We start from the raw sequence: 54,766 nt of genomic DNA on the forward strand, positions 1-54,766 counted from the left end.
ATTTTCCAGACGTCGACAGGTTGGCGCGAGCGAGTATGCGTATATTAGTTTTTTGACGGTCAGCCAACGCCGCACTTTGTTTATGCATGCTGGATTAACTGAAAAAGAATTTAATCAGCCTTACTGTCGTATTAATGAAGATTCCTGTTATTGGCGTGATGCCTTATTTCGTGCGTTGCGGGAGCTTTTTAATTTATTTGAATATGCACCAACAATATTAACCTCGGTAAAGCCTGAGCAATATCTGCATTAAATAAACAACCGTAGTTTTTTACGCACTTAATTGTGCGGGGCTTCTTTTTGTCTGGAGAAAGTCATGCATACAGTAACAGGAAAGCAGCGCGGTAACTTCTCATTAATACTGCAACAGGCGCGAGCCGAAGCGCAGGCCGATGCGGCGGTGCGCTTTTCCTCTCATCTCGACGGTTTAATCCGTCATATAGCTGGCGCTGAGTTGTCGCGCGTGGAGATTGTCGAGTTACTCAGTCAGGAATCCATCAAGTTTCATAATATCGGCCTTTCTCGCGGGGAGTCTCTTTCATGTCTCTGATGCACTCCGTATTACTTAATAACTGGCTAAAGATTGCGGTTATGAAAAACGGTGAATTATCGCTTGCTGACATTAAGCGCGATAAAGAAACCGGAGCAATGACGGAATCAACCATCGCTATTTATTCGAGTGAGTTAAACCTCCTGACGGATGTGGTCAATTTGCTTGTGAAACGCGCCGTTTTTCATAAGCAAATCACCACCGTCGATGAATTATCGAAATTAACCATTGAGCTGACCGGTTACTGCGCCGGTGAGTTTAAAAAGCTGAACAAAGAGAGGAGCTAAATCAATGCCGGATTATATGGATCACATTCAGGAGCGACAGACGGAATCACTGACTCGCCAGATTAACGCCGCTCGGGTGAAGCCGTGCGGCGCTGCTGCGTTGGTTTGCGAAGAATGTGACGCACCAATCCCTGCCGACCGCCGTGCGGCATATCCGTCGGCGACACGCTGTGTCTACTGTCAGTCAGCGCTTGAGTCAAAAGTTAAACACTTTCGGGGGCAGGCATGAGCATTCGTATCGAGATTGGCGAGCGCTATGTCGTCACAAGTGACCGTTTTCAGTTCATTTTGCAGGAGAAAAAGACCGCCGAAACAGGGAAGAATGCCGGTAAAGAGTGGCTGGATGTTGTCGGCTATTACCCCAAATTAAACCAGCTCGTTTCCGGTCTGATTCATCACGATATTTTGAGCGGCAGCGCTGTCTCTTTTGAAGCGTTGAGCACTCAGGTTGAACTGCTCGGTCAGCAGTGTTTACGGGCTTTTGACACAAATGGCCGTTGATATTCGGGGGCGTTCTGCCCCTACACCGCCACCATTTGCAAAAGGCACCGGCAAAGAGTTTGCCGGTGTTTACTCATGGAACGCGCCGCGTGAGGCTATTGGGCGCGAGAGACCCCTTACACGTGACGAGCTGCGTCAGGTGCAAGGCGTTTTATCCAAAATTGACCGCCTGCCTTACTTTTTAAGTTCTCTGTTTGCCTCGCGTTATGAATATATCAGGCGTAACAAAAGCCCTGTGCATGGGCTGTATTTCCTCAAGTCGACATTTCTGCGCCGGTTGTGGCCGCGCATTGAGCGGGTTAATCAGCGTAACGAAATGAATAGGGAGGCGTCGCTGCTGTTTCTTGCTGAAAGTGAGAATTACGCGCGCCTGCCGGGGATGAACGATAAAGAGCTGAAAAAATTTGCGTCTCGTATCGCCTCGCAGCTTTTCATCATGTACGAGGAGTTAAGCGACGCATGGGCTGAGGCGCACGGTGGCAAAGAGTCGCTTTTTACTGATGAGGCTCAGGCTCACCTGTACGGTCATGTTGCTGGCGCAGCTCGGGCTTTTAATGTTGCCCCGCTTTTCTGGAAGAAATACCGCAAAGGCCAGATGACAATCCGACAGGCATTTTCCGCCGTAGCTCGCCTGATTAACGATGAATGGTGGACTAACCAGCTCAAGGCGCAGCGCATGCGCTGGCATGAAGCGCTGCTGATTGCTGCAGGCGAGGTGAATAAAGACCGCTCGCCGTATGCCAGTAAAAATGCCGTCCGTGATGTACATGCACGCCGTCTGGCAAATCTTGAATACCTGAAATCCTGCGAGCTGGAAAACAAAGTTACCGGCGAACGTATCGACCTTATCAGCAAAGTGATGGGAAGTATTTCCAATCCTGAAATTCGCCGCATGGAGCTGATGAACACCATCGCGGGGATTGAGCGTTATGCCGCTGCTGAGGGTGATGTCGGTATGTTTATCACGCTGACTGCACCGTCGAAGTATCACCCGACACGTCAGGTCGGAAAGGGTAAAGATAAGACTGTACAGCTCAATCATGGCTGGAATGGTGAGGCTTACACCCCGAAGGATGCACAGCGTTACCTTTGCCGTATCTGGAGCCTGATGCGTACCGCTTTCAAAGATAATGATTTGCAGGTCTACGGTATGCGTGTTGTCGAACCGCACCACGACGGGACGCCGCACTGGCACATGATGTTGTTTTGCAAGCGCCAGCAGCGCAAAGAAATCACCGAAATTATGAGTCGTTATGCTCTCAAAGAGGATGGCGACGAGCGCGGTGCAGCTCGCAACCGCTTTCAGGCTAAACACCTGAACAAAGGCGGTGCGGCCGGGTACATCGCGAAATACATCGCCAAAAATATCGACGGTTACGCACTTGATGGCGAGCTCGATAAAGATACCGGCAAGCCGCTCAAAGATACCGCCGCAGCTGTTACTGCATGGGCGTCAACGTGGCGAATACCTCAGTTTAAGCCGATTGGCCTGCCGACGATGGGGGCTTACCGTGAGCTGCGCAAGCTGCCTCGCGGGGTAAGTATTGCTGATGAGTTTGACGAGCGTGTCGAAGCAACACGCGCCGCGGCTGATGGCGGTGATTTCGACCTGTATATCACCGCTCAGGGCGGCGCAAATGTCCCGCGCTACGGCCAGACCGTCAGGGTCGCCCGTAGCGTCAGTGACGAGGTTAACGACTACGAGGAAGATATCGAGAGGGTGGTCGGTATTTACGCGCCTCACCTCGGCGCGCGTCACGTTCACATTACCCGGTCATCAGAATGGCGCATCGTTCCAAAGGTTTTGGCCGTTGAGCCTTTGACCTTAAAAAGCGGCATCGCCGCGCCTCGGAGTCCTGTCAATAACTGTGGAAAGCTCACCGGCGGTGACGTTCCGGTTATGACCCCTACACCGTCTGAGCATGCCGCTGCGGTGTTAAATCTTGTTGATGACGGGGTTATCGCATGGGATGACCCCGAAGTCGTGACGGCGCTCAAGGGCGCACTAAAACACGACGCGCCGCAGCAAAATCGCCAGCAAAGCAGCGGAGAGCCATTAAAACCGCATGACGTTGCCCCATCAGGCAGGCTGACTAAATCCGAACGCGCGCAAATACCGCATATCCGCTTTGACCTTGCGCAGCATGGCATCACCCCGAAGCGCTGGGAGCTTGAGGCGCTGGCGCGTGGTGCGACCGTGACATACGACGGGCAGAGATTCACATATCCGGTCGCTGATGAGTGGCCGGGGTTTACTGGTATATCTGAATGGGGGTAATTGTGAGAAAAATCTGTGTGATTGTTGGGTGGATTGCTGGGCTGTGGCTTTTCTTTCTGCTTCTTGGTTGGGCGGGTGAACAAGACCGCAAAGACTGTGAAGAACGGATAGCAACAGAGCTGAAAACCACGGCTGTTTTTATAAACAATAAGTGCATGGTGAAGGGGTATGGTCGCTTTGACGGGAGGTGACCTATCTGACCCAAGCAAACGCCGCCGGCGCTGAAACTCGCTTTCAGTGCTGGCGGGGTTGAACAACGAGCCCCGCGAGGCGTTAGCCTGCCCCGCAGAGACGCCCCACAACCGGCACTATTAAAGCCGGTTTTTTTATGCCAATTCTCCGCGAATTTCCCGTTTTTTAGCCGTGCATGCAACAGGTGCATTGTTTTGCATGCGTCAGGCTTGCCCGTCTTGGCCGTGTGCCGCCAGAGCTGGCGCGGATCCAGAGTGGTCATGCAACTGCATTAAAACCGACCCGTAAAGCGGGCAGGCGTGGCGGGGAAAGCATTGCGCGCCAGCGGTGGTGCGTAATAATAAAAATTATCGTCTGAGCGCGTCGTGATGGCGCGGTCGTGGTCGCTGTCGGTTCGTTGGTGGTCGGGTGTGGTGGTGCGCGCGTGGCGCGTCTGAGGCGTGATGGTGGCAGGGCAGTAAAAAGCCGCCATGATGGCGGCTTGAGGGGGATTATTCCGGGTTGCCGAGGGTGTACTCTTTGAACCTGATGACCTCCATGCCGAGCCAGTCGTTTACCTCCCTGAACCTGTCCTGCAGGGGCGACAGCTCGTTACGCACGAATACCCTTGCCACCTTCTCAACGTCACCGAGTGAGCCGATATTCTCAGGCTTACCGCCCATGAGCTGGAACGGTACGCGGTGTGCGTCCATCAGGTCGGCGGCGCTGGCTTTCTTTATGTTGAAAAAGTCATCCTTTGTGGCGACTTCGCTCAACGGCACGATTTTGATGCCGTCCGGTTTTCCACCGGGAGCGTAGAAAAACAGGTTCTTAAAGTTGCCGAGCCCTTTCGAGTTGCGCATCGCCTCGCGCAACGATTCGACGTCGGTCGCACTCTGCGCCGGGTCAGTCACATACATGATGTAACCCGCGTGCGCGCCGTTCTGGTAATACTTGCGGCGGAACAGCGTCGCGGCTTCATTCAGCCAGGCGGAATTAAGCGCGCTGAGATATTCGGGCAGGCCGTAAATCTCCTGATTAATATCGGGCTCCAGCAGGTGAAACACGGTATCAGGCGCGAACTCGTGCGGTAGAGTGAAGTTTTCCACAAACCAGAATATAGAATCGTCGACCCCGCGCCGGGTGTATTTGGCCGGTGAGGCCAGCAGCTTGATTAACTGGCCGGTGACGCTGTGGCGCTGCTCAAGAAAGGCGTTGCCGAATACCAGATAGTCGAGCGCAAAGCGGCTGAAATCCTGACGGGACAGCAGCGGGTGCGGAATGTAGGTGCTAGCGAGCACGTTGCGTTTAACGTAAATCGGGGAGCTGTGATGTACAGCAGAGCGCAGGCTCTTTGCCAGCCCGGAGAAGCTGACCGGCGGCTCGTACCATTTACCGTTACTGATGCACTCGACGTAATCCAGAATGTCACGCTTATCGAGTACCGGCACCGGCTCGCCGAAGGTGAACGCCTCCATTTTTTGCGGGGCGCTGGCGGTCGTGGCGACTGTTTTGCGTGGTTTGCGCTTGCTCATGCTGCCACCTCACCCGCTGCAACAGCGAAAGACCAGTCGCAGCCAAACAGCAGACGATAATCATCGTCGCTGTATTCGCGTTTAATTTCCTCAGGCGCAAAGAGATTGCACCCGCGCTGACATGCTGCATCCAGAGTGACCGACTGACGCCAGACACCATCAGTGCAAAATACGCTGTCGCCGGTATTGATCCGCGGTGACGGTCGGTGATTGCGGAGCGTGCCATTCCATACCCGGAAAGCGTCATGATTATAAGAGGGAGAGGTGAACATCGTCAGGCTGTGGCGTTTATGGCAGGCGATAGCCGCCGCGACTTTTGCCGCTCTTAGCGGGTTATTGAACCATCCGAACTCATCAAGGTAGACGTTACCCGCCAGCGCGGCGCAATGGGATTCCTCGCCGACAAATCTAATGACCGCCCCGCCGTCGAGCTGCAGGATGTGGCCGTTACTCGTCAGGCGGACGCCGACGCGCGCCGAAAGGTTGTTCATGTACATCAGCGCCACGCGCGCATGCTCAATGGTGTGAGCAAACCAGACCTGATTATCGCCCGTTGTCAGCGCATCGAGCAGCGCCTCGCGACTAAAGAGCTGCGTTGCGCCAATCTGGCGCGATTTGGTGATGCTGCGGTCGATATTGAGTTTCCCGACACGCAACCATGTTGCCTGATAGTCAAAGCTGTCATTGTGCAGAATATCGGCCATTGCCTGAATCTGGCTTTGTGAGAAAACGTTATTTTTCATTAATTAAACTCCAGAATAGATTTAGGCTGCATGCCGCTACCGGCGGAAAGCGGTTCGTTTAACAGGGCGTGCATGGTCGCCCATGCGATATCGGCGTGACTGGCTTCCTCGGTGCGGCTGGCCTCGTAGGTGGCGCTGCGCCCGCTGCTGGTCATGGTTTTGCGGATGGACATAAACGACTGCGTGACGTCGGTTGCCCCGGCGTCGTACTCCAGACAGCCGCGGCGAATGGTGTCTTTTGCCTTGAGCACCATTGCGGTTTTCATCTCAGGCGTGTAACGGATGCCGCGTGCCGCCGGGTAGAATGAGCGCACCAACTGGAACACGCCGAGACCGAGGCCGGTTGCGTCAATGCCTATGTATTCGACGTTGTATTTCTCGGTCAGTTTGCGGATGCCCTCTGCCTGCGCGGCAAAGTCCATGCCTTTCCACTGGTGGCGCTCCAGCATGCGGAACTTGCCACCCGAGACCACCGGCGGCGCGAGTACGACGCACCCGGCGCTGTCGCCGGTGTGTGACGGGTCGTAGCCAATCCAGACCGGGCGCGAGCTGAACGGATGGTCGGCGAACGGGGCAAAGTCCTCCCATTCTTCCATCACGTCGACCATGCAGCGCTGCAGCTCCTCGAACGGGAATACCGACGCTTTATCGTCGACAAACTCGCACATAAACAGGTTTTTAAAGTCCTCATCACTGTTTTCGCGTTTGAGCTGGTCGAGGTCGAACAGGGTGCAACCACCGGCAAGGGCATCCTCAATGGTGACAATCTGCCGCCACTGGCCATCGTCGCAGAGCTGGCCACCGGCGAGCGCGCTGTGACTGATGTCGATTTCGATGCGGTCGGCAATACGGCTGCGCCCCTTGTTGAACAGTTCGCCAGACCAGAAGGGGTAAGCGCCGTGCGCCAGCGTGGAAGGTGTCGAAAAGTAGGTTGAGCGCAGGTGCTTCTGCGAGGCCATGCCCGACGCGACTTTGCGCAGCTTCTGAAAATTCGGGATCCAGAATATTTCATCGACATACAGGTCGCCGTTATGGCTCTGCGCGGTGTTGGAATTGGTACCGAGAAAAATCAGCTTTGCGCCGTTGTTGCCGATGACAATCGGGTCGCCGGTCAGGTCGACGTCGACCAGCCGCGCAAACTGGATGATGTACTCGCGGAACACGTAAGCCTGCGTTTTACTGGCCGACAAAAAAATCTGGTTATGTCCGGTCTTGAGCGCGCGCAGCAGCGCCTCGCGGGAGAAATAGAACGTTGCGCCAATCTGGCGGGATTTGAGAATGTCGCGAATACGGTGCGCCAGCCCTGCGCGGTACCACTGCAACTGGTACTCGAAAGACTGGTCGAAAAATAGTTCCTCCAGTTTCTCGATAGCCTCGTCGCTGAAAAAGTTCTTTTTCGGCTTTTTACGCTCGCCTTTGTTGCGGTTGGCGACATTGGGGTTAAGGTCAACCTCGTTGCCGGTCTGGCTGTAGCGGTTAACGCGCGCCAGTCGCTCAATCTGCCGCCCGAGCAGGTCAATTTCTTTGAAGTCGCCGCCTGACTTTTGCGGCTTGGCGATGAGCTGAATCAGGCGCGCCTCAAGACTGCTTTCGACGCGGGAAATCGGTGCGATGCCGTCCCAGCCGTCGCGCTGCTTCCAGCTCTGCACGGTCGGGCGCTTGACCTGCAGCATTTCGGCAATCTGTGGCACGGAAAAACCCTGCCAGTAAAGCAGCGATGCCTGCCGTCGCGGGTCATGCAACAAGGTTGTATCGGTGGAAATGGTCATTGATGCCTCGCCGTAGTGGATTCAGGGCAAGGCTACTTAATGGCCGTCAGTGATTCGCTAATGTGCTGTTGTGTGGGCGGTTGTCCAGTCGTCATTGGTGGTCTGGCGTGTCCTGAGTCTGGAAACTGGCGGTGACCAGTAACCCCAACCTCAGGACTCCTGACAATGGCAAAAAAAGTCTCAAAGTTCTTTCGCATCGGCGTCGAGGGTGATACCTGCGACGGGCGCATTATCAGCGCCAGCGATATTCAGGAAATGGCCGAAACCTACGACCCGCGCGTCTACGGTTGCCGTATCAACCTTGAACACCTGCGCGGCCTGCTGCCCGATGGCGTATTCAAGCGTTATGGCGATGTGGTCGAACTGAAAGCCGAGAAGATTGACGACGATTCTGCGCTTAACGGCAAATGGGCGTTGTTCGCTAAAATCACCCCGACCGATGACCTTATTGCGATGAATAAAGCCGCGCAGAAGGTCTACACCTCAATGGAAATTCAGCCGAATTTTGCCAATACCGGCAAATGCTACCTCGTTGGTCTGGCCGTCACAGATGACCCGGCGAGCCTCGGCACTGAATACCTCGAATTCTGCCGCAACGCGAAGCACAACCCTTTGCAGCGCTTTAAGGCCAACCCTGAAAACGTCTTTTCCGCTGCCACGCTGGCCGAGCTGGAATTTGAAGACGTTCCCGACACGGTGCTCAACAGCCTGGCCGATAAGGTGAAAGCCATTTTCAGCCGTAAGCAGGTCAGCGACGATGCGCGTCTGAATGATGTGCATGAAGCGGTGACCACCGTCAGCGAACATGTGCAGACCAATCTGACCGCGCAGGATAAGCGCATTTTCGATATGGAAACCGCGTTTGCCACTTTCAAACAGGAAGTGACCGGCAAGGTTGACGAAACCAGCCAGGCATTTTCCGCCCTGAAAACCACCCTCGACAAAACCGAAAGTTTCAGCCAGCCGCGACGCGCGAAAGCCAGCGGCGGTGGCGGCGATGAGCTGCTGACCGACTGCTGATAAACCGCAGACCGAAACCGGGCGGCAACCCCGCCCGATGCTGTGACTAACCGATTAATTCAAACAGGAAATACTATGCGTCAGGAAACCCGTTTCAAGTTCAATGCCTATCTGACCCAGCTCGCCAAACTGAACGGCATCAGCGTTGATGACGTCAGCAAAAAATTCACCGTCGAGCCGTCCGTCACGCAAACGCTGATGAACACCGTGCAGGCGTCATCCGCATTTTTGCAGACGATTAACATTCTGCCGGTCGCAGAAATGAAGGGTGAGAAAATCGGCGTCGGTGTGACCGGCACCATCGCCAGCACGACCGACACCTCGGGCGACAAAGAACGCCAGACCGCAGATTTCACCGCGCTTGAGTCCAACAAGTACGAGTGCAATCAGATTAACTTTGACTTCCACCTGACCTATAAACGCCTCGACCTGTGGGCGCGTTTTCAGGACTTCCAGCGCCGCATCCGTGACGCCATTGTCCAGCGTCAGGCACTGGATTTCATCATGGCCGGGTTCAACGGTACCACTCGCGCTGATACCTCAGACCGCAGTAAAAATCCGATGCTGCAGGATGTGGCCGTCGGCTGGCTGCAGAAGTACCGCAACGAAGCCCCGGCGCGCGTGATGAGCAAAATCACCGATGCTGACGGCAACGTCGTTTCTGCTGTCATTCGTGTTGGTAAAAATGGCGACTATGAAAACCTCGACGCGCTGGTGATGGACGGTACCAATAACCTGATTGATGAGATTTATCAGGATGACCCGAAACTCGTTGCCATCGTTGGCCGTAAGCTGCTGGCCGACAAATATTTCCCGCTGGTCAACAAGCAGCAGGAAAACACCGAGTCGCTCGCGGCGGATATCATCATCAGCCAGAAGCGCATCGGTAACCTGCCCGCCGTGCGCGTGCCGTACTTCCCGGCGAATGCGGTATTCGTCACCACGCTGGAAAACCTCTCTATCTACTTCATGGATGAGAGCCACCGCCGCAGCATTGATGAGAACCCGAAAAAAGACCGCGTGGAAAACTACGAGTCGATGAACATCGACTATGTGGTCGAGGCGTATGCCGCCGGGTGTCTGCTGGAAAACATCACCCTGGGCGATTTCACCGCACCAGAAGTACCGGAAGGCGGAGTGTAAGCCCATGACGAGCCCCGCACAGCGTCACATGATGCGGGTCTCGGCCTCTCAAGCCGCGCAGCGGGAACAAGCCCCGCTGCGCCATGCAACCGCCTACGAGCAGATGCTGGTAAAGCTGGCCGAAGACCGCCGCACGTTAAAAAACATCCGTTCAAACGAACTCAAAGCCGCGAAAAAGCGCGAGCTGCTGCCGTTCTATGCGCCGTGGGTCGCGGGTGTGCTGGCTGATGGCCGTGGTGCGCAGGATGACATTGTCATGACCGTCATGCTATGGCGTCTCGATGCCGGTGATATCGCTGGCGCGCTGGAAGTTGCACCCTACGCGCTGAAATACGGCCTCACCTCAGACCATCGTCGCACCACGCCTTACATGCTGGTTGAGGAGGTGGCACTTGCCGCACTGCGCCTGCGCGATGCCGGTGAGCCTGTCGACCTCGCATTACTGCTGACCACCCTCAGCCTGACCGACGGCGCTGACGTTCCCGATATGGTGCGCGCCCGTCTGCATAAGGTGACTGGCCTGACCCTGCGTGATGCCGGTCAGAACGCCGACGCGCTGGCGCAGTTTCAGCGCGCGATGCAGCTCGACCGCAATGCCGGTGTGCGCAAAGAGATTGAGCGACTGGAGCGCGCATTGAAGCCAAAGCCAGAGGCAGCACCCCGTAAAACGACTAAACCGCGCACGCGCAAACCTGCCACCAAACCGGCGGCAAAGCGCGGGCGTCCACAAAAGGCGGTAAAAACCGCCGGTTAACTGAACGCTCCCCGAGCCGGGCGGCACGCCGGTCAAAGCGGGTTTTGACCCTGACGGCGACCGGCGTCCACCGCCCAACCTAATGAGGTTGTCATGACGACAGTAATACTGAATCAGCCCGACGAACCGCAGGACGTACCGGGCGTGGTGATTCCCGCACCGGAGACGGGCGACGCAGTGATTAAAAATACGTTCTTTTTTCCTGATGTGGATCCGAAGCGCGTGCGCGAGCTGATGCGCCTTGAGCAGACGGTTTCCGATGCGCGCCTGCGCAACGCCATCAAGACCGGCATGGCGGAAACCAATGCGGAGCTTTACGACTACCGGCTGCGCCAGATTGCTGCCGGGTTTAAGACACTGGCCGACGTGCCTGACGCCGAGGAAATCGACGGCGAGAATGTGCGCGTTTTCCACTACCTCAGCGCCGTGACGGCGATGGCGACCGCCACCCTGTATGAGCGTTATCGCGGGGTTGAGGCCACCGGCAAGGGTGACAAAAAAGCCGACAGCGTCGAAACCACCATTGATGACCTGTGGCGGGATATGCGCTGGTCGGTCTCGCGCCTGCAGGATAAGCCGCGCTGCATCGTGGGTCAGCTCTGATGAAAGTCTACGCGATGCAGGGCGATACCCTCGACGCGCTTTGCGCCCGGTATTACGGGCGCACTGAGGGCGTGGTCGAGACGGTGCTGCAGGCTAATCCCGGCCTGTCTGAGCTGGGCGTCATTCTGCCGCATGGCACGGCGGTTGACCTGCCCGACGTTGAAACATCACCCACGGCGGAGACCCTGAACCTATGGGACTGAGTATGGAAAAAATCACCACGTTTATCGCCTACTGGCTGGCCGTGGGGCTGGCGTATTTCGGGGCAATGTCGCCCGAAAAACTGGCGCTTTATGTGGGTAGTCTGTGCGCCATTTTTACGGCGGCGGTGAATTTCTGGTACCGGCGCAAAACCTTTCGTTACCTGACCGAAATGGGAATCGACAAAGGGGTGACCCGTGAGCTCAATCGTTAAACGTTGCAGTGTGGCCGCAGTGCTGGCGCTGGCGGCACTGATGCCTGATTTTCGTCTGCTGAATACCTCGCCTGATGGTCTGGCGCTGATTGCCGACCTTGAAGGGTGTCGCCTGACACCTTACCAGTGTAGCGCGGGCGTGTGGACGTCAGGCATCGGCCACACTGCCGGGGTGGTACCGAAACGCGATATCACCGAGCGCGAAGCGGCGGTAAATCTGGTCGCCGACGTGCTGAATACCGAGCGCCGTCTCGCGGTCTGCGTGCCGGCCACCATGCCGCAACCTGTTTACGACGCGCTGGTCAGTTTCTCTTTTAACGTCGGCACCGGCGCAGCCTGTCGCTCGACGCTGGTCTCTTACATCAAGCGTCATCAGTGGTGGCAGGCATGCGACCAGCTTACCCGCTGGGTGTACGTCAATGGCACTAAAAACAAAGGGCTGGAAAACCGCCGCGCGCGGGAACTGGCGTATTGCATGAAAGGAGTAACCCAATGAAAAAATATTTACGTTCCCTGATGTTCGACGCCCTGCTGGCACTGGTGCTGCTTTGGGGGCTGGCATCGCCGCAAAGCGCCGCCGTCAACTTTGTTGCCGCGTGGGCGCTGTTTGGCAGTTTCATCTGCATTACGGCGAGCGTCGCCGGTGTGGTCGCTTATGAGCACTGGCTGCGAAATACGGGCAAAAGTATTCCCGTCAATCCAGACCTGATGAAGATATTTCGCGCCGTTTTTTGCCGTAAGCCCTCTCAGGGGCGGCGGGCATGGTCTCTCATTATTTTCTCTGTTACCACGGGCTGTCTGCTTGGGGCTGGCTGGATCCTTACGGCTCTGATTTACCTGATTTGTATGCTGACCTTTAAGGCCGTTCGCGAGACCTACCGCCAGCGCATTGAGGGGGCTGGCCTGTGTCCAGAGTCATTGTGATGTTTCTGGCCTCTGCGCTGGTGCTGGCTGTGCTTGGGCTGCTGTGGTTGCGCCATGAGAACGGCAATTTATCCCGCTCCTTTGAGACAGCAAACCGCGTCGCGAGCGAACAAAAGACGACGATTGGCATGCTGAAAAATCAGCTCAGTGTTGCCGGTCAGCTTGCCAGACGTAATGAATCTGCGCAGGTGGCACTGCGTGAACAGCTCGAAAAGGCTAGCGAGGAAGCCAGCCGCCGCGAGCAGACGATAACGAGGTTACTTAATGAAAATGAAGCCTTTCGCCGCTGGTATAACGCTGCTTTGCCTGATGTTGTGCGTCGGCTGCACACCCGCACCGCCTGCGCCAGCGCCGGTGATTGTGGTCAGCGGATGCCCGAGGGTGAGCCTTTGCCCGATGCCGGGAAGTGACCCGAAAACCAATGGCGACCTGAGCGCGGATATCCGCCGCCTTGAGGGCGCGCTGACCGCCTGCGCGCTGCAGGTTAAAACCGTCAAACACTGTCAGGATGAACTCGATGCAGAAGCACAAAAGCCTGCGCAAAGCGCTGATTAATGCCGTGCCGCAGCTCCGAAATAACCCCGATATGCTGCGCCTGTTTGCCGACAACGGCCATACCGATTCCCGACTGGCGAGCTCGCTGTCGTTTGAAAAGGTGTATGTGCTTAACGTGGTGGTGACCGACTTTACCGGCGACCTCGATTTGATATTCGTGCCGGTGCAGGCGTGGCTGCGTGAACATCAGCCGGACATTATGACCACCGACGACGGCCGGGAAAAAGGATTCACCTGGATTATTGATATCAATAACGACGATTCGCTTGATATCAGTATCAGCCTGAGGCTCACCGAGCGCACGCTCGTCAAAGAGGTCGACGGCGCGCTGCACGTCAGCTATGCCCCTGAGCCGCCACTGCCTGAGCCGGTGACGCGCCCGGTCGAGCTGTACGTTAACGGCGAACTGGTGAGTAAGTGGAATGAGTGAGTTAACCGCGCTGCAGGAACGTCTTGCCGGTCTGATTGCCAGCCTGTCACCGGCGGCGCGTCGGCAAATGGCGGCTGAGATTGCGAAAAAGTTGCGTACCAGTCAGCAACAGCGCATCAAGCGCCAGCAGGCACCCGACGGCACCCCGTATGCCGCGCGAAAGCGCCAGCCGGTGAAGAGCAAGAAAGGCCGCATTAAGCGCGAAATGTTCGCCAGACTGCGCACCAGTCGCTTTATGAAAGCCAAAGGCAGCGACAGTGCGGCGGTGGTGGAGTTTACCGGCAAGGTGCAGCGCATGGCGCGGGTGCATCAGTACGGGCTCAAAGACCGGCCAAACCGCAACAGCCGGGATGTGCAGTACGATGCCCGCCCGTTGCTCGGTTTCACCCGCGACGATGAGCAGATGATTGAAGACGTCATTATCAGGCACCTCGGCAAATAAATATTGTGTGAACCACCACCGGAGCCGCGCGAATTGGCGCGACTCCAGACCAGAGGCATCCTTGCACTATGAATACGTTATCCACGATACAGGAGCTCGCACGCGCGATTCGCAACCTCATCCGCTCAGGTGTGGTGACTGAGGTTGATACCGTGCAGGGGCTGTGCCGCGTACAAAGCGGCGGGATCCAGACAACATGGCTGAACTGGCTGACCACCCGCGCCGGTCGTTCGCGGACGTGGTGGGCTCCCTCGGTCGGTGAGCAGGTTCTGCTGCTGGCAATCGGTGGTGAGCTTGATACCGCTTTCGTGCTGCCGGGTATTTTCTCCGACGATAACCCCGCTCCGTCGGCCTCGGCGGATGCGTGGCATGTGGCTTTCCCTGATGGTGCGGTCATTGAGTACGAGCCCGAAACCGGCGCGCTGACGGTCAGCGGCATAAAAACGGCCGACGTGACGGCATCGGAGTCCATCACCGCAACCGTGCCGCTGGTACTGGTGAAAGCCTCGACCAGTATCACCCTCGACACCCCGGAGGTGATTTGCACCAATAAGCTGACGACGGCGACGCTTGAGGTGCAGAAAGGCGGCAAGATGAGCGGCAATATCGAACATTCCGGCGGGTCACTGTCGTCTAATGGCAAGGTGCTCCACACCCATAAACACCCGGGCGACAGCGGCGGGCAAACGGGGGCTCCGTTATGACGGCGCGCTATCAGGGGATGAACCGAAATACCGGCCTCGGCATCAGCGACACTGAGCACATCAGTCAGAGCATGCGCGACATACTGCTGACGCCGGTCGGCTCGCGGGTGATGCGCCGTGAATATGGCTCGCTTCTGTCGGCGCTGATTGATATGCCGCAAAACCCGGCGCTCAGGCTGCAAATTATGGTGGCGTGCTATTCGGCTATCCAGAAGTGGGAGCCGCGCATCCGGCTTACCGCCATCAGCTTTGAGACCGGCGACGCTGGCGAAATGTATGTCGATATTACCGGGATGCGTACCGATACCGGTGCGTCAGTTTCAACCACTGTTTCACTGAGTTAAATCACTATGGCAACCGTTGACCTGAGTCAGTTACCCGTTCCCGACGTGGTTGAGGAACTGGACTATGAAACCATCCTTGCGGAACGCATTGCGACGCTGATTTCGCTCTATCCCGAAGACCAGCAGGAGTCCATTGCCCGGACGCTCGCGCTTGAGTCAGAGCCGATTGTTAAGCTGCTGCAGGAAAACGCCTACCGTGAAGTTATCTGGCGTCAGCGGGTGAACGAAGCCGCGCAGGCGGTGACGCTGGCCTATTCCGCCGGTAACGACCTCGACGTCGTGGCAGGGAACAACAATACCGAACGCCTGACCATCGCCCCGGCGGATGACACCACCATCCCGCCGACACCTGCCGTTATGGAGTCTGATACCGACCTGCGACTGCGCACGCAACAGGCGTTTGAGGGATTGAGCGTGGCGGGTCCGGTCGGTGCATATGAGTATCACGGTCGCAGCGCCGACGGGCGGGTCGCTGACGTTTCGGTCGCCAGCCCGTCGCCAGCCTGCGTGACGATTACCGTGCTATCGCGTGAGGGTGACGGCACTGCCAGCCCTGAGCTACTGGCGATTGTTGATAAAGCGCTGAACGCCGAAGATGTGCGCCCGGTGGCTGACCGGGTGACCGTCCAGTCAGCCGAGATTGTGCCGTACCAGATTGACGCGACGATCTACGTTTACCCCGGCCCCGAATCTGAACCCATCAGGCAGGCGTCAGAGCAGAAGCTGCAGAGCTACATCAGCGCGCAGCACCGCCTCGGGCGTGATATCCGTCTGTCAGCCATTTATGCGGCGCTGCATGTTGAGGGGGTGCAGCGTGTCGAGCTGACATCACCGCAGGCCGACATAGTGCTGAGTAAGTCGCAGGCGTCGAACTGTACCGAGTACCAGATAACTATCGGGGGCTCGGATGAATGACCGGCTATTACCCGTTGGCTCGTCGCCGCTGGAAGTCGCCGCCGCCGCTGCGTTCTCTGAGATTCAGCGCGTGCCGGTACCGCTGCGCACCCTGTGGAACTGGCGCACCTGCCCGGTAAAGCTGCTGCCGTATCTGGCGTGGGCGCTGTCGGTCGACAGGTGGGATGAGAAATGGCCGGAGGCGACAAAGCGCAGCGTCTGCGCGTCCTCGTTTTTCGTCCATCAGCACAAAGGCACCATCAGCGCATTGCGTCGGGTCGTCGAGCCGCTCGGCTTTCTGATTGAGGTGCGCGAGTGGTGGCAACTCGACGAGGAGCCAGGCACATTCCGCCTCGTTGTTGGCGTCCTCGACAGCGGCATCACTGACGAAATGTATCAGGAGCTTGAGCGCCTGATTGAAGACGCCAAACCGGCAAGTCGCCACCTGACCGGGCTGGCTATCAGTCTGAGCTCGACCGGCGAACTGTATGTCGGCGCGGGATGCTATCACGGCGACGCGCTGACTGTTTACCCCTACACCCCCGAGGAGATTGTCGTCGGCGGTGAATATTACCCGGCCTCGGCCATCCATTTGATTGATAACCTGAGAGTGAACGCATGACCGCAAAATATTTTGCCATTCTGACCAATCAGGGCGCGGCGCGGCTGGCGAACGCGGCGGCACTCGGTACCAAACTCAACCTGACGCAGATGGCCGTCGGTGATGCGAATGGTACGTTGCCGACCCCTGACCCGTCGCAGACGAAGCTCATTAACCAGAAACGCATCGCGCCGCTGAACCTGCTGACCGTTGACCCGGCCAATACCAGTCAGATTATCGCGGAACAGATTATTCCCGAGAATGAAGGTGGTTTCTGGATCCGCGAGATTGGTCTCTATGACGATGATGGTATTCTGATTGCCGTGGCGAACTGTCCGGAGACCTACAAGCCACAACTGCAGGAGGGAAGCGGCCGCACGCAAACCATTCGCATGATTCTGATTGTGTCGAGCACATCGGCAATCACCCTGAAAATCGACCCGTCGGTTGTGCTGGCAACTCGTAAGTATGTCGACGATAAGGTTATCGAGGTGAAAGCCTATTCTGATGACCTGATGAAAAAGCATGTCAATGCTGATAATCCGCATACGCAATACCCGCTGATTGCGAACGCACTTAAAGAAATGGCCGACGCAGGATTGGTTGCTGAGGTTCTCAAAAACCTTCAATTGGGAGAAGCGGCAAAAAGGGACGTGGGAACCGGTAATAATCAACTCCCGGACATGTCCGCATTTGGTCTGTCACGAAACGGAAAAACTGCATGGGATATCCTCCCAAATGGCATGATCCGACAGGTTGGTACTGTGACACTGACACCAGTTGGTAACTTCAACGAGTATGTGCTTGGTGGGGTGAGATATTACACCCATTACTACAGGGTTAATTTCCCCAGACAATTCCCAAATGCACAAATAGCAACGCTGGCAACATTAGCGAGTTACGGCTTTTCGACCCAGGCATCAATGGCCGGAAAATCACTGGCAACGCATCGCGATACTGATTCTGGCACTGACGTATCAAGAACGCGATTCACTGTGGCGTATACGACACCCAATCTTGGCGAAATACCGACACTGCATTTTGAATCAATAGGATACTAAATATGGGGAATATCTATTTCAGCCCAACGACCGTTGGTTTTTATGTTTCTGAACAAGAGCGACCTGATGATGCGGTTGAAGTCTCGCCAGAAGTGGAATCATTCTTGAGGGAAACTGTTATCTGGGGAGCTGATACATTTACCGTCGAACGGGATAAGGCATCGGTGACATACCCGCCAGAGTTGCATGAGTATGTCACTGAATATTGCGCACCAATCAAATATCCAGCAAATGCAATATAGGAACCTTTGAAAGAATGGCGGGCTGATGCCCGTCTTTTTTATGAATTGTTTATGTGCCATCGGCTATCCATCGCCGATAAATAGCCCCTCACCAGACCAGTCAGGACAATAACACTCGCCCACTAACCACGGAGTTAACCGGATGAGTGATTTTCACCACGGCGTGCAGGTGCTTGAGATTAACGACGGCACCCGCGTCATTTCCACTGTTGCAACCGCAATCGTCGGCATGGTCTGCACGGCCAGCGATGCGGATGCCGAGACATTCCCCCTCAACGAGCCGGTACTGATTACCAATGTGCAGAGCGCCATTGCGAAAGCCGGTAAAAAAGGCACGTTGTCTGCCTCCCTGCAGGCTATCGCCGACCAGTCAAAACCCGTCACCGTTGTTGTGCGCGTTGCCGAAGGTGTCGACGATGACCCGGATGCAGCTCAGGCGCAGACCATTTCTAACATCATCGGCGGCACGGATGAGAACGGTAAATACACCGGCATTAAGGCGCTATTGACTGCCGAAGCGGTCACCGGCGTTAAGCCGCGCATTCTCGGCGTGCCGGGTCTCGATACCAAAGAGGTCGCAGTCGCACTTGCTTCGGTCTGTATCAGCCTGCGCGCCTTTGGCTATATCAGCGCATGGGGTTGTAAAACCATTTCCGAGGCGATGGCCTATCGCGAGAATTTCAGTCAGCGCGAGCTGATGGTCATCTGGCCTGACTTCCTCGCATGGGACACCACCACGAACGCCACCGCAACAGCCTACGCCACCGCGCGCGCACTCGGCCTGCGCGCCTACATCGACCAGACTGTCGGCTGGCATAAAACCCTGTCTAACGTCGGCGTGCAGGGTGTCACCGGCATCAGTGCGTCAGTCTTTTGGGATTTGCAGGCATCCGGCACCGATGCTGACCTGCTCAACGAGGCCGGGGTCACGACGCTGGTGCGTAAAGATGGTTTCCGCTTTTGGGGTAACCGCACCTGTTCTGATGACCCACTTTTCCTGTTTGAGAACTACACCCGCACCGCGCAGGTGCTGGCCGACACGATGGCCGAGGCTCACATGTGGGCGGTCGATAAGCCCATCACCGCATCGCTCATCCGTGACATTGTCGACGGCATTAATGCCAAATTCCGCGAACTGAAATCAAATGGCTACATCGTGGACGGTGAGTGCTGGTTCGACGAGGAATCGAACGATAAGGAAACCCTCAAAGCCGGGAAACTGTATATCGACTACGACTATACGCCGGTTCCACCACTGGAAAGTCTGACCCTGCGCCAGCGTATCACCGATAAATATCTGGTGAATCTGGCCGAATCGGTCAACAGCTAAGGAGCCTGAAACAACATGGCACTACCCCGCAAACTCAAATATCTGAACATGTTTAACGACGGCCTTAGCTACATGGGCGTTGTTGAATCCGTGACGCTGCCGAAGCTGACCCGCAAACTCGAAAACTATCGCGGCGGCGGCATGAATGGCGCGGCGGCGATTGACCTCGGCCTCGACGATGATGCGTTGACCGTCGAGTGGTCTGTCGGTGGCCTGCCTGATGTGGCGCTGTGGGCGCAGTACGCCGCGCCGGGTGCTGATGCCGTGCCGCTGCGTTTTGCTGGATCCTACCAGCGCGACGACACCGGCGAAATCATCGCGGTTGAGGTGGTCATGCGTGGCCGTCATAAAGAAATCGACGGCGGCGAAAATAAGCAGGGTGAAAACACCTCGACCAAACTGTCGACCGTCTGCACCTATTACCGCCTCACGATTGATGGTAGCGACGTCATCGAAATCGACACCGTCAACATGGTCGAGAAGGTGAACGGCGTTGACCGTCTGGAACAGCACCGCCGCGCAATCGGGCTGTAATTCCATGACCGGTCAGCACTGCTGGCCGGTTATTAATCCCCATTCAGAGCAGAGAAAAACATCATGGCAAAAGCACCACGTAAAACCGCTGAATTTGTTGATACGGCTGGCAATGAAATTGAGACCGCAAACCCGAACGTCGTGACCCTCGATAAGCCGATTAAGCGCGCCGGTCAGACGATTGATAAAGTCACCCTGATTGAGCCGAACGCCGGCACCCTGCGCGGTGTCAGTCTGGCGGCGGTGGCACAATCTGAGGTCGATGCGCTGATTAAAGTCCTGCCCCGCATGACCTACCCCGCGCTCACCACGCAGGAACTGACCGCGATGAACCTGCCCGATATGCTGTCGCTGGCCGCTAAGGTGATTGGTTTTTTGTCACCGGCTTCGGCGGAGTAGATTTCCCGCCTGACCTGTCGACCGATGACCTGATGGCGGATATTGCAGTGATATTTCACTGGTCGCCATCAGAGCTCTATTCCCTGAGCCTGACCGAGCTCATCACATGGCGCGAAAAGGCGCTGCAGCGTAGCGGAAACCACAATGAGTAATAACCTGAGGCTTGAGGTATTGCTGAAAGCGGTCGACCAGGCGACCCGACCGCTTAAATCCATCCAGACCGCGAGTAAATCCCTGTCGGGTGATATTCGCGACACACAAAAAGGGCTGCGTGACCTGAATGGTCAGGCGTCAAAAATCGACGGCTTTCGTAAGGCAAGCGCGCAACTGGCCGTGACCAGTCAGGCGCTTGAGAAAGCGAAACGCGAAGCCGGTGAACTGGCCGTGCAGTTTAAAAACACCACCAGTCCGACCCGCGCGCAGGCGCAGGCACTCGAAGCGGCAAAGCGTGCCGCCTCTGAGCTGCAGACGAAATACAACAGCCTGAGAACGTCTGTACAGCGCCAGCGCTCCGAACTGATGCAGGCCGGTATTAATACCCGCACCCTTTCTGCCGATGAGCGTCGGCTCAAAACCTCCATCAGCGAAACGACGGCGCAGCTTAATCGACAGCGCGAGGCACTGGCGCGCGTCAGTGCGCAGCAGGCGAAATTAAGCCGCGTGAAAGCCAGATACCAGTCAGGCAAAGAGCTTGCCGGTAATGCGGCAGCGGCTGGCGCTGCAGGTGTTGGCATTGCGGCTGCGGGAACGATGGCCGGGGTGAAATTACTGATGCCCGGTTATGATTTTGCGCAGAAAAATTCCGAGCTGCAGGCCGTGCTCGGGGTCGATAAGCAGTCGCCAGAAATGCAGGCGCTGCGCAAACAGGCGCGCCAGCTCGGCGACAATACTGCCGCCTCTGCTGATGACGCCGCGAGTGCGCAGATTATTATCGCAAAAGGTGGTGGTGATGCTGAATCTATAGCGGCCATGACGCCTGTGACTCTCAACCTGTCACTTGCGAACAGAAAAACAATGGAGGAAAACGCGCAACTACTGATGGGGACAAAAGCCGCCTTTCAACTCTCTAATGACGCGGCTGCACATATTGGTGATGTTCTTTCAACCACGATGAACAAGACCACTGCCGATTTTCAGGGGCTAAGTGACTCATTAAGTTACCTTGCACCTGTAGCGAAAAATGCCGGGGTGAGTCTTGAGCAAGCGGCGGCGATTACCGGCACACTTCATGATAATAACATCAGGGGGTCAATGGCTGGGACGGGCGGCGCGGCTGTTATAACGAGACTACAGGCACCAACAGGCAAAGCATACGATGCTCTCAAAGAGTTGGGTGTTAAAACCTCGGACAGCAAAGGCAATACGCGTCCTTTATTTACCATCCTGAAAGAAATGCAGGCCAGCTTTGAGCGAAACAAGCTCGGCACAGGTCAGAAAGCTGAATATGTGAAAACCATATTCGGCGAGGAGGCCATGAAGTCTGCAAGTGTACTGATGGCGGCAGCGGCCAGCGGAAAACTCGATAAGCTCACCGCTACGATAAAGGCCTCAGACGGTAAAACCGAGGAGTTGGTCAAGGTTATGCAGGATAACCTCGGCGGCGATTTTAAAGAATTCCAGTCTGCTTATGAGGCTGTTGGTACTGACCTCTATGACCAGCAAGAGGGCTCACTGCGCAAACTTACCCAAACGGCCACGCAGTATGTGTTAAAGCTCGACGGCTGGATCCAGAAAAATAAGGGGCTCGCGGAAACTATCGGCATCATTGCCGGTGGCGCACTGGCTCTGATTGGTATCATCGGCGGTATTGGTCTCGTTGCGTGGCCGGTTGTCATGGGGATTAACGCCATTATTGCCGCTGCTGGCGTGCTGGGTACGGTCTTTACTGTCGCTGGTAGTGCCATTGTGACCGCGCTCGGTGCGATTACCTGGCCGATTGTGGCAGTCGGGGTGGCGATTGTGGCCGGGGCGCTGCTTATCCGCAAATATTGGGAACCCATTAGCGCATTTTTCTCAGGGGTGATTGAGGGCATCATGAGTGCCTTTGCACCCGTCGGTGAAATGTTCGCCCCGCTAGCCCCCATCTTTGATGGCCTCGGTGAGAAGCTGCGCGGCGTCTGGCAGTGGTTTAAAGACCTGATTGCGCCGGTCAAGGCCACGCAGGAGACGCTCGATAGCTGCAAAAATGTCGGCGTCATTTTTGGACAGGCGCTGGCCGATGCGCTGATGTTGCCTCTGAATATTTTCAATAAGCTGCGCGGTGGTCTTGATGTAATTCTCGAAAAGCTCGGTCTCGTTAAAAAGGAATCGAGCAGTATTGATGCGGAAACAGCAAAAGCGCCGCCGGTTGGTCAGGGTGGCGGGTACATTCCGACAACCAGCTCGCTTGGCGGGTATCAGGCTTATCAGCCTGTCACGGCTCCCGCTGGTCGTACCTACATTGACCAGAGCAGCCCAACCTATCAAATCAACCTGCCGGGAGCTGGAGCTCCGGGCGGTCAGCTAGGGAATCAGTTGCAGGATGCGTTAGAAAAATATGAGCGCGACAAGCGAGCCAAAGCCCGCGCCAGCATGATGCACGATTAAGGAGGCTGATGATGATGCTTGCTCTTGGAATGTTTGTGTTTGAACGTCGCACCCTGCCTTATCAGTCGATGCAGCACTCGAAAGATTACCGCTGGGCGTCTAATGACCGGGTCGGTAAACCTCCTGCGTATCAGTTTCTCGGCGAGGGGGAAAACTCGATCCAGCTTGCCGGTACGCTTTACCCTGCTATTACCGGCGGCCGTATATCCCTGCTTGCTGTTGAGCTGATGGCCGATGAGGGCAGAGCATGGCCGCTTATTGAGGGAACCGGCAATATCTTCGGGATGTATATCGTCGATAAGGTGTCGACCACGCATACCGAGTTTTTCAGCGACGGTGCGGCCAGAAAGATTGATTTCACCCTCTCGCTGAAACGGGTCGATGAATCACTGACGGCAATGTTTGGCGACCTGAATAAGCAGGCCAGCGAGCTACTCGGCTCTGCCGGTAATCTGACTGATAAGCTGCAGGGTGTGCTCGGAGGGCTGACCGCATGATTACGGGCATGACCATTGACGCCGGTGCCAGCCTTGCACCGGCATTTATGCTGACGATGAACAGCCAGGACATTACCAGCAATTTTAGTGACCGGCTGATTTCTCTCACCATGACCGACAACAGGGGCTTTGAGGCTGACCAGCTCGACATTGAGCTCGACGACACCGACGGCAAAGTCGAGTTACCCCTGCGCGGGGCTGTGCTGACGCTGTGGCTTGGCTGGCAGGGTTCGGCACTTCTGAATAAGGGCGATTTCACTGTCGATGAGATTGAGCACCGGGGCGCGCCTGATACTCTGACTATTCGGGCTCGTAGTGCAGATTTTCGCGGAACGCTCAATTCACGGCGAGAGGAGTCATGGCACGACACCACCCTCAGTGAGCTGGTCAGCACCATTGCAAAACGCAATAAACTGACGGCCAGTGTCGCGGATTCGCTGAAAAAAATATCGGTACCGCATATCGACCAGTCGCAGGAGTCCGACGCCGTATTCCTGACCCGACTGGCTGACCGCAATGGGGCGGAGGTGTCAGTGAAAGCGGGTAAACTCCTGTTTCTGAAAGCCGGTAGTGCGATGACGGCCAGTGGCAAGCCCGTCCCGCAAATGACGGTGACCCGCAGCGATGGTGACCGTCATCAGTTTGCCATTGCCGACCGTGGGGCTTACACCGGCGTAACGGCAAAATGGTTGCACACAAAAGACCCGAAGCCGCAAAAGCAGAAAGTAACGCTGAAACGAAAGCCAAAAGAGAAGCATCTGCGAGCACTGGAGCACCCGAAAGCAAAGCCGGTCAGCAAAAAAACAAAGGCAAAAAAAGAGCCGGAAGCGCGCGAGGGTGAGTATATGGCCGGTGAGGCAGATAACGTGCTGGCGCTGACGACGGTCTACGCTTCAAAGGCGCAGGCGATGCGCGCCGCTCAGGCTAAGTGGGATAAGCTGCAGCGGGGCGTTGCGGAGTTTTCAATTACGCTGGCACTCGGTCGGGCTGATTTATTTCCTGAGACACCGGTGCGCGTGTCGGGCTTTAAGCGTGTCATAGACGAGCAGGCATGGCTAATTAGTAAGGTAACTCACAATCTGAGTAATAGTGGATTCACGACGAGCTTAGAGCTTGAGGTTAAGCTCTCTGACGTGGAGTACAAAGCGGAAGATGATGAAGGGTAGTTTTTTGTTTATCTGTTTGTTATATAAGGATTTATTGAGTAAAATTAACACATCAGCCAAACCGTTGAGGTGCTTAATATGTTTCATTGCCCGTTATGCCAGCATGCCGCCCATGCACGCACAAGCCGTTATATGACCGATACGACAAAGGAACGTTATCACCAGTGCCAGAACGTGAATTGTAGCGCCACGTTTATCACATTTGAGTCGGTGCAGCGTTACATTGTTAAGCCGGGTGAGGTTAATGCCGTCAGGCCTCATCCCTCGCCATCAGGTCAACAAACTATGTGGATGTAACCACAAACAAAAAGCCCCGCGAATTGCGGGGTTTTGTTTATTTTGACTTTGGCATTCCAAACATATGCGTTTTTGAGAGCATCACCACTTTAGCTCTGTCATCTGGCTCTTTACCCATCTCGTTACAAGTTGCGAGAGGCTGTTCGAGCACATAGCCAAATGCTTTATGTTTATTCAGTACGTGCAATTCTTTAGTTGTTTTCATGTAGGAATTCGGTACATCTTTTGTCCAAACATCCATGCAAATTCCTGAGCTTATTACCGCATCATAAATTTCAGGTGTAACTTGGTTTGCGTCCAGAACGACAGTGACGACATTGTTACTTTCTTTTATTTCAGTCGGTTGCCATAACTTTAGCTGCTTTTGCAAAGTTTTTACGGTATCCGTTTGGGCGTGGGCGGTGGTAGACAAAAGAATGGCGACGACCGCAATTATCGATTTGAGGTTGAGCATAGAGAACATCCTTATTAAACATTGGGTTAAAAATTGGTTATAACCTCTGAGGGATGAAAAACAAAGCCCCTGGCGGGCAGGGGCATTTTAGTCAATGTGGACGCTATGTGGACAGCGTATGATATAAATCCATTTATATCATTGTGTTAGGTGGTGTTTTCTGACACCATCCCTGTCTTCCCCCACATGATGTGGGGGTTTTTTTTGCCCCACATTCTGTTTGTTAACCGTTTATTCATCCTTCGACTCCACATGCTTCCGTTATACTAGCGGCATGACATGACAGGAGCGTTTATGAATCAATCCTATGGAAGACTGGTCAGCCGGGCCGCCATCGCGGCGACCGTCATGGCATCCAGCCTGTTACTGATTAAAATCTTTGCCTGGTGGTATACCGGCTCGGTCAGTATTCTGGCGGCGCTGGTGGATTCGCTGATGGACATTGCCGCCTCATTGACCAACCTGCTGGTCGTGCGTTACTCGCTGCAGCCAGCGGATGAAGAGCACACCTTTGGGCACGGCAAAGCGGAGTCGCTGGCCGCACTGGCGCAAAGCATGTTTATATCCGGTTCTGCGCTGTTCCTGTTTCTCACCGGCATACAGCATCTCGTCTCGCCGACGCCGATGAACGATCCTGGCGTCGGCGTCGTTGTGACGGTCGTTGCACTTATTTGCACACTTGTTCTGGTAACGTTCCAGCGCTGGGTGGTACGCAAAACGCAAAGTCAGGCCGTACGGGCGGATATGCTTCATTATCAATCTGATGTTATGATGAATGGGGCTATTCTTATTGCGCTCGGTCTGGCCTGGTATGGCTGGCATCGGGCCGATGCGTTGTTTGCGTTAGGGATTGGTATCTATATTTTATATAGCGCCCTGCGGATGGGGTATGAAGCAGTGCAATCGCTGCTTGACCGCGCCCTCCCGGACTCAGAACGTAATGAAATTTTTTCTATCGTGACCGCCTGGCCCGGCGTCAGCGGTGCACACGATCTTCGAACGCGGCAGTCAGGGCCGACCCGCTTTATTCAGATTCATATTGAAATGGAAGACAACCTGCCACTGGTTCAGGCTCACGTGATTGCTGAGCAGGTCGAGCAGGCGATTTTGCAGCGTTTTCCTGGTTCAGACGTCATCATTCACCAGGATCCCTGCTCGGTTGTACCCGGACATGTTGGGCTTTCGTAATTCGTTGTAAAAAAGTGAGCCAGGCCAGCATTTTGTGTATAAATTACCGCCATTTGGTCTGACCTGAATCAATTCAGCTGGAAGGGATTGATATACTATTTGCAGTATTCGTTGGTCGATAAGTTTCTTCCGGCAACAGATTTCAATTTTGCATTCCTAAGTTCAGAGGTAGTCATGATTAAGAAAATCGGTGTGTTGACAAGCGGCGGTGATGCGCCGGGCATGAACGCGGCAATTCGTGGGGTTGTCCGCGCGGCGCTGACGGAAGGTCTGGAAGTTTTTGGTATCTATGATGGTTACCTGGGTCTGTATGAAGACCGTATGGTTCAGCTCGACCGTTACAGCGTGTCTGACATGATCAACCGTGGCGGTACCTTCCTTGGGTCTGCGCGCTTCCCGGAATTCCGTGATGAACACGTTCGTGAAGTGGCTATCGAGAACATGAAAAAACGTGGACTGGACGCCCTGGTGGTTATCGGCGGTGACGGCTCGTACATGGGTGCAAAACGTCTGACTGAAATGGGCTTCCCGTGCATCGGCCTGCCGGGCACCATCGACAACGACATCAAAGGCACCGACTACACCATCGGTTACTTCACCGCGCTGGGCACCGTTGTGGAAGCGATTGACCGCCTGCGTGACACCTCTTCCTCCCACCAGCGTATCTCTATCGTTGAAGTGATGGGGCGTTACTGCGGTGACCTGACCCTGGCTGCGGCAATTGCGGGTGGCTGTGAGTTTGTCGTGGTTCCGGAAGTGGAATTCAGCCGTGAAGATCTGGTAGCTGAAATCAAAGCAGGCATCGCGAAAGGCAAAAAACATGCGATCGTGGCTATCACCGAGCACATCTGTGACGTAGACGAGCTGGCGAAGTACATCGAAACCGAAACCAAGCGTGAAACCCGTGCAACCGTACTGGGGCACATCCAGCGTGGCGGTTCCCCTGGCCCGTACGACCGTATTCTGGCGTCCCGTATGGGCGCGTACGCAATCGAACTGCTGCTGCAGGGCCACGGCGGCCGCTGCGTCGGTATTCAGAACGAGAAACTGGTTCACCATGACATCATCGACGCGATTGAAAACATGAAGCGTCCGTTCAAAGGTGACTGGCTGGACTGCGCGAAAAAACTGTACTGATTGGCTCTGTTGCCCGGTGGCGCTGCGCTTACCGGGCCTACAAAAGCACGACTCGTAGGCCGGGTAAGGCGTAGCCGCCACCCGGCTTTTTTATGCGTGCACGCTTTTTTATTCCACTACGTTATAGCCAATCTTTTTTTATTCTTTAATCCTCGATTCGCTTTCTGGCACGCTGCATTCATCAAAACACTACACAAGAGAGCTGGGCGATGAATAAATGGGGCGTGGGTTTAACATTATTGCTGGCATCGACCAGCGTTCTGGCTAAGGATATCCAGTTACTGAACGTGTCATACGACCCGACGCGTGAACTGTATGAACAATACAACAAAGCGTTTGCGGCACACTGGAAGCAGGAAACCGGCGACAATGTCGTGGTTCGCCAGTCTCACGGTGGTTCTGGCAAGCAGGCGACCTCCGTCATCAACGGTATTGAAGCCGACGTGGTGACCCTGGCGCTGGCCTACGATGTTGACGCGATCGCCGAGCGTGGCCGTATCGACAATAACTGGATCAAACGCCTGCCGGATAACTCCGCGCCCTACACCTCGACCATCGTTTTCCTGGTACGTAAAGGCAACCCGAAACAGATCCATGACTGGAATGACCTGATTAAGCCGGGCGTGTCAGTTATTACCCCTAACCCGAAAAGCTCCGGCGGCGCACGCTGGAACTATCTGGCCGCCTGGGGCTATGCACTGCACCACAACAACGGTGACCAGGCTAAAGCCCAGGAGTTCGTGAAAGCGCTGTACAAAAACGTCGAAGTGCTGGACTCCGGCGCGCGCGGTGCAACCAACACCTTCGTGGAGCGCGGCATTGGTGACGTGCTGATTGCGTGGGAAAACGAAGCCCTGCTGGCGACCAACGAACTGGGTAAAGATAAGTTTGAGATCGTGACCCCAAGCGAATCTATTCTGGCTGAGCCGACCGTTTCCGTGGTCGATAAAGTGGTGGAAAAGAAAGACACCAAAGTGGTGGCGGAAGCCTACCTGAAGTACCTCTACTCGCCGGAAGGTCAGGAGATTGCAGCGAAGAACTTCTATCGTCCACGCGATGCGGCTGTGGCGAAGAAATATGACGGCGAATTCCCGAAACTGAAGCTCTTCACCATTGATGATGTTTTCGGTGGCTGGACGAAAGCGCAGAAAGAGCACTTCTCTAACGGCGGCACCTTTGACCAGATCAGCCAGCGCTGAACATAAATAAACGACACGGTGACCCGGCGTGAGAAATCCGCCGGGTTTTTTATTTGGTCATCATTTTGCGTTACTCTTTTGCCTCTATTGAAAACAGGGAACGCGTTGTGAAAAAAATTATCTTATTGATCCTTATTGTCATCGCCCTTGCCGCTGGCGGCTGGTACTGGATGAAAGCGGGTAATCCGAATGCGTTGCGACATATCGTTCTCGACCAGTGCCTGCCGAATCAACTGCAACACCGTAACCCGGCACCGTGTGCGCAGGTGAAGCCTGACGCAGGCTATGTAGTCTTTAAAGACCGCAACGGGCCGCTGCAATACCTGCTGATGCCGACATACCGCATCAACGGCACCGAAAGCCCGCTATTGACCGAAGCGCATACGCCGAACTTTTTCTGGCTGGCCTGGCAGTCGCGTAGCTTTATGACCCTGAAGCGTGGAAGCGAGGTGCCCGACAGCGCCATTTCGCTGACGATTAACTCGCCGACAGGGCGCACGCAGAACCATTTTCACATTCATATCTCCTGCCTGCGCCCGGACGTGCGCGAGAAGCTCAACGCCGCACAGGGAGAAATCAGCACCCAGTGGCTGCCCCTTCCTGGCGGCCTGGAAGGGCATGAGTATCTTGCTCGTCGGGTGACGGAGAATGAACTGGTGCAGCGCAGCCCGTTCATGATGCTGGCTGAAGAGCTGCCGGAAGCGCGCGACCATATGGGGCGCTTCGCGCTGGCAATGGCGCAGCAGTCAGATGGTTCGTTTGTGTTGCTGGCAACCGAGCGCAACCTGCTGATGCTTAACCGCGCGTCTGCTGAGGAACTGCAGGATCATCAATGCGCTATCCTGAATTGACCCCACCATAAATAGCGTTTACTCGCCCTGCCTGTCGCCGTAGACTTGCTGAAAAATTCTACAGGAGACAGGTATGTCGCTCTGGTCAACGTATCCTCTGTTGCTGCCTTCACTGATTGTGGGCGTCACCATCGTACTATGGGCGACGTCGCTGTTACCGGAATTCATTACCGCGCTGCTGTTCTTCACGGCGGCAATGACCGCGAAGATCGCCCCGCCGGAGGTGATTTTCGGCGGTTTTGCCTCGTCGGCCTTCTGGCTGGTCTTCAGCGGATTCGTGCTCGGCGTGGCGATCCGTAAAACCGGTCTGGCAGACCGGGCCGCCCGGGCGCTGTCGGCAAAGCTCACCGACTCCTGGGTATTAATGGTAGCGAGCGTGGTGCTGCTGAGCTATGCGCTGGCGTTTGTGATGCCGTCGAATATGGGACGTATCGCGCTGCTGATGCCGATTGTCGCCGCAATGGCGAAACGCGCCGGTATCGCCGACGGCTCCCGCGCCTGGTTTGGTCTGGCGCTGGCGGTAGGGTTCGGGACGTTCCAGCTTTCGGCGACGATTCTGCCCGCTAACGTGCCTAACCTGGTGATGAGCGGTGCGGCAGAAGGTTCGTACGGCATCCACCTGAACTATGTCCCGTATCTGCTGCTGCACACGCCGGTGCTGGGCATTCTCAAAGGCCTGATCCTGATTGGCCTGATCTGCTGGCTTTTTCCCGGCAGCCCAAAACCGCCGAAGGAACAGGCGCCGTCTGAACCCATGGGCCGGGATGAAAAGCGTCTTGCCTGGCTGCTGGCGATAGTGCTGGGGATGTGGGTGACGGAGAGCTGGCACGGCGTGGGGCCCGCCTGGACCGGGCTGGCGGCGTCGGTCATCGTTATGCTGCCGCGCATCGGTTTTATCACCGGGGAGGAGTTTTCTGCGGGGGTGAATATGCGCACCTGTATCTACGTTGCCGGTATACTGGGGCTGGCAATCGTCGTGACGCAAACCGGTATCGGAACGGCGGTGGGCGAGGCGTTGCTCCGTATTATGCCGCTCGATGCAGACCGACCGTTCACCAGTTTCCTGGCGCTGACCGGTATTACCACCGCACTCAACTTCATCATGACCGCCAACGGCGTTCCGGCGCTGTATACCACCCTGGCGCAAAGCTTCTCGGATGCGACCGGCTTCCCGCTGCTGTCGGTGATCATGATTCAGGTGCTGGGGTATTCTACGCCGCTGCTGCCGTATCAGGCGTCGCCGATCGTGGTGGCGATGGGGTTAGGAAAAGTGCCTGCCAGGGCGGGGATGGTGCTCTGTCTGGCGCTGGCGGTGGCAACGTATCTGGTGCTGCTGCCGCTGGATTATCTGTGGTTTAGCCTGCTGGGACGGCTGTAAAAAAGCCCGGTGGCGCTGACGCTTACCGGGCCTACAAAACCGTAGGGCGGGTTAGCGAAGCGCCACCCGCCACAAAGGCAATTACGCCTGTTTAGCCGCTTCTGCCGCTTTAACGATCACCGCGAAAGCGTCAGCTTTCAGGGATGCACCGCCAACCAGCGCGCCGTCGATGTCTGGCTGGGTGAACAGCTCAGCAGCGTTAGACGCGTTAACGGAACCGCCGTACTGGATGATCACTTGCTCAGCCACTTTGGCGTCAGCTTTCGCAATGTGGTCACGGATGAATTTGTGAACCGCCTGAGCCTGCGCAGGGGTGGCTGATTTGCCGGTACCGATCGCCCAGACTGGCTCGTAAGCGATAACCGCGCCTTCGAACGCTGCTGCGCCCTGCGTTTTCAGCACTGCGTCGATCTGACGTGCGCACACTTCTTCAGTTTTGCCCGCTTCGTTTTCTGCTTCGGTTTCACCGATGCACAGAACCGGGATCAGACCCTGCTCTTTCAGCACGGCGAATTTCTTCGCGATGAACTCGTCGGATTCTTTGTGATAGGTGCGACGCTCGGAGTGGCCGATGATGATGTATTTCGCGCCGATATCTTTCAGCATTTCAGCGGACGTTTCACCGGTGAACGCGCCAGACAGGTTAACGTCAACGTTCTGCGCGCCCAGAATGATGTGGCTGCCGTCAGCGGCACGTTTAGCCAGATCCAGGTACATATCCGGCGGAGCGATAGCAACCGCGCAGCCGGTCACGCCAGCCAGCTCTTTACGCAGGTTCGCAACCAGTTCGTTTACCATGTGGCGGCTGCCGTTCAGTTTCCAGTTACCCATCACTAAAGGATGTCGCATTTCAATTCTCCACGCTCAATAAGCGAATTAAGGAATATGGCCACCCTGTCGGGCAGCATGGTCTGTGAATCAGTATAGAGATTTTCCCTCGAAAGGCTTTGCTTTTTGTCATTAATTCGCCCCGCCGAGGGTGTCAGATAGTGCCAGCTTAATCGGTTCAACAGCGAAGGTCAGTCCTTTTTCGCCGTTGTCCGCCACCACATAGCGGATCGCGCCTTCGGTATCGGCGTAGTAACGCTTGTTTTTACCGGCGGTGAGGAGTTTTTGCAGCTTTTGCTGGCTTTGCTTTTTCGTCAGCGCAGGGGTAAACGCCTGCAATACCGCGCTCATGTACTCCAGCGCTTTCGCCTTCGCGGCTTTCTGCTCTGGCCCTTGTATCGGCAGCCAGGTGATTTGCATGCTTTTGATTTTTAACGTCCCGCGCTCCAGCGCCGTGGAGGCATACAAATTCTCGTTAATCTTGCTTGCTGCACGGGTCAGGGTAGGCGTGTCGCGGGGGCCATCAATGGCACGAAACTCATCCAGTTGCAGCGTGGGGTTGGCCTGATTGAAGGCTTCACGAAACTGGCTGATGGACTGATCGAACGACGGTGCGCCCGCCAGCAGGTACGGTGCTGTGGTCGGGGCTGTGGTTTCGGCGGCGTGCAGGGTAAAACCCGCGCTGAGCAGCGCTAAACACAGGAAAAGAGAATGTGCCGAACTTTTCATCAACATTGCCCCTGGCCGTAAGTGCTCATGATTAAAACGATATCTGGTCGGCTTGTCAAAAGGTCACAACTCCAGGGTAAAATGCGGGCTAAACGATAATAAGGAACCTTACATGACCATACAGCAGTGGCTGTTTTCATTCAAAGGGCGTATTGGACGCCGTGATTTCTGGATCTGGATGGTGACGTGGGTTGTCGCCATGCTGCTTCTGTTTTTCGTCGCCTATAACGCGTGGCTGAGCACGCAAACGGCGGCCTTCGCGCTGGTCTGCCTGCTCTGGCCAACGGCGGCTGTCGTGGTGAAACGCCTGCACGATCGCGGTCGTTCCGGCGCGTGGGCATTTCTGATTATTCTGGCGTGGATGCTGGTGGCGGGAAACTGGGCGATGCTTCCATCCATCCTGCCGTGGGTGGTGGGCAGGCTGCTGCCGTCGGTCATCTTCGTGATGATGATTGTCGATCTGGGCGCGTTTATTGGCACCCAGAGCGAAAACAAATACGGTAAAGACACCGTTGAGGTGAAATACCGCTGATCACCAGTAGTGTTCGGCGGTCATATGGCCCGGTCGGCGGCGAAGATGTTTCGTCATCTGCCGGGTATCCTTCAGAAGCTGCTGCGTGTCGCGTACCATCTGCGGGTTGCCACACAGCATGACGTGGCTGGTTTCAGCCGTCATCGGTAAACCCACCGCCTCTTCCAGGGCACCATTCTCAATTAACGCCGGCACGCGACCGGTCAGCGTTCCTGCTACGGTTTCGCGGCTGACCACCGTCTGAATCTTTAACTTTCCGCCGTACTGCTGTTCCAGCGCCTGCATCTGCGGCAGGTAGCTCAGGTCTGCGGCGTAGCGCGCAGCGTGAACCAGCACGATGTTTTTAAAACGCTCCAGGTCTTTGCCGTACTGCAAAATAGAGAGATAAGGGCCGATGGCCGTACCGGTTGCCAGCATCCAGAGCGTGTCACAATCCGGGATCTCTTCGAGCACAAAGAAGCCTGCTGCTTCACTCACGATTTGCACGTCGTCGCCGGGCTTGAGGGCGGCAAGGCGCGGGCTGAGTTTACCGTCAGGAACGGTGACCAGATAGAACTCGAGATCCGGGTTATCAGGCGCGTTAACGTAAGAGTAGGCGCGCTGCACGCGCTCGCCGTCGACATCCAGCCCCAGCTTCGCAAATTGCCCGGCTTTAAACGGGTGGACGGGAGCATGCAGGGTGAGACTAAATAGCGCATCGGTCCAGAACTGTATCTTTGTGACTTTACCTGTTACCCAGTCCGCCATGATCTTCTCCTGTGCTGTTTCTCTGTTCTATCTTCCGTACTTAACGGGGAGATTTCCAGCCCATTTGGGCCGGAAAGCTCTATCGATCAAACGGTTTTACAGAATGTGCGTCTGTACGTCCGGGTCTTTGCGGTCGAGATAGTGGATAGACTGGATGCGGCGAATGGTGCGTGATTTTCCGCGGATCAGCAGCGTTTCAGTGGTGGCCATATTGCCCTTGCGGCTGATGCCGTCCAGCAGATCGCCTTTGGTGATACCTGTCGCCGAGAAGACCACGTTATCGCTACGGGCCATATCATGCAGCGCCAGCACTTTGTTGGCCTCGATGCCCATCGCTTCGCAGCGTGCCAGCTCGTTTTCTCCGATACGGCGGTTCTCTTCGCTGTCGCCTTTCACCTCGTGGCGGGGCAGCAGACGAGCCTGCATATCGCCGTCCAGCGCGCGGATCACTGCCGCAGAGACTACGCCTTCCGGCGCGCCGCCGATGCCGTACAGCACGTCTACTTCGCTGTCCGGCATGCAGGTCAGGATCGAGGCGGCAACGTCACCATCCGGAATGGCAAACACGCGCACGCCGAGCTTTTGCATCTGCGCGATGGTGGCGTCGTGGCGCGGTTTGGCCAGAATGGTGACGGTGAGTTCGCTCAGCGGTTTGTTCAGCGCGCTGGCGACGTTACGCAGGTTCTCTTCCAGCGGCAGGCTAAGATCGATTGCGCCTTTCGCACCAGGACCGACAATCAGCTTTTCCATGTACATATCCGGCGCGTTGAGGAAGCAGCCCTTATCGCCCACGGCCAGCACCGCCAGGGCGTTGGCCTGACCCATTGCGGTCATGCGCGTGCCTTCGATCGGGTCGACGGCGATATCCACGGCATCGCCTTTGCCGGTACCGACTTTTTCACCGATGTAGAGCATTGGCGCTTCGTCGATCTCGCCTTCGCCGATCACGATGGTGCCGTCGATGTTGACCTGGTTAAGCACAATGCGCATGGCATGGACGGCTGCGCCGTCGGCGGTATTTTTGTCACCACGACCCAGCCACTTATAGCCTGCAAGGGCGGCCGCTTCGGTGACGCGGGAAAACTCGATAGCAAGTTCACGTTTCATGAGGTACTCGTACAATCAAAAGGAATTGCACGAAGTTTATCACAGAGTGGGGAGGGGCGAGGGGACCGGTGCGGTCCGGGCCCCTCACCCTGACCCTCTCCCCAGGGGAGAGGGAATATATGATTACTCTTCGTGCTCTTCCCACGCCAGGGCGCGTTTCACCGCTTTCTTCCAGCCGCTGTAGCGGAAGTTACGCTCGGTGGTTTCGATGCCCGGGCGGAATTCGCGTTCGATCACCGCTTTTTCCTGCAGCTCGTCCAGGTTCTGCCAGAAGCCTACCGCCAGACCTGCAAGGTACGCCGCGCCCAGCGCCGTGACTTCACGCACTTCAGGACGCTCAACGCGGGTGCCCAGAATGTCGGACTGGAACTGCATCAGGAAGTTATTCGCTACCGCACCGCCGTCCACGCGCAGGGCGTGCAGACGAATGCCGGAGTCCGCCTGCATCGCTTCCAGCACGTCGCGCGTCTGGTAGGCGATGGATTCCAGGGTGGCGCGAATAATGTGGTTAGAGTTAACGCCACGCGTCAGGCCAAAAATTGCGCCGCGTGCATACGGATCCCAGTACGGCGCGCCCAGACCGGTGAATGCAGGCACCACGTACACGCCGTTGGTGTCTTTCACTTTGGTCGCGAAGTACTCGGAGTCGAACGCATCGCTGATCAGCTTCATCTCGTCGCGCAGCCACTGGATAGACGCACCGGCCATGAACACCGCACCTTCCAGGGCATAGTTCACTTCGCCGCGTGGTCCACAGGCGATGGTGGTCAGCAGGCCGTTTTCTGATTTCACCGCTTTCTCGCCGGTGTTCATCAGCATAAAGCAGCCGGTGCCGTAGGTGTTCTTCGCCATCCCTTCTTTGACGCACAGCTGGCCGAACAGCGCCGCCTGCTGGTCACCGGCAATACCGGCGATAGGAATACGGGTGCCGCCTTTACCGCCGATGTTGGTCTGGCCATATACCTCAGAAGACTTGCGCACGTCAGGCAGCATCGCGCGTGGGATATCCAGCGCGTCCAGCATCTTGTCATCCCACTCCAGGGTGTTGATGTTGAACAGCATGGTACGCGAGGCGTTGGTGTAGTCGGTGACGTGAACGCGTCCCTGGGTCATCTTCCAGATAAGCCAGGTGTCGACGGTGCCGAACAGCAGCTCGCCGCGTTTTGCACGCTCGCGTGAACCTTCCACGTGGTCGAGGATCCACTTCACTTTTGTGCCGGAGAAATACGGGTCAACCACCAGACCGGTGGCGCTGCGCACGTACTCTTCCATGCCGTCGCGCTTCAGCTGCTCGCAGATCTCAGAGGTACGGCGGCACTGCCAGACGATGGCGTTGTAAATAGGCTTACCGGTTTCACGTTCCCAGACAATCGTCGTTTCACGCTGGTTAGTGATACCAATCGCGGCAATCTCGTCGGAACTGATATCGGCTTTTGCCAGCACTTCGACCAGCGTGGAGCTTTGTGACGCCCAGATCTCCATTGGGTCGTGTTCGACCCAGCCTGGACGAGGATAAATTTGCTCAAATTCGCGCTGTGACACGCTGACGATGTTCGCGTCATGATCCATTACGACAGCGCGGGAGCTGGTAGTGCCCTGGTCGAGCGCAACGATATATTTTTTTTCGGTCATGGTATGTGTCCCGTAGTCAGATTACAGCGAAGCTTTTTGTTGTGCGGTAGAAGTCGTTTCCTTCTCCTCTTCCACACAGGTGTCGCACGGTAAATGGCGACCAATTAATTTGCGGTAGCTGAACGCACCCAGCGCAGCCCCGACAACTGGCGCAAACAGCGGTACCAGGAAGTAAGGAATGTCTTTGCCACCGGTGAAGGCGACGTCGCCCCAGCCTGCGATAAAGGCGAACGCTTTAGGTCCGATATCACGCGCCGGGTTCATCGCGAAGCCGGTCAGCGGGCCCATGGAGGCACCAATCACCGCAATCAGCAGGCCAATCAGCAGTGGGGCCAGCGGGCCGCGCGGAATGCCGTTTCCGTCGTCGGTCAGCGCCAGGATAACGCCCATCAGAATAGCGGTAATCACCATTTCAACTGCGAACGCCTGCACAAAATTGATATGCGGGTTTGGATAGGTTGAGAAGATGCCTGCCAGATCCAGACTTTCGACGCTGCCGCGCACCATATGATGCGTCTGTTCGAAGTCGATGAAAAGATTGTAATAAAGCCCGTAAACTAACGCCGCTGCGCAAAACGCGCCGGCAAACTGAGAAAGAATGAAAGGAACTACTTTGCGTCCGTCGAAGCACGCGAACAGCCACAGTGCGATAGTCACCGCCGGGTTAAGATGTGCACCAGACACCCCTGCAGTCAGGTAGATGGCCATCGCCACGCCCAGACCCCAGATGATACTGATTTCCCACTGACCAAAACTGGCACCCGCCACTTTCAGTGCAGCGACACAGCCCACTCCGAAGAATATCAACAACCCGGTACCAAGGAACTCGGCAATGCACTGGCCTTTTAAGGTTGATGTCTGACTCATAATCGGAATCCTGAAGAAATTGATGTTTATTGTTAGCATGGCCGCCCGTGACAGCCACGATGCCCTGTAGACATAGTGTTAATTTATCGTTAACGAGCAAAAACGAGAAATATCGAAATCGAAATGTGTGGTCTGCGTCAATAAAATGAGCGTTTTCGCGCCATAAAGCACATTTTTGCAGCAGTACAGGATCAGTACAGGAATGTGAGCTGAATCATTTCATTAACGAATCAGTTAACAATTTAGGGGTATATGACGCGAACGCACCAGGACCAGACCTAAAAGTGTTGCAAACCGCGATCTGCGCGGTGTGTCGCTGGACACAGAGCGCCGCGCTCCATACAATCGACGGTATATGTCGTGCGCGTTTATGTTAAAGCGTCGCCTTGCAATTCAGGAGAGGTAGCATCATGTCTTTAGAAGTGTTTGAGAAACTGGAATCGAAAGTACAGCAGGCGATTGACACCATCACCCTGCTGCAGATGGAAATTGAAGAGCTGAAAGAGAAGAACAACAGCCTGGCGCAGGAAGTACAGAACGCGCAGCACAGCCGCGAAGAACTGGAGCGCGAAAACAACCAGCTGCGCGAACAGCAGAACGGCTGGCAGGATCGCCTGCAGGCGCTGCTGGGACGTATGGAAGAGGTTTAATTCCCATTTGGGATTAATGAGTAGGCCGGGTAAGGCGAAGCCGCCACCCGGCTTTTTTTATGGTTCTCGCTGACTGACACCCAACCATAAAAAAGGCCGCCAAAGGCGGCCTTAACGCTACTTGTCCTGCGCTATCATAGTAAAAGCAACGAACACATTCGGTTCATCACTCTTTACAACGAGTACGCTGGCGACAATGAACGCGATACATAAATAGCGTTTCATTATGCGGTCCCTGCAGCTAACCGCTCCACCGTTCACCACCGGTGATAAGTCGGTGGACACAAGCCTGATCAAGGGTTGCTTTACGGTTGTGAAGACACCTTTCCCTGGACCGATGCCCATTTGCGAGATGGCGGAAAGGGACGCAGCATCATAGTAAGCAACAGCAGCGTAGTTAAGGTCTGTATAGATAATTAGGAATTTATAAAGGGTCGAGGGGATTACCTGAGATTTGAATCAGGGTAAGATAAAAATCCTGGTCAAAGGTTGCAAGCCTTCCCAACGGACCGCGAATCCCGAGGGACAAAAAAACCGCCACATTACTGTTGGCGGTTTTTTTATGGTTCACGCTTACGGTTTTATTACTCGATATCCAGCGGATCTTCGGAAAGGATAATGCCGGTATTATCGGCGTAGAGATGGTCGCCGGAGAAGAAGGTCACGCCGCCGAAGTTAACGCGCACGTCGCTTTCGCCGATGCCGTCACCTGCCGCCCCTACCGGTATGGCCGCGATGGCCTGAATCCCGATATCCAGGTCTTCCAGATCGTCCACCTGGCGCACGGAACCGTACACCACTATGCCTTCCCACTCGTTTTGTGCGGCAATACCGGCCAGTTCAGCATCAATCAATGCGCGGCGTACGGAACCACCGCCATCGACCACCAGTACGCGGCCACGGCCGTTCTGTTCGAGCAGATCGTACAACAACCCGTTATCCTCGAAACATTTCACCGTGACGATCTGTCCGCCAAACGACGACCGCCCACCAAAGTTGGAGAACAGCGGTTCAACGACGTTGACATCTTCCTGGTAGATGTCACAAAGCTCGGAGGTATCGTATTTCATAGGTTTAACGCTCAGTTGCTGCGAATGTGTTCAGTATATCGTGCGAAATGCGTTGTTGGCAAAATCATCAATTGTTAATTGATATTTGTCAGCTAACTGAGCGTCTGGCTTAAGACAATCCCGATGACGAACAACAGGTTAGTCAGCAGCGCGCCTTTTACCGTGCGTTCCAGCATTGGCGGCATGGCGGCCGGGCTGCGTTCGCGCATTACAAAACGGGCCTGCTTAATCAGCAGCGGCGCGGCAAGCACAAACAGCCAGCCCCACAGACTGTGCAGGGAAATCAGGTTAAACAGCGCCAGGCAGACCAGGGCACCCATCAGCAGGCAGGCATGGTAGCGACGCGCATTCACCGGCCCCAGACGGACCGCCAGGGTGTTTTTGCCGTTCTCCCGGTCGCTGTCGATATCGCGCAGGTTGTTGATGTTGAGCACCGCGGTCGCCAGCAGACCGCAGGCGGTCGCAGGCAGGAACAGCGCAGGGATCACCGTATGCGCCTGTAAGTACCAGCTTCCCATCACGCTCAGCCAGCCGAAGAACACCAGTACGGAGATATCCCCGAGCCCAATGTAGCCGTAAGGACGCGTGCCGACGGTGTAGGTGATGGCTGCGATAATGGCCAATAAACCCAGCACCAGGAAGCCAATAAAATCGCTGGGGGTCTTAGACGCCACTGTCACCAGCGCCAGACCCGATAAACAGATCAGCACCACGGTGATAATCAGCGCGCGCTTCATCTGCGCCTGGGTAATCACCCCTTTTTGCATCCCACGCAGCGGCCCGATACGGTCAGGTTTGTCGCTGCCTTTCACCGCGTCGCCATAGTCGTTGGCGAGGTTGGAGAGAATTTGCAGCAGGCCGGCGGTGATCAATGCCAGCGCGGCAACCAGCGGATCGAAATAACCCTGCCACCAGGCAAGCGCCGTACCGACGATAATCGCGGCAAAGGCCAGAGGGAGTGTTTTAGGGCGCAGACTTTCGAGCCACGCCTGAGTACGGCTGATGTCAGTCATAAGTATTTAGCCAATAAAAATGGGGGCATTAGCCCCCATTAAACGTGATGAGAATCCAGTAACCGCGATTATAGGATAAAACGGCTCAGATCTTCATCTGCCACTAACGCATCCAGATGTTTACTCACATATTCTGCGTCAATGGTAACGGTTTGACCGTTCAGATCGCTCGCGTCGTAAGAGATATCTTCCACCAGGCGTTCCAGCACGGTATGCAGACGACGCGCACCGATGTTTTCGGTGGTTTCGTTCACCTGCCATGCAGCCTGGGCAATACGTTTGATACCGTCTTCGGTGAACTCGAGGTTCACGCCTTCGGTTGCCATCAGCGCTTTGTACTGAACGGTTGCAGAGGCGTTTGGCTCGGTCAGGATACGTTCGAAGTCTTCGGTCGTCAGCGCCTGCAGCTCAACGCGGATAGGCAGACGGCCCTGCAGTTCCGGGATCAAATCCGACGGGCTGGCAACCTGGAAGGCACCTGATGCGATAAACAGGATGTGGTCCGTTTTCACCATGCCGTGCTTGGTGGAGACGGTGCAGCCTTCTACCAGCGGCAGCAGGTCGCGCTGAACGCCTTCGCGGGACACGTCCGGGCCGGAGCTGTTGCCGCCGCGCTTACAAATTTTGTCGATTTCGTCGATAAACACGATACCGTGCTGCTCAACCGCGTCGATAGCGTCCTGCTTCAGCTCTTCCGGATTCACCAGCTTCGCCGCTTCTTCTTCAATCAGCAGCTTCATCGCGTCTTTGATTTTCAGCTTACGCGTTTTTTGCTTCTGACCGCCCAGGTTCTGGAACATGGACTGCAGCTGGCTGGTCATCTCTTCCATGCCCGGAGGTGCCATGATTTCCACACCCATTGGCGCGGCAGCGAGATCGATCTCAATCTCTTTATCATCCAGCTGGCCTTCACGCAGCTTTTTGCGGAACGCCTGACGCGCAGCGGACGGTTCCGCCTGCTGTTCTGCCTGGCCCCAGTTGTTTTTTGCCGGAGGGATCAGCACGTCGAGAATGCGCTCTTCGGCCATCTCTTCCGCACGGTAGCGGTTTTTCTCAATCGCCTGGACGCGCACCATTTTGATCGCCGAGTCGGTCAGATCGCGGATGATGGAGTCCACTTCTTTACCCACATAGCCCACTTCGGTGAACTTGGTGGCTTCAACTTTGATGAACGGTGCGTTGGCCAGCTTCGCCAGACGACGGGCGATTTCGGTTTTACCGACGCCGGTCGGGCCGATCATCAGAATGTTTTTCGGTGTGACTTCGTGGCGCAGCTCTTCGTCAAGCTGCATACGACGCCAGCGGTTACGCAGGGCGATAGCCACGGAACGCTTGGCGTTATCCTGGCCGATAATGTGTTTGTTCAGTTCGCTGACAATTTCGCGTGGGGTCATTTCAGACATGGGAGATCCTTACGCTTTGGAGGTCAATTCTTCGATGGTGTGGTTGTGGTTGGTATAGATGCAGATATCACCTGCAATATCCAACGCCTTCACCGCGATATCACGCGCGTTCATGTCGGTATTTTCCAACAGTGCGCGGGCAGCAGCCTGGGCATAAGGGCCGCCAGAGCCGATGGCAATCAGGTCATTTTCCGGCTGAATTACGTCACCGTTACCGGTGATGATAAGCGAAGCGGTTTCATCGGCGACCGCCAGCAGCGCTTCGAGCTTGCGCAGCATGCGGTCGGTACGCCAGTCTTTCGCCAGCTCAACGGCGGCTTTCACCAGATGACCCTGGTGCATTTCCAGTTTACGTTCAAACAGTTCAAACAGCGTGAAGGCATCTGCCGTGCCGCCTGCAAAACCGGCGATCACTTTGTCGTTGTAGAGACGACGCACTTTCTTCACGTTGCCTTTCATGACGGTATTACCCAGCGTGGCCTGGCCATCACCGGCGATTACCACATGGCCGTTACGGCGTACACTTACTATTGTTGTCACGAGCAGACCCCCTGGTTACAGAATCGGGAAACAGAAGCCCTGAGCCTGTGCCCAGGGCTGAATTAAATGATAGATGGGGGGGATTTTGGGGGTTTCAACCCCCGGAGGCGAGTCGAATGCAGTTTGTGTGACCGGCGATTTTCAAACGAGAAAGGGTGCCATCGGCATTTTCTTTGCCTTTGACCGGACCAATCACCACGCGATTCCAGCCGTTATTGGTGGTAATACGCGAATCAAACCCTTCAAAGGCCAGCTGCGCGCGCACCGTTTCCGCCTGCTCCGCACCTTTGAACGAACCGCACTGTACCATCCAGCGACGTTCGTCTTTTTTCTCCGCCGTCTGCTTCGGCGCTTCGGTCTCTTTCGTGACCGGCGCGGCCTGCTGCGTTTTCGGCTGCTGCGCAGTGGTATGCGCTGGCGTCTGGAGCAGATCCTGATACGGCTGAGCCGCCTGCTTCTGCTGCTGCGTTTTAGGCTGCTGCTGGACAGGCTGAGACTGCACCGTACGCGTCGGCTGCTGATACGGCTGTTCCGTTACCCGCGGCTGTGCCTTCGGCTGCTGTACCGGCTGGGTTTGCGCCCACTGCTGTTGCTGCTGAATCTGCTGTTGTGCCTGGCGACGCTGCAGCGTTTGCTGACGCTGTTCCGGCGTCTGCTCATTCCACGGCACTTCGTTCAGCTGCGTAGGCTGCTGGCGCATATCGGCCTGCATTTGTGCCAGCAGCTGACGCTGTTCATCCGTCAGCTGATTCGCATTCTGTACTTCACCACCCGCAGAAGGTTCCGTTGGCGCACGTACCCCAGGCTGACGGCTTTCCAGCTCTTTGATATAGCGCCAGCGCTCTTCAGGCTTCGGAGGGAGGCCATTTCCGGCGACTTTACTGGCCTGAAGCGCCTCCGACTCTTCTTTTTTATGATGCGTGATAAAGTACAGGCCACCAATAAAGGCGACGACTACAGCCGCAGCAATAGCGACCATTGCTGGCGAGACAGCAGGCAGGTTACGTTGCTTTTTTCTTGAGCTACTCTTTTTGCGTCGCGAAGGTGCCGGCTGGCCGCGACGTACATAATCTCGTTGTGCCACTATCGTTTCGCTGTATTTATTCGTTCGTCAGTCCGCCATGTTACTTAAGCGGCGGGGCTTTGACCAGATAAGGGTATCCGAAAGACGTTTACTTTAAGTCAATGCCTGGGTCGTGCCGCGGACGATCAGTTCGCAGTCCAGCAACCGTGAGCCGCTGCTAACTGTTTGACCGTGAAGCTGATCCAGCAGAAGCAGCATCGCTTCGCGGCCGATTTGGTAGCGCGGCTGAGCGACCGTTGAGAGCGGCGGATCGCAAAATTCCGAAAGCGAAATATTATCGAATCCGATGATGGATAAATCTTTCGGTATGCGAAGGCCGCGGCGTTTGGCATACGATAATGCGCCCAGCGCCATCACGTCGCTGTGGCAAAATACGGCGGTTGGCGGCTCAGGCAGGTCCAGAAGTTTCTCCAGCGCCTGTCCACCGGCTGCGAAGGTAAAATCACCGCGCGCAATGTAGTGCGGATCGACGGTCACGCCGGTACGGCGCAGCGCCTGAACGTAACCCTGCAAACGGTAGTGACACAGCGGCATCTCTTCCGGTCCGGCGATGCAACCAATACGCTTATGCCCCAGCTCCTGGAGATAGTTTACGGCGTTGAACGCGGCGGTAAGGTTATCGATATGGACCGTCGGCAGCTCCAGCTCCGGCGCAAACTCGTTGGCCATCACCATCGGCGGTAAATTACGCTGCTCTTCGATGCTGGCATCAAACGGCAGGCGAGAGCCAAGCAGCAGCATGCCGTCGATCTGCTTGGTGATAATGAGGTCGATGAAGGTTTTTTCCTGCTGGTTCTGATGGGCGCAGTCGCCAATCAGCACCAGGTACCCCTGTTCCGCCGCGGTGACTTCAATACCGCGGATAATCTCGCTAAAGAAAGGGTCACAGATGTCCGGCACAATCACCAGGATGGTGCGCGACTCGTTGCGTTTGACGTTACGTCCCATTGCCTGCGGAAAATAGCCCACTTCAAGCGCAGCCTGCTCCACCCGGTTACGGGTCGCCTGGGAGACTTTATCCGGGTTCATTAATGCGCGGGATACTGTTGCCGTAGAGACCTGTGCTTTCTGGGCAACGTCTTTCATGGTCGCAGCCGCAACCTCTTTCCTGGACTTCAACGTCTTCTCCTCGCCTGAACACCGAACTTCTGACATCACCATTTTTACAGATAGTTAATGGAATCGGTTACAGAATTTTCATAAAAAGTGTGAGGAGCGTTAAATTTTTCGATCCAGCTTCAGCCTTCGATAGGGTCGACGTCCAGCACCCACTTCACTTTTCGCGCTTCGGGCAGGGTGTTAATCAGCACCAGCGCGCCGCTAACAATCTGCTGAAGACGAATGCGCGAGGGGTGCTGGAGCAAGATCTGCCAGCGGAAACGGCCGCCGCGTTTTGGCGCGAGGGCAGGCACCGGGCCCAAAATCCACAGCTGACTATCCACCAGCGGGCTGGCCTGCAGGAGGTTTCTCAGCTGCTGCAGGAAAAGTGGCGCCTGCTGATTGTTATGATCTTCCGCGCGGATGATGACGTGGCTGGTCCACGGCGGTAGCTGCATGGTCTGGCGTTCGGCCAGCGCCTGCTCGGCAAAGGCGTCATAGCCTTTGTGCAGCAGGGTTTGCAGCAGCGGGTGCTCCGGGTGGTGCGTTTGCAGCACCACTTCGCCCTGTTTACCGGCGCGTCCTGCACGTCCGGCAACCTGGGTGTAAAGCTGGGCGAAGCGCTCGGCGGAGCGGAAATCTGCCGAGAACAGCGCGCCGTCCACGTCCAGCAGGGCGACCAGCGTCACGTCCGGGAAGTGGTGGCCTTTGGCCAGCATCTGGGTGCCAATCAGGATGCGCGCGCCACCGCGATGCACTTCCGCCAGCTGCTGTTCGAGTGCGCCTTTGCGGCTGGTGGTGTCCCGGTCGATACGCGAAATCGGCACGTCCGGGAAAAAGGGCCCAAGCGCCTGCTCCAGCTGTTCCGTCCCCAGACCGACCGGCACAATATGCGTTGAGCCACACGACGGGCACTGGCGCGGCACCGGACGCTGGCTGTCGCAGTGGTGGCAGCGCAGATGACGCTGGGCCTGATGGAAGGTGTAGTAGTGATCGCAGCGCGGGCATTCGGCAATCCAGCCGCAGTCGTGGCACAGCAGGGCAGGTGCAAATCCGCGACGGTTGAGGAACAGAATGACCTGATTCCCCGCCTGCAAATGCTGGCGCATGCGGGTAATCAGCGCGGGCGCTAGCCCCGCCTGGACCTGCTGACCTTTCAAATCCAGCACGTGCTGAATGGCCGGACGGGCATTCCCCGCGCGACGCGTCAGGCGCAGCATGTGGTATTTACGCTGGCGCACGTTGTGCAGCGTTTCGAGCGCAGGCGTGGCGGATCCCAGAACAATGGGAATTTGCTCGCTGTGTGCGCGGTAGACGGCCAGATCGCGGGCGTGATAGCGCCAGCCTTCCTGCTGTTTATAGGAGCTGTCGTGCTCTTCGTCGATCACGATAACGCCAAGATTTTTAAACGGCGTGAACAGCGACGAGCGGGTGCCGATTACAATCGCCGCTTCGCCGTTTTTCGCTTTCAGCCAGGCGCTGAGTCGCTCGCTGTCATTCAGGCCGGAGTGCAGAACCTCAACCGGCGCGTTAAAGCGTTCGCGGAATCGGGCGATGGTTTGCGGCGTCAGGCCAATTTCCGGCACCATCACCAGCGCCTGTTTGCCCTGCGCGAGCACGTTTTCCAGCACGCTCAGGTAAACTTCGGTCTTGCCGGAACCGGTGACCCCAGCCAGCAGCCAGGCAGAGAAACGATCGGAGGCGCTATGAATTGCGCCTACCGCGGTGGCCTGCTCGGTATTCAGACGCAGGCGATCCCCTGAAACGGAGAAACTCTCCCGCCAGTCGTTAAGGGCAGGCGCCTCGCTTGCCAGGTCGCTCAGCCCTTTTTTTCTTAATGCCTGTAGCGCCGTTTCGCTGACCTCAAGCTCGTCGACCTGATGCCGCCAGATTTTCCCCTGACGCAGCGCCGCCAGCGCCTGCTGCTGTTTCTGCGAGCGCTTCAGGCTGTTGATGTCGACGGCCTGGCCTTCCTCCGTGGCAAACCAGTACCACATTGGCGCATGGCTGGCGCTCTTGCCCTGACGCAGCATAATTGGCAGGGCGTGGAACAGGACGTCGCCGATGGGGTGATGATAATAATCCGCCGCCCACAGCAGCAGTCGCCAGGTGCTGGTGGAGTAGACGGGCTCGCTGTCCAGCACCTCAACGACCGATTTCAGTTCATTAAGCGGCAGTTCGCTCTTATCGCTGACGGAGACGACGATCCCCACGCGCTGCTGTTTGCCAAACGGCACGGTCACGCGACAGCCCGCTTTGGCGCTCATGCTGTCGGGCAGCAGATAGTCAAAGGTGCGGGGAAGCGGAACGGGCAGGGCAACGTGAGCGACGGGCATCGAATCTTCCTGACTTGAAAAGTGGCGCGTTAGTATACACATTAGTAAAAGCGGCGTGCGGATCAGTTTGCATACGTTGGTCAAATTCTGTATGATTCGCCGCCTTTGGTGTACTTTACGCCAAAGAACTTACAATCAACATCGCGTGGTGTCTGGCGTTAGGGCTGGAAGAGCGACGCGGCCTTAACTGAGGTTCTCCCATGAAAAAAGATATTCACCCGAAATACGAAATGATTACTGCAAACTGTTCTTGCGGTAACTCTATCCAGATCCGCTCTACCGTGGGTCACGATCTGAACCTGGACGTGTGCGGCAAATGCCACCCGTTCTACACTGGTAAGCAGCGTGATGTTGCAACCGGTGGCCGTGTTGACCGCTTCAACAAGCGTTTCAGCATCCCGGGCGCTAAATAAGTTTCCCGAAAAAAAGGCACCGCAAGGTGCCTTTTTTGTATCCGCTTCTCAGTATTCCCACGTCTCCGGATCAATACCCAGTTCACGCATGATCACCTTCGCCTCTTCCGGGATTTCATCACTACGCTCTTTGCGCAGATCGTCATCGTTCGGCAACGGTTGACCGGTAAACGCATGCAGAAACGCTTCGCACAGCAGTTCGCTGTTGGTTGCGTGGCGCAGGTTGTTCACCTGACGACGCGTACGTTCATCGGTGAGGATCTTCAACACCTTCAGAGGAATGGAAACCGTAATTTTCTTTACTTGCTCACTCTTCTTACCGTGCTCAGCGTATGGGCTGATATATTCGCCGCTCCATTCAGCCATGAGATACCTTTAATCCTCTCAGTCATTTATCTAAAGGTGCAAAACCGGTAACCACCCGTTTTGAACCGCAATCTTGCCTAGTTTACCGTAGAGACGATACCGTGGCACGGATATTGCCGCTGCAGCGTGCACTAAAGCATATAATTTTAACGGCTATTTGCGCATTGCTCAATCTATACGCAAAGAAGTTTAGATGTCCAGATGTATTGACGTCCATACTTTCAATGTTTACTCTGGTGCCTGACTTTTCACCTCATTCGCCAGGAAGCCCTCACCATGACGCGTAAACAGGCCACTATCGCAGTGCGTAGCGGATTAAATGATGACGAGCAGTACGGCTGCGTTGTCCCGCCCATTCATCTTTCCAGTACCTACAACTTCACCGGATTTAATGAACCCCGTGCGCATGACTACTCGCGTCGTGGCAACCCTACGCGTGACGTGACCCAGCGTGCGCTGGCCGAACTGGAAGGTGGCGCAGGGGCAGTATTAACCAATACCGGTATGTCTGCCATTCACCTGGTGACCACGGTGTTCCTGAAGCCGGGCGATCTGCTGGTTGCGCCGCACGATTGCTACGGCGGCAGCTATCGCCTGTTTGATAGCCTGGCAAAACGCGGCTGCTATCGCGTGCTGTTTGTCGATCAAAACGATGAACAGGCGCTGAAACAGGCGCTGGCAGAGAAACCGAAGCTGGTTCTGGTGGAAAGTCCAAGCAATCCATTGTTGCGCGTTGTCGATATTGCGAAAATTTGTCAGCTCGCAAGGGATGCGGGAGCGATAAGTGTAGTGGATAATACGTTCCTCAGTCCGGCCCTTCAGAACCCACTCGCACTGGGTGCCGATCTGGTGTTGCATTCATGCACTAAATATCTGAACGGCCATTCTGACGTGGTAGCAGGCGTGGTGATTGCCAAAGATCCTGACGTTGTCACCGAACTGGCATGGTGGGCCAATAATATTGGCGTCACCGCAGGCGCCTTCGACAGCTACCTGCTGTTGCGCGGCATCCGTACGCTGTCGCCGCGCATGGACGTGGCGCAGCGCAATGCTCAGGCGATTGTCGACTTCCTGAAAACCCAGCCGCTGGTGAAGAAGCTGTATCACCCGTCGCTGCCGGAAAGCCAGGGGCACGAGATTGCCGCGCGCCAGCAGAAAGGGTTTGGCGCGATGTTAAGTTTTGAACTGGACGGTGACGAGCAAACGCTGCGTCGCTTCCTGAGCGGGCTGTCATTGTTTACGCTGGCGGAATCCTTAGGTGGGGTTGAAAGCTTGATCTCCCACGCCGCGACCATGACGCACGCAGGTATGGCACCCGAAGCACGTGCCGCCGCCGGGATTTCTGAGACGCTGCTGCGGATCTCAACCGGTATCGAAGATTCTGAAGATTTAATTGCCGATCTGGAAAATGGCTTCCGGGTCGCAGCCAAGGGGTAATCATGAGTGTGATAGCGCAGGCAGGGGCGAAGGGTCGTCAGCTGCACAAGTTTGGTGGTAGTAGTCTTGCTGATGTGAAATGTTACCTGCGCGTCGCAGGGATCATGACGGAATATTCACAGCCGGGTGACATGATGGTTGTCTCGGCGGCGGGCAGCACCACCAACCAGTTGATTAGCTGGCTGAAACTGAGCCAGACCGATCGCCTTTCTGCGCATCAGGTGCAACAGTCCTTACGTCGTTACCAGAGCGAGCTGATTGCTGGCTTGCTGCCTGCGGACGTGGCGGACGGGCTGATCAGCGCCTTCACGCACGATCTTGAGCGTCTGGCTGCCCTGCTGGACAGCGGCATTACCGATGCGGTGTATGCCGAAGTGGTGGGCCACGGTGAAGTATGGTCCGCGCGCCTGATGGCTGCGGTTCTGCAACACCTGGGTGTGGACGCCGCCTGGCTCGACGCGCGTGATTTCCTGCGTGCCGAACGCGCCGCGCAGCCGCAGGTGGATGAAGGGTTATCCTACCCGCTGCTGCAACAGCTGCTGGTGCAGCACCCGGGCAAACGCATTGTGGTTACCGGCTTTATCAGCCGCAGCAACGCGGGTGAAACCGTGCTGCTGGGCCGTAACGGCTCCGACTACTCGGCGACGCAAATCGGTGCTCTGGCGGGCGTGTCCCGCGTCACCATCTGGAGCGACGTGGCCGGTGTTTACAGCGCGGACCCGCGCAAAGTAAAAGATGCCTGCCTGCTGCCGCTGCTGCGCCTGGATGAAGCCAGCGAGCTGGCGCGTCTGGCGGCACCGGTGCTGCACGCCCGTACGCTGCAGCCGGTTTCCGGTAGCGATATCGACCTGCAGCTGCGCTGCAGCTACACCCCGGATCAAGGCTCCACGCGCATTGAGCGCGTGCTGGCCTCCGGTACCGGGGCGCGTATTGTTACGAGCCACGACGACATCTGCCTGATTGAGTTCCAGGTTCCTGCGGGCCAGGACTTCAGGCTGGCATATAAAGAGATCGACACGATCCTGAAACGCGCCCAGGTGCGTCCGCTGGCCGTGGGTGTGCATAATGACCGCCAGCTGCTGCAGTTCTGCTATACCGCAGAAGTGGCGGACAGCGCGCTGAAAATTCTGGATGAAGCAGGCCTGCCGGGCGAACTTCGCCTGCGTCAGGGGCTGGCGCTGGTGGCGATGGTGGGCGCGGGCGTCACCCGTAACCCGCTGCACTGCCACCGCTTCTGGCAGCAGCTGAAAGGCCAGCCGGTGGAGTTCACCTGGCAGTCGGAAGAGGGCATCAGCCTGGTTGCCGTTCTGCGCAAAGGGCCAACCGAAAGCCTGATTCAGGGTCTGCATACCTCTCTGTTCCGCGCGGAAAAACGTATCGGCCTGGTGCTGTTTGGTAAAGGCAACATCGGTTCCCGCTGGCTGGAGCTGTTCGCCCGCGAGCAGGTCACGCTCTCGGCGCGTACGGGGTTCGAATTCATTCTCGCAGGCGTGGTGGACAGCCGCCGCAGCCTGCTGAACTACGAAGGGCTGGATGCCAGCCGCGCGCTTGCCTTCTTTAATGATGAAGCCGTCGAGCAGGATGAAGAGTCGCTGTTCCTGTGGATGCGCGCTCACCCGTACGACGATCTGGTAGTGCTGGACGTGACCGCCAGCGAACAGCTTGCCGATCAGTATCTTGATTTCGCCAGCCACGGTTTCCACGTCATCAGTGCGAACAAACTGGCGGGGGCAAGCAGCACCGATAAATACCGCCAGATCCACGACGCGTTTGAAAAAACCGGCCGTCACTGGCTGTATAACGCCACCGTGGGCGCGGGCCTGCCGGTAAACCACACCGTGCGCGACCTGATTGAAAGCGGTGACAGCATTCTGGCGCTGAGCGGTATCTTCTCCGGTACGCTCTCCTGGCTGTTCCTGCAGTTTGACGGCACCGTGCCGTTCACTGACCTGGTGGATCAGGCGTGGCAGCAGGGCTTAACGGAACCCGATCCGCGCGTTGACCTCTCCGGTAAAGACGTGATGCGTAAGCTGGTGATCCTGGCGCGCGAAGCCGGTTATGACATCGAGCCGGATTCCGTCCGCGTCGAGTCGCTGGTGCCTGCCGGCTGTGAAGAGGGTTCTGTGGATCATTTCTTTGAAAATGGTGAAGAGCTTAACGAGCAGATGGTGCAGCGTCTGGAAGCGGCGAACGAGATGGGTCTGGTGCTGCGCTACGTGGCACGTTTCGAGGCCAACGGAAAAGCGCGCGTCGGTGTCGAGGCGGTGCGTCCTGAACATCCGCTGGCGGCGCTGTTGCCGTGCGATAACGTCTTCGCCATCGAAAGCCGCTGGTACCGCGATAACCCGCTGGTGATCCGCGGCCCGGGCGCCGGGCGCGACGTCACCGCCGGGGCGATCCAGTCCGACATCAACCGTCTGGCTAAGCTGCTGTAAAAACTCAATTTCCCTCTCCCTGTGGGAGAGGGTTAGGGTGAGGGCATCGGACCGCGCTCACCCCCATCATGAATTTCCCTCATCTTCCCTGAGCAAACCTCACCGTTATTGTTGATTATTTCTATTGACGTCCCTCCGCTTTTCCGTCATTTTTACATCTGGACGTCTAAACGTATAGAAGTTCACAACACAACAGACAATGACACGCGATTGATAGGGGTAGGGTATGAGCTTTTTTCACGCCAACCAGCGGGAAGCACTGAACCAGAGCCTGGCCGAAGTAAACGGCCAGATTAACGTCTCTTTTGAATTTTTCCCGCCGCGCACCAGTGAAATGGAGCAAACCCTGTGGAGCTCTATCGATCGTCTCAGCAGCCTGAAACCAAAGTTTGTCTCCGTGACCTACGGTGCGAACTCTGGCGAGCGTGACCGTACGCACAGCATCATTAAAGGCATCAAAGATCGTACCGGTCTGGAAGCGGCGCCGCACCTCACCTGTATCGACGCTACCCGCGACGAGCTGCGTGCCATCGCCCAGGACTACTGGAATAACGGCATCCGTCATATTGTCGCGCTGCGCGGCGACCTCCCGCCCGGCAGCGGCAAGCCAGAGATGTATGCGGCCGACCTGGTCGGGCTGCTGAAAGAGGTGGCAGATTTCGATATCTCCGTGGCTGCTTACCCTGAGGTTCACCCGGAAGCGAAAAGCGCCCAGGCGGATCTGCTTAACCTCAAGCGTAAAGTGGAGGCCGGTGCCAACCGCGCCATTACCCAGTTCTTCTTTGATGTCGAAAGCTACCTGCGCTTCCGTGACCGCTGCGTCTCCGCGGGCATCGACGTTGAAATTATCCCGGGCATTCTGCCGGTCTCTAACTTCAAACAGGCGAAGAAATTCGCCGATATGACCAACGTGCGCATTCCGCTGTGGATGTCCAAAATGTACGAAGGTCTGGATGATGACCCGGAAACCCGCAAGCTGGTGGGGGCCAATATCGCGATGGACATGGTGAAAATCTTAAGCCGTGAAGGGGTGAAAGACTTCCACTTCTACACGCTAAACCGCGCGGAGATGAGCTATGCCATCTGCCATACTCTGGGCGTTCGCCCCGCGTAAAACATCGAAAGCCCTCTTAAATAGAGGGCTTTTTGACAGGGTAAAAAGTTAAAAGGTATCAGCTATCGAATCTGTGGATTAATTCAACTATAACTTATTGCTAGTGGTGTATATCGTAACGGTAACACTGTAAAAGGGAGCATAGCGATGAGCACGTCAGACGAGACCAATAAAGCGGCATCAGTCGGCAAATGCCCGTTCCATCAGGGCGGCGTCGATCACAGCGCGGGCGCAGGTACAGGCAGCCGCGACTGGTGGCCAAAACAACTCCGCATCGATCTTCTTAACCAACATTCCAATCGTTCGAACCCGCTGGGTGAAGACTTCGACTACCGCAAAGAATTCAGCAAGCTTGATTACTCTGCCCTTAAAGGCGATCTCAAAGCACTTTTAACCGACTCTCAACCGTGGTGGCCTGCCGACTGGGGCAGCTATGCGGGCCTGTTTATCCGTATGGCGTGGCACGGTGCGGGTACCTATCGCTCCGTGGACGGGCGCGGTGGGGCAGGACGCGGTCAACAGCGCTTTGCGCCACTGAACTCCTGGCCGGATAACGTAAGCCTGGATAAAGCGCGCCGTCTGCTGTGGCCTATCAAGAAAAAATACGGACAAAAAATCTCCTGGGCCGACCTGTTTATCCTCGCGGGTAACGTGGCGCTGGAGAACTCCGGCTTCCGTACCTTTGGTTTTGGTGCCGGGCGTGAAGACGTCTGGGAACCGGATCTTGACGTGAACTGGGGTGATGAAAAAGCCTGGCTGACCCACCGCGACCCGGAAGCGCTGGCTAAGCGTCCTCTGGCAGCCACCGAAATGGGCCTGATCTACGTTAACCCGGAAGGGCCGAACGCCAGCGGTGAACCGCTGTCAGCGGCGGCAGCGATTCGTGCGACCTTCGGCAACATGGGCATGAACGATGAAGAGACCGTCGCGCTGATTGCAGGCGGCCACACCCTCGGCAAGACTCACGGCGCGGGTGAAGCCACCCACGTGGGTACCGACCCCGAAGCCTCACCGATTGAAGCACAGGGCCTGGGCTGGGCCAGCACGCACGGCACGGGGGTTGGCGCTGATGCCATTACCTCCGGTCTGGAAGTCATCTGGTCACAAACCCCGACCCAGTGGAGCAACTACTTCTTCGAGAACCTGTTCAAATACGAATGGGTACAGACCCGCAGCCCGGCAGGGGCGATTCAGTTTGAAGCCGTGGATGCGCCGGAAATCATGCCCGATCCGTTCGACCCGTCGAAAAAACGCAAGCCTACCATGCTGGTCACCGACCTGACGCTGCGCTTCGACCCGGAATTCGAGAAGATTTCCCGCCGCTTCCTGAACGACCCGCAGGCTTTCAACGAAGCCTTCGCGCGTGCCTGGTTCAAGCTGACCCACCGCGATATGGGGCCAAAATCGCGTTACCTTGGCCCGGAAGTGCCGAAAGAAGATCTGATTTGGCAGGACCCGCTGCCGCAGGCGGTGTTCAATCCGACGAAAGAAGACATTGAAAGCCTGAAGGCGGAAATTGCTGCCTCTGGTCTCTCCGTGAGCGAACTGGTTTCCGTTGCCTGGGCGTCAGCCTCGACCTTCCGCGGTGGCGATAAGCGTGGCGGTGCCAACGGCGCGCGTCTGGCGCTGGCGCCTCAGCGTGACTGGGACGTGAACGCTGCGGCGGTTCGCGCGCTGCCAGCCCTGGAAGCTATCCAGCGCACCACCAACAAAGCCTCTCTGGCCGATATCATCGTGCTGGCGGGCGTGGTAGGTGTTGAGCAGGCCGCAAAAGCGGCAGGTGTGTATGTCACCGTTCCGTTCACCCCGGGCCGCGTAGATGCGCGTCAGGATCAGACGGATATCGAGATGTTTAACCTGCTCGAACCGATTGCCGATGGCTTCCGCAACTACCGTGCGCAGGTGGATGTGTCCACCACGGAGTCTCTGCTGATTGATAAAGCCCAACAGCTGACGCTGACTGCGCCAGAACTGACGGTGCTGATCGGCGGCCTGCGCGTACTGGGTGCCAACTTTGATGGCAGCAAGAACGGCGTGTTCACCAACCGTGAGGGCGTGCTGAGCACTGATTTCTTCGTGAACCTGCTGGATATGAACACGCAGTGGAAGGCGACCGATGAGTCCAATGAGCTGTTTGCCGGAAGCGATCGCACCAGCGGTGAAGTGAAATATACCGCCACCCGCGCCGATCTGGTCTTCGGCTCTAACGCCGTCCTGCGCGCGCTGGCCGAGGTTTACGCCAGCGATGATGCGCATGAGAAGTTTGTCCGCGACTTCGTTGCCGCCTGGGCGAAGGTCATGGATCTGGATCGGTTTGACGTGAAGTAGCCAGTGTGCCGGGTGGCGGCTACGCCTTACCCGGCCTACAAATTAAAGTGCCATG

General features: G+C 56.3%; 63 protein-coding genes (1 of these 63 running past the window's edge). 44 read left to right on the top strand and 19 right to left on the bottom strand.

The features are described from left to right. The 6 genes from N6P30_RS14205 to N6P30_RS14230 all read left to right on the top strand — a co-directional run. Positions 1 to 253: the 3' portion of a replication protein B gene (locus N6P30_RS14205; RefSeq protein ID WP_260629950.1), read on the top strand. The gene continues 248 nt to the left of window position 1, outside the view; only the last 253 of its 501 coding nucleotides appear in the window; its start codon lies off the left edge, out of view; it ends in the stop codon at positions 251 to 253. Positions 254 to 316: 63 nt separating this feature from the next. Continuing rightward, positions 317 to 550: a DUF2732 family protein gene (locus N6P30_RS14210; RefSeq protein WP_041037442.1), complete on the top strand. Its 234-nt coding sequence runs from the start codon at positions 317 to 319 to the stop codon at positions 548 to 550. Beyond that, positions 541 to 837, top strand: a complete 297-nt coding sequence (locus N6P30_RS14215) for a DUF5405 family protein (protein WP_040229177.1) — start codon at positions 541 to 543, stop codon at positions 835 to 837. Before N6P30_RS14210 ends, N6P30_RS14215 begins: the two co-directional genes overlap by 10 nt. Positions 838 to 841: 4 nt before the next feature. Next, entirely contained in the window at positions 842 to 1,066 is a 225-nt protein-coding gene (locus N6P30_RS14220) for a TraR/DksA C4-type zinc finger protein (RefSeq protein WP_071687358.1), read from the top strand. Continuing rightward, positions 1,063 to 1,338: a DUF5405 family protein gene (locus N6P30_RS14225; RefSeq protein ID WP_044068261.1), complete on the top strand. Its 276-nt coding sequence runs from the start codon at positions 1,063 to 1,065 to the stop codon at positions 1,336 to 1,338. The genes N6P30_RS14220 and N6P30_RS14225 overlap by 4 nt, the downstream gene beginning before the upstream one ends. Next, on the top strand, positions 1,328 to 3,616 hold the full coding sequence (locus tag N6P30_RS14230; RefSeq protein ID WP_260629951.1) for a replication endonuclease: 2,289 nt from the start codon (positions 1,328 to 1,330) through the stop codon (positions 3,614 to 3,616). Before N6P30_RS14225 ends, N6P30_RS14230 begins: the two co-directional genes overlap by 11 nt. 463 nt (positions 3,617 to 4,079) lie before the next feature. On the opposite strand, the gene N6P30_RS14235 is transcribed toward N6P30_RS14230, so the two are convergent. Genes N6P30_RS14235 through N6P30_RS14250 form a run of 4 tightly spaced genes read right to left on the bottom strand, consistent with a single transcriptional unit; the run spans position 4,080 to position 7,834 of the window. Next, positions 4,080 to 4,280 carry a hypothetical protein gene (locus tag N6P30_RS14235; protein WP_260629952.1) on the bottom strand — a complete coding sequence of 67 codons (201 nt, stop codon included), beginning with the start codon at positions 4,278 to 4,280 and terminating at the stop codon, positions 4,080 to 4,082. 19 nt (positions 4,281 to 4,299) lie between these two features. Further along, on the bottom strand, positions 4,300 to 5,322 hold the full coding sequence (locus N6P30_RS14240; RefSeq protein ID WP_223613363.1) for a phage portal protein: 1,023 nt from the start codon (positions 5,320 to 5,322) through the stop codon (positions 4,300 to 4,302). After that, positions 5,319 to 6,065 carry a terminase large subunit domain-containing protein gene (locus tag N6P30_RS14245; RefSeq protein ID WP_175098592.1) on the bottom strand — a complete coding sequence of 249 codons (747 nt, stop codon included), beginning with the start codon at positions 6,063 to 6,065 and terminating at the stop codon, positions 5,319 to 5,321. Before N6P30_RS14245 ends, N6P30_RS14240 begins: the two co-directional genes overlap by 4 nt. Continuing rightward, positions 6,065 to 7,834 carry a terminase ATPase subunit family protein gene (locus N6P30_RS14250; RefSeq protein ID WP_137490898.1) on the bottom strand — a complete coding sequence of 590 codons (1,770 nt, stop codon included), beginning with the start codon at positions 7,832 to 7,834 and terminating at the stop codon, positions 6,065 to 6,067. The genes N6P30_RS14245 and N6P30_RS14250 overlap by 1 nt, the downstream gene beginning before the upstream one ends. Positions 7,835 to 7,999: 165 nt before the next feature. Here N6P30_RS14250 and N6P30_RS14255 point away from each other — a divergent pair, with 165 nt between their 5' ends. The 26 genes from N6P30_RS14255 to N6P30_RS14380 all read left to right on the top strand — a co-directional run bounded on the left by N6P30_RS14255 (position 8,000) and on the right by N6P30_RS14380 (position 24,775). Next, positions 8,000 to 8,854: a GPO family capsid scaffolding protein gene (locus N6P30_RS14255; RefSeq protein ID WP_260629953.1), complete on the top strand. Its 855-nt coding sequence runs from the start codon at positions 8,000 to 8,002 to the stop codon at positions 8,852 to 8,854. Between the two features lie 75 nt (positions 8,855 to 8,929). Further along, complete coding sequence (locus N6P30_RS14260; RefSeq protein ID WP_181626710.1) at positions 8,930 to 9,997, top strand: phage major capsid protein, P2 family; 1,068 nt, start codon at positions 8,930 to 8,932, stop codon at positions 9,995 to 9,997. A gap of 4 nt (positions 9,998 to 10,001) precedes the next feature. Continuing rightward, positions 10,002 to 10,751 (top strand): terminase endonuclease subunit, encoded by a 750-nt coding sequence (locus tag N6P30_RS14265; protein WP_175098595.1) that lies wholly within the window; start codon positions 10,002 to 10,004, stop codon positions 10,749 to 10,751. Between the two features lie 93 nt (positions 10,752 to 10,844). Further along, complete coding sequence (locus N6P30_RS14270; protein WP_000214252.1) at positions 10,845 to 11,354, top strand: head completion/stabilization protein; 510 nt, start codon at positions 10,845 to 10,847, stop codon at positions 11,352 to 11,354. Beyond that, on the top strand, positions 11,354 to 11,557 hold the full coding sequence (locus tag N6P30_RS14275) for a tail protein X (protein ID WP_040229159.1): 204 nt from the start codon (positions 11,354 to 11,356) through the stop codon (positions 11,555 to 11,557). The genes N6P30_RS14270 and N6P30_RS14275 overlap by 1 nt, the downstream gene beginning before the upstream one ends. Continuing rightward, positions 11,548 to 11,769, top strand: a complete 222-nt coding sequence (locus N6P30_RS14280) for an HP1 family phage holin (protein ID WP_001437784.1) — start codon at positions 11,548 to 11,550, stop codon at positions 11,767 to 11,769. Before N6P30_RS14275 ends, N6P30_RS14280 begins: the two co-directional genes overlap by 10 nt. Then, positions 11,753 to 12,265: a lysozyme gene (locus tag N6P30_RS14285; RefSeq protein WP_040229157.1), complete on the top strand. Its 513-nt coding sequence runs from the start codon at positions 11,753 to 11,755 to the stop codon at positions 12,263 to 12,265. Before N6P30_RS14280 ends, N6P30_RS14285 begins: the two co-directional genes overlap by 17 nt. Beyond that, the gene (locus tag N6P30_RS14290) at positions 12,262 to 12,693 is read left to right on the top strand and encodes a DNZ54_00345 family protein (RefSeq protein WP_044068238.1); all 432 of its coding nucleotides are present in this window, start codon (positions 12,262 to 12,264) and stop codon (positions 12,691 to 12,693) included. The genes N6P30_RS14285 and N6P30_RS14290 overlap by 4 nt, the downstream gene beginning before the upstream one ends. Beyond that, positions 12,693 to 13,103 carry an Rz-like lysis system protein LysB gene (lysB, locus tag N6P30_RS14295; RefSeq protein WP_044068236.1) on the top strand — a complete coding sequence of 137 codons (411 nt, stop codon included), beginning with the start codon at positions 12,693 to 12,695 and terminating at the stop codon, positions 13,101 to 13,103. The genes N6P30_RS14290 and lysB overlap by 1 nt, the downstream gene beginning before the upstream one ends. After that, positions 13,003 to 13,248, top strand: a complete 246-nt coding sequence (gene lysC / locus N6P30_RS14300) for an Rz1-like lysis system protein LysC (protein WP_229045982.1) — start codon at positions 13,003 to 13,005, stop codon at positions 13,246 to 13,248. Before lysB ends, lysC begins: the two co-directional genes overlap by 101 nt. Then, positions 13,211 to 13,678 (top strand): phage tail protein, encoded by a 468-nt coding sequence (locus N6P30_RS14305; protein WP_095032837.1) that lies wholly within the window; start codon positions 13,211 to 13,213, stop codon positions 13,676 to 13,678. Before lysC ends, N6P30_RS14305 begins: the two co-directional genes overlap by 38 nt. Continuing rightward, on the top strand, positions 13,671 to 14,120 hold the full coding sequence (locus N6P30_RS14310) for a phage virion morphogenesis protein (RefSeq protein ID WP_175136013.1): 450 nt from the start codon (positions 13,671 to 13,673) through the stop codon (positions 14,118 to 14,120). Before N6P30_RS14305 ends, N6P30_RS14310 begins: the two co-directional genes overlap by 8 nt. A gap of 68 nt (positions 14,121 to 14,188) precedes the next feature. Beyond that, the gene (locus tag N6P30_RS14315) at positions 14,189 to 14,824 is read left to right on the top strand and encodes a phage baseplate assembly protein V (RefSeq protein ID WP_001094751.1); all 636 of its coding nucleotides are present in this window, start codon (positions 14,189 to 14,191) and stop codon (positions 14,822 to 14,824) included. After that, entirely contained in the window at positions 14,821 to 15,168 is a 348-nt protein-coding gene (locus N6P30_RS14320; protein WP_000127178.1) for a GPW/gp25 family protein, read from the top strand. The genes N6P30_RS14315 and N6P30_RS14320 overlap by 4 nt, the downstream gene beginning before the upstream one ends. A 6-nt stretch (positions 15,169 to 15,174) precedes the next feature. Further along, positions 15,175 to 16,083, top strand: a complete 909-nt coding sequence (locus tag N6P30_RS14325; protein WP_040229144.1) for a baseplate assembly protein — start codon at positions 15,175 to 15,177, stop codon at positions 16,081 to 16,083. Then, complete coding sequence (locus tag N6P30_RS14330) at positions 16,076 to 16,684, top strand: phage tail protein I (protein ID WP_000999856.1); 609 nt, start codon at positions 16,076 to 16,078, stop codon at positions 16,682 to 16,684. Before N6P30_RS14325 ends, N6P30_RS14330 begins: the two co-directional genes overlap by 8 nt. Then, positions 16,681 to 17,724: a phage tail protein gene (locus N6P30_RS14335; RefSeq protein WP_260629954.1), complete on the top strand. Its 1,044-nt coding sequence runs from the start codon at positions 16,681 to 16,683 to the stop codon at positions 17,722 to 17,724. The genes N6P30_RS14330 and N6P30_RS14335 overlap by 4 nt, the downstream gene beginning before the upstream one ends. 2 nt (positions 17,725 to 17,726) lie before the next feature. Next, positions 17,727 to 17,966 carry a hypothetical protein gene (locus N6P30_RS14340; protein WP_160387332.1) on the top strand — a complete coding sequence of 80 codons (240 nt, stop codon included), beginning with the start codon at positions 17,727 to 17,729 and terminating at the stop codon, positions 17,964 to 17,966. A 142-nt stretch (positions 17,967 to 18,108) separates the two neighbouring features. Next, positions 18,109 to 19,296 carry a phage tail sheath protein gene (locus tag N6P30_RS14345; RefSeq protein WP_047028091.1) on the top strand — a complete coding sequence of 396 codons (1,188 nt, stop codon included), beginning with the start codon at positions 18,109 to 18,111 and terminating at the stop codon, positions 19,294 to 19,296. A gap of 15 nt (positions 19,297 to 19,311) precedes the next feature. Further along, positions 19,312 to 19,830 carry a phage major tail tube protein gene (locus tag N6P30_RS14350; RefSeq protein WP_001207674.1) on the top strand — a complete coding sequence of 173 codons (519 nt, stop codon included), beginning with the start codon at positions 19,312 to 19,314 and terminating at the stop codon, positions 19,828 to 19,830. A 63-nt stretch (positions 19,831 to 19,893) separates the two neighbouring features. After that, positions 19,894 to 20,229, top strand: a complete 336-nt coding sequence (locus N6P30_RS14355) for a phage tail assembly protein (protein ID WP_175098604.1) — start codon at positions 19,894 to 19,896, stop codon at positions 20,227 to 20,229. A 32-nt stretch (positions 20,230 to 20,261) separates the two neighbouring features. Next, on the top strand, positions 20,262 to 20,381 hold the full coding sequence (locus N6P30_RS14360; RefSeq protein ID WP_001630833.1) for a GpE family phage tail protein: 120 nt from the start codon (positions 20,262 to 20,264) through the stop codon (positions 20,379 to 20,381). Next, positions 20,374 to 22,815, top strand: coding sequence for a phage tail tape measure protein (locus tag N6P30_RS14365; protein ID WP_040229135.1), 2,442 nt, complete (start codon positions 20,374 to 20,376; stop codon positions 22,813 to 22,815). Before N6P30_RS14360 ends, N6P30_RS14365 begins: the two co-directional genes overlap by 8 nt. Before the next feature lie 11 nt (positions 22,816 to 22,826). Further along, on the top strand, positions 22,827 to 23,312 hold the full coding sequence (locus tag N6P30_RS14370; protein WP_071687584.1) for a phage tail protein: 486 nt from the start codon (positions 22,827 to 22,829) through the stop codon (positions 23,310 to 23,312). Then, entirely contained in the window at positions 23,309 to 24,478 is a 1,170-nt protein-coding gene (locus N6P30_RS14375; protein ID WP_071687583.1) for a phage late control D family protein, read from the top strand. The genes N6P30_RS14370 and N6P30_RS14375 overlap by 4 nt, the downstream gene beginning before the upstream one ends. A gap of 78 nt (positions 24,479 to 24,556) precedes the next feature. Continuing rightward, a complete protein-coding gene (locus tag N6P30_RS14380; protein WP_040229133.1) occupies positions 24,557 to 24,775 on the top strand; it encodes a DNA-binding transcriptional regulator in 219 nt (72 codons plus the stop codon). 37 nt (positions 24,776 to 24,812) lie between these two features. Here the strand turns inward: N6P30_RS14380 and N6P30_RS14385 are convergent, their stop codons facing one another. Beyond that, the gene (locus tag N6P30_RS14385) at positions 24,813 to 25,229 is read right to left on the bottom strand and encodes a hypothetical protein (protein ID WP_040229131.1); all 417 of its coding nucleotides are present in this window, start codon (positions 25,227 to 25,229) and stop codon (positions 24,813 to 24,815) included. A gap of 294 nt (positions 25,230 to 25,523) precedes the next feature. Here N6P30_RS14385 and fieF point away from each other — a divergent pair, with 294 nt between their 5' ends. From fieF to N6P30_RS14410, 5 genes are all read left to right on the top strand, one after another. Then, entirely contained in the window at positions 25,524 to 26,417 is an 894-nt protein-coding gene (gene fieF, locus N6P30_RS14390) for a CDF family cation-efflux transporter FieF (RefSeq protein WP_008501817.1), read from the top strand. A gap of 174 nt (positions 26,418 to 26,591) precedes the next feature. Further along, on the top strand, positions 26,592 to 27,554 hold the full coding sequence (pfkA, locus tag N6P30_RS14395; protein WP_008501816.1) for a 6-phosphofructokinase: 963 nt from the start codon (positions 26,592 to 26,594) through the stop codon (positions 27,552 to 27,554). A gap of 209 nt (positions 27,555 to 27,763) precedes the next feature. Continuing rightward, positions 27,764 to 28,753: a sulfate ABC transporter substrate-binding protein gene (locus N6P30_RS14400; RefSeq protein ID WP_023293603.1), complete on the top strand. Its 990-nt coding sequence runs from the start codon at positions 27,764 to 27,766 to the stop codon at positions 28,751 to 28,753. Positions 28,754 to 28,860: 107 nt separating this feature from the next. Beyond that, on the top strand, positions 28,861 to 29,604 hold the full coding sequence (locus N6P30_RS14405; RefSeq protein ID WP_023293602.1) for a CDP-diacylglycerol diphosphatase: 744 nt from the start codon (positions 28,861 to 28,863) through the stop codon (positions 29,602 to 29,604). A 73-nt stretch (positions 29,605 to 29,677) separates the two neighbouring features. Beyond that, a complete protein-coding gene (locus N6P30_RS14410) occupies positions 29,678 to 30,982 on the top strand; it encodes an SLC13 family permease (protein WP_023293601.1) in 1,305 nt (434 codons plus the stop codon). Between the two features lie 81 nt (positions 30,983 to 31,063). Here N6P30_RS14410 and tpiA read toward each other — a convergent pair whose 3' ends face one another. Together tpiA and N6P30_RS14420 are read right to left on the bottom strand one after the other, a co-directional pair. After that, positions 31,064 to 31,831: a triose-phosphate isomerase gene (gene tpiA, locus N6P30_RS14415; protein ID WP_003862019.1), complete on the bottom strand. Its 768-nt coding sequence runs from the start codon at positions 31,829 to 31,831 to the stop codon at positions 31,064 to 31,066. A gap of 111 nt (positions 31,832 to 31,942) precedes the next feature. Next, positions 31,943 to 32,539, bottom strand: coding sequence for a DUF1454 family protein (locus tag N6P30_RS14420; RefSeq protein WP_008501812.1), 597 nt, complete (start codon positions 32,537 to 32,539; stop codon positions 31,943 to 31,945). A 112-nt stretch (positions 32,540 to 32,651) separates the two neighbouring features. On the opposite strand from N6P30_RS14420, the gene N6P30_RS14425 reads away from it, so the two are divergent. Further along, positions 32,652 to 33,071 (top strand): DUF805 domain-containing protein, encoded by a 420-nt coding sequence (locus N6P30_RS14425; RefSeq protein WP_023293600.1) that lies wholly within the window; start codon positions 32,652 to 32,654, stop codon positions 33,069 to 33,071. On the opposite strand, the gene fpr is transcribed toward N6P30_RS14425, so the two are convergent. From fpr to N6P30_RS14445, 4 genes are all read right to left on the bottom strand, one after another. Continuing rightward, the gene (fpr, locus tag N6P30_RS14430; RefSeq protein ID WP_021242807.1) at positions 33,072 to 33,818 is read right to left on the bottom strand and encodes a ferredoxin--NADP(+) reductase; all 747 of its coding nucleotides are present in this window, start codon (positions 33,816 to 33,818) and stop codon (positions 33,072 to 33,074) included. Between the two features lie 96 nt (positions 33,819 to 33,914). After that, positions 33,915 to 34,925 (bottom strand): class II fructose-bisphosphatase, encoded by a 1,011-nt coding sequence (gene glpX, locus N6P30_RS14435; RefSeq protein ID WP_023293599.1) that lies wholly within the window; start codon positions 34,923 to 34,925, stop codon positions 33,915 to 33,917. 123 nt (positions 34,926 to 35,048) lie between these two features. After that, complete coding sequence (glpK, locus tag N6P30_RS14440) at positions 35,049 to 36,557, bottom strand: glycerol kinase GlpK (RefSeq protein WP_008501808.1); 1,509 nt, start codon at positions 36,555 to 36,557, stop codon at positions 35,049 to 35,051. A 21-nt stretch (positions 36,558 to 36,578) separates the two neighbouring features. Then, positions 36,579 to 37,424 carry an MIP/aquaporin family protein gene (locus tag N6P30_RS14445; RefSeq protein ID WP_014885705.1) on the bottom strand — a complete coding sequence of 282 codons (846 nt, stop codon included), beginning with the start codon at positions 37,422 to 37,424 and terminating at the stop codon, positions 36,579 to 36,581. Positions 37,425 to 37,834: 410 nt separating this feature from the next. Between N6P30_RS14445 and zapB the strand changes: the two genes are divergently transcribed. Beyond that, on the top strand, positions 37,835 to 38,074 hold the full coding sequence (gene zapB / locus N6P30_RS14450; protein WP_008501806.1) for a septal ring assembly protein ZapB: 240 nt from the start codon (positions 37,835 to 37,837) through the stop codon (positions 38,072 to 38,074). A gap of 584 nt (positions 38,075 to 38,658) precedes the next feature. Here the strand turns inward: zapB and rraA are convergent. From rraA to priA, 7 genes are all read right to left on the bottom strand, one after another. Then, a complete protein-coding gene (gene rraA, locus N6P30_RS14455; protein ID WP_008501805.1) occupies positions 38,659 to 39,144 on the bottom strand; it encodes a ribonuclease E activity regulator RraA in 486 nt (161 codons plus the stop codon). Between the two features lie 92 nt (positions 39,145 to 39,236). Then, a complete protein-coding gene (menA, locus tag N6P30_RS14460) occupies positions 39,237 to 40,157 on the bottom strand; it encodes a 1,4-dihydroxy-2-naphthoate polyprenyltransferase (protein ID WP_008501804.1) in 921 nt (306 codons plus the stop codon). A gap of 68 nt (positions 40,158 to 40,225) precedes the next feature. Further along, entirely contained in the window at positions 40,226 to 41,560 is a 1,335-nt protein-coding gene (hslU, locus tag N6P30_RS14465; protein WP_008501803.1) for an HslU--HslV peptidase ATPase subunit, read from the bottom strand. Positions 41,561 to 41,569: 9 nt separating this feature from the next. Beyond that, positions 41,570 to 42,100: an ATP-dependent protease subunit HslV gene (hslV, locus tag N6P30_RS14470; RefSeq protein ID WP_008501802.1), complete on the bottom strand. Its 531-nt coding sequence runs from the start codon at positions 42,098 to 42,100 to the stop codon at positions 41,570 to 41,572. A gap of 94 nt (positions 42,101 to 42,194) precedes the next feature. Continuing rightward, positions 42,195 to 43,184, bottom strand: coding sequence for a cell division protein FtsN (gene ftsN / locus N6P30_RS14475; RefSeq protein WP_032676846.1), 990 nt, complete (start codon positions 43,182 to 43,184; stop codon positions 42,195 to 42,197). 93 nt (positions 43,185 to 43,277) lie between these two features. Next, entirely contained in the window at positions 43,278 to 44,303 is a 1,026-nt protein-coding gene (gene cytR, locus N6P30_RS14480) for a DNA-binding transcriptional regulator CytR (protein WP_023293597.1), read from the bottom strand. A gap of 119 nt (positions 44,304 to 44,422) precedes the next feature. Next, positions 44,423 to 46,618 (bottom strand): primosomal protein N', encoded by a 2,196-nt coding sequence (priA, locus tag N6P30_RS14485; protein WP_023293596.1) that lies wholly within the window; start codon positions 46,616 to 46,618, stop codon positions 44,423 to 44,425. Between the two features lie 200 nt (positions 46,619 to 46,818). Here priA and rpmE point away from each other — a divergent pair, with 200 nt between their 5' ends. Further along, positions 46,819 to 47,031: a 50S ribosomal protein L31 gene (gene rpmE / locus N6P30_RS14490; protein ID WP_003862040.1), complete on the top strand. Its 213-nt coding sequence runs from the start codon at positions 46,819 to 46,821 to the stop codon at positions 47,029 to 47,031. 48 nt (positions 47,032 to 47,079) lie between these two features. Here the strand turns inward: rpmE and metJ are convergent, their stop codons facing one another. After that, the gene (metJ, locus tag N6P30_RS14495) at positions 47,080 to 47,397 is read right to left on the bottom strand and encodes a met regulon transcriptional regulator MetJ (RefSeq protein WP_003862042.1); all 318 of its coding nucleotides are present in this window, start codon (positions 47,395 to 47,397) and stop codon (positions 47,080 to 47,082) included. A gap of 276 nt (positions 47,398 to 47,673) precedes the next feature. On the opposite strand from metJ, the gene metB reads away from it, so the two are divergent. From metB to katG, 4 genes are all read left to right on the top strand, one after another. Then, positions 47,674 to 48,834 (top strand): cystathionine gamma-synthase, encoded by a 1,161-nt coding sequence (gene metB, locus N6P30_RS14500; RefSeq protein ID WP_023293595.1) that lies wholly within the window; start codon positions 47,674 to 47,676, stop codon positions 48,832 to 48,834. Positions 48,835 to 48,836: 2 nt separating this feature from the next. Next, entirely contained in the window at positions 48,837 to 51,269 is a 2,433-nt protein-coding gene (locus N6P30_RS14505) for a bifunctional aspartate kinase/homoserine dehydrogenase II (RefSeq protein ID WP_023293594.1), read from the top strand. A gap of 226 nt (positions 51,270 to 51,495) precedes the next feature. Beyond that, complete coding sequence (gene metF, locus N6P30_RS14510) at positions 51,496 to 52,383, top strand: methylenetetrahydrofolate reductase (protein ID WP_008501796.1); 888 nt, start codon at positions 51,496 to 51,498, stop codon at positions 52,381 to 52,383. Positions 52,384 to 52,530: 147 nt separating this feature from the next. After that, positions 52,531 to 54,711, top strand: coding sequence for a catalase/peroxidase HPI (katG, locus tag N6P30_RS14515; protein WP_023293593.1), 2,181 nt, complete (start codon positions 52,531 to 52,533; stop codon positions 54,709 to 54,711). Positions 54,712 to 54,766: the final 55 nt, after the last annotated feature.

The organism is Enterobacter sp. PL1 (assembly GCF_945957325.1).
GTDB lineage: Bacteria > Pseudomonadota > Gammaproteobacteria > Enterobacterales > Enterobacteriaceae > Enterobacter > Enterobacter roggenkampii.

Bases quoted from the DNA above. Each gene is read 5' to 3' on its own strand.
- glpK (WP_008501808.1), bottom strand. From the start codon at position 36,557: ATGACCGAAAAAAAATATATCGTTGCGCTCGACCAGGGCACTACCAGC.
- N6P30_RS14325 (WP_040229144.1), top strand. From the start codon at position 15,175: ATGGCAACCGTTGACCTGAGTCAGTTACCCGTTCCCGACGTGGTTGAG.
- tpiA (WP_003862019.1), bottom strand. From the start codon at position 31,831: ATGCGACATCCTTTAGTGATGGGTAACTGGAAACTGAACGGCAGCCGC.
- N6P30_RS14270 (WP_000214252.1), top strand. From the start codon at position 10,845: ATGACGACAGTAATACTGAATCAGCCCGACGAACCGCAGGACGTACCG.
- N6P30_RS14260 (WP_181626710.1), top strand. From the start codon at position 8,930: ATGCGTCAGGAAACCCGTTTCAAGTTCAATGCCTATCTGACCCAGCTC.
- lysC (WP_229045982.1), top strand. From the start codon at position 13,003: ATGTTGTGCGTCGGCTGCACACCCGCACCGCCTGCGCCAGCGCCGGTG.
- metB (WP_023293595.1), top strand. From the start codon at position 47,674: ATGACGCGTAAACAGGCCACTATCGCAGTGCGTAGCGGATTAAATGAT.
- N6P30_RS14245 (WP_175098592.1), bottom strand. From the start codon at position 6,065: ATGAAAAATAACGTTTTCTCACAAAGCCAGATTCAGGCAATGGCCGAT.
- N6P30_RS14215 (WP_040229177.1), top strand. From the start codon at position 541: ATGTCTCTGATGCACTCCGTATTACTTAATAACTGGCTAAAGATTGCG.
- hslU (WP_008501803.1), bottom strand. From the start codon at position 41,560: ATGTCTGAAATGACCCCACGCGAAATTGTCAGCGAACTGAACAAACAC.
- glpX (WP_023293599.1), bottom strand. From the start codon at position 34,925: ATGAAACGTGAACTTGCTATCGAGTTTTCCCGCGTCACCGAAGCGGCC.
- N6P30_RS14505 (WP_023293594.1), top strand. From the start codon at position 48,837: ATGAGTGTGATAGCGCAGGCAGGGGCGAAGGGTCGTCAGCTGCACAAG.
- N6P30_RS14335 (WP_260629954.1), top strand. From the start codon at position 16,681: ATGACCGCAAAATATTTTGCCATTCTGACCAATCAGGGCGCGGCGCGG.
- katG (WP_023293593.1), top strand. From the start codon at position 52,531: ATGAGCACGTCAGACGAGACCAATAAAGCGGCATCAGTCGGCAAATGC.
- fieF (WP_008501817.1), top strand. From the start codon at position 25,524: ATGAATCAATCCTATGGAAGACTGGTCAGCCGGGCCGCCATCGCGGCG.
- N6P30_RS14360 (WP_001630833.1), top strand. From the start codon at position 20,262: ATGGCGGATATTGCAGTGATATTTCACTGGTCGCCATCAGAGCTCTAT.
- N6P30_RS14425 (WP_023293600.1), top strand. From the start codon at position 32,652: ATGACCATACAGCAGTGGCTGTTTTCATTCAAAGGGCGTATTGGACGC.
- N6P30_RS14305 (WP_095032837.1), top strand. From the start codon at position 13,211: ATGCAGAAGCACAAAAGCCTGCGCAAAGCGCTGATTAATGCCGTGCCG.
- N6P30_RS14410 (WP_023293601.1), top strand. From the start codon at position 29,678: ATGTCGCTCTGGTCAACGTATCCTCTGTTGCTGCCTTCACTGATTGTG.
- N6P30_RS14370 (WP_071687584.1), top strand. From the start codon at position 22,827: ATGATGCTTGCTCTTGGAATGTTTGTGTTTGAACGTCGCACCCTGCCT.
- N6P30_RS14265 (WP_175098595.1), top strand. From the start codon at position 10,002: ATGACGAGCCCCGCACAGCGTCACATGATGCGGGTCTCGGCCTCTCAA.
- menA (WP_008501804.1), bottom strand. From the start codon at position 40,157: ATGACTGACATCAGCCGTACTCAGGCGTGGCTCGAAAGTCTGCGCCCT.
- N6P30_RS14380 (WP_040229133.1), top strand. From the start codon at position 24,557: ATGTTTCATTGCCCGTTATGCCAGCATGCCGCCCATGCACGCACAAGC.
- N6P30_RS14385 (WP_040229131.1), bottom strand. From the start codon at position 25,229: ATGCTCAACCTCAAATCGATAATTGCGGTCGTCGCCATTCTTTTGTCT.
- N6P30_RS14445 (WP_014885705.1), bottom strand. From the start codon at position 37,424: ATGAGTCAGACATCAACCTTAAAAGGCCAGTGCATTGCCGAGTTCCTT.
- N6P30_RS14290 (WP_044068238.1), top strand. From the start codon at position 12,262: ATGAAAAAATATTTACGTTCCCTGATGTTCGACGCCCTGCTGGCACTG.
- N6P30_RS14230 (WP_260629951.1), top strand. From the start codon at position 1,328: ATGGCCGTTGATATTCGGGGGCGTTCTGCCCCTACACCGCCACCATTT.
- N6P30_RS14330 (WP_000999856.1), top strand. From the start codon at position 16,076: ATGAATGACCGGCTATTACCCGTTGGCTCGTCGCCGCTGGAAGTCGCC.
- N6P30_RS14255 (WP_260629953.1), top strand. From the start codon at position 8,000: ATGGCAAAAAAAGTCTCAAAGTTCTTTCGCATCGGCGTCGAGGGTGAT.
- priA (WP_023293596.1), bottom strand. From the start codon at position 46,618: ATGCCCGTCGCTCACGTTGCCCTGCCCGTTCCGCTTCCCCGCACCTTT.
- metF (WP_008501796.1), top strand. From the start codon at position 51,496: ATGAGCTTTTTTCACGCCAACCAGCGGGAAGCACTGAACCAGAGCCTG.
- N6P30_RS14340 (WP_160387332.1), top strand. From the start codon at position 17,727: ATGGGGAATATCTATTTCAGCCCAACGACCGTTGGTTTTTATGTTTCT.
- N6P30_RS14235 (WP_260629952.1), bottom strand. From the start codon at position 4,280: ATGGCGGCTTTTTACTGCCCTGCCACCATCACGCCTCAGACGCGCCAC.
- N6P30_RS14355 (WP_175098604.1), top strand. From the start codon at position 19,894: ATGGCAAAAGCACCACGTAAAACCGCTGAATTTGTTGATACGGCTGGC.
- lysB (WP_044068236.1), top strand. From the start codon at position 12,693: ATGTTTCTGGCCTCTGCGCTGGTGCTGGCTGTGCTTGGGCTGCTGTGG.
- N6P30_RS14280 (WP_001437784.1), top strand. From the start codon at position 11,548: ATGGGACTGAGTATGGAAAAAATCACCACGTTTATCGCCTACTGGCTG.
- N6P30_RS14315 (WP_001094751.1), top strand. From the start codon at position 14,189: ATGAATACGTTATCCACGATACAGGAGCTCGCACGCGCGATTCGCAAC.
- rpmE (WP_003862040.1), top strand. From the start codon at position 46,819: ATGAAAAAAGATATTCACCCGAAATACGAAATGATTACTGCAAACTGT.
- N6P30_RS14210 (WP_041037442.1), top strand. From the start codon at position 317: ATGCATACAGTAACAGGAAAGCAGCGCGGTAACTTCTCATTAATACTG.
- N6P30_RS14310 (WP_175136013.1), top strand. From the start codon at position 13,671: ATGAGTGAGTTAACCGCGCTGCAGGAACGTCTTGCCGGTCTGATTGCC.
- N6P30_RS14350 (WP_001207674.1), top strand. From the start codon at position 19,312: ATGGCACTACCCCGCAAACTCAAATATCTGAACATGTTTAACGACGGC.
- N6P30_RS14420 (WP_008501812.1), bottom strand. From the start codon at position 32,539: ATGAAAAGTTCGGCACATTCTCTTTTCCTGTGTTTAGCGCTGCTCAGC.
- fpr (WP_021242807.1), bottom strand. From the start codon at position 33,818: ATGGCGGACTGGGTAACAGGTAAAGTCACAAAGATACAGTTCTGGACC.
- N6P30_RS14240 (WP_223613363.1), bottom strand. From the start codon at position 5,322: ATGAGCAAGCGCAAACCACGCAAAACAGTCGCCACGACCGCCAGCGCC.
- rraA (WP_008501805.1), bottom strand. From the start codon at position 39,144: ATGAAATACGATACCTCCGAGCTTTGTGACATCTACCAGGAAGATGTC.
- N6P30_RS14225 (WP_044068261.1), top strand. From the start codon at position 1,063: ATGAGCATTCGTATCGAGATTGGCGAGCGCTATGTCGTCACAAGTGAC.
- N6P30_RS14275 (WP_040229159.1), top strand. From the start codon at position 11,354: ATGAAAGTCTACGCGATGCAGGGCGATACCCTCGACGCGCTTTGCGCC.
- N6P30_RS14365 (WP_040229135.1), top strand. From the start codon at position 20,374: ATGAGTAATAACCTGAGGCTTGAGGTATTGCTGAAAGCGGTCGACCAG.
- N6P30_RS14400 (WP_023293603.1), top strand. From the start codon at position 27,764: ATGAATAAATGGGGCGTGGGTTTAACATTATTGCTGGCATCGACCAGC.
- zapB (WP_008501806.1), top strand. From the start codon at position 37,835: ATGTCTTTAGAAGTGTTTGAGAAACTGGAATCGAAAGTACAGCAGGCG.
- metJ (WP_003862042.1), bottom strand. From the start codon at position 47,397: ATGGCTGAATGGAGCGGCGAATATATCAGCCCATACGCTGAGCACGGT.
- N6P30_RS14250 (WP_137490898.1), bottom strand. From the start codon at position 7,834: ATGACCATTTCCACCGATACAACCTTGTTGCATGACCCGCGACGGCAG.
- pfkA (WP_008501816.1), top strand. From the start codon at position 26,592: ATGATTAAGAAAATCGGTGTGTTGACAAGCGGCGGTGATGCGCCGGGC.
- N6P30_RS14220 (WP_071687358.1), top strand. From the start codon at position 842: ATGCCGGATTATATGGATCACATTCAGGAGCGACAGACGGAATCACTG.
- N6P30_RS14345 (WP_047028091.1), top strand. From the start codon at position 18,109: ATGAGTGATTTTCACCACGGCGTGCAGGTGCTTGAGATTAACGACGGC.
- N6P30_RS14320 (WP_000127178.1), top strand. From the start codon at position 14,821: ATGACGGCGCGCTATCAGGGGATGAACCGAAATACCGGCCTCGGCATC.
- N6P30_RS14375 (WP_071687583.1), top strand. From the start codon at position 23,309: ATGATTACGGGCATGACCATTGACGCCGGTGCCAGCCTTGCACCGGCA.